Consider the following 47,695-nt stretch of genomic DNA (forward strand, 5'->3'; position numbering starts at 1 on the left):
GACGAATACAGGCGCAGGCACGGGTTCAGGCGATGTATTAGATGGCCCAACAGGTATAGTAGATTACACAGCCGCTACAGCGGGAACCTATGTGTATGAATATGAGATAGCCGCTACGGCTACTTGCCCAGGCGCCACTTCAACGGTGACGATAACAGTAGAAGAAGCGCCAAGTGCAGGAACAGCAACAGATATCACTTTATGTAATACCGAATCAGCCTTTGACTTATTTGTTCAGTTAGCGGATGAAGATACAGGGGGAGACTGGGTTTTAGAAACAACAGGTACAGGTACAGGTGCTGTATTTGTAGGTGCGACTACAGATGGCATAATAGACTTTACAGCAGCCACAGCCGGAACTTATAATTATACTTATACGGTAGCGGCTACAGCAATCTGCCCAGCAGACAGCGAGACGGTACAAATCACGATAGAAGAAGCTCCAAGTGCAGGCACGCCAACAGATGCTACGGTATGTAGCACAGAGAATGCCTACGATTTATTTGGTCAATTAGCAGATGAAGATACAGGCGGAAGCTGGACGAATACAGGTGCAGGGACTGGTACAGGAGATGTATTAGATGGCACAACAGGTATAGTAGATTACACAGCCGCTACAGCGGGAACCTATGTGTATGAATATGAGATAGCTGCCACAGCAACTTGTCCAGGTGACATTTCAAGTGTAACGATAACAGTAGAAGAAGCACCAACAGCTTTCGCTGGAGATGATGAAGCATTTTGCGCAATTACGGAGATTGATTTATCTACTCTGACTAATTCACCAAGTGTTACTAGTGGAACAATATTATGGACTACTTCTTCTACTGAAGGTAGTTTTGATGATGCAACTTTGGTGACGCCAACTTATATTTTTGGAAATGATGATATTTCTAACGGCTCTGTAACCTTAACATTAACAGTTTCTGGAAATGGTGCTTGTGATAATGCAACTGATGAATTAGTCATTTCAATTGGTCAGGAACCAACAATTGCACCAATTGCAGATACCACAATTTGTGCTGGTGAGACTATTCAATTTGATGCTTTAGTCGAAAATGAAGGAAGTATAGAATGGTCTACTGCGGGAGATGGTGCTTTTGATGATGAAACGATTCTTAATTCAATTTATACACCAGGTGAAAATGATTCAATAAGTGGAAGCGTTGATATCAGTTTGACTGCTTTTGGATTAGGAACCTGCAGTGATTCGACTTTTACATTTACTTTGAATATCAATACAATAGATGTTCAGTTAGCTAATCTGGAAAATACCTCAGGTTGTGGAGCTGCAGATGGGGCTATTGCGCTTGATATAACTTCTAATGGTGCAGGTCCAATTTCAGTTATTTGGATGGGGCCAAATGATTTTATGTCATCTAATGAAGATATATCAAATCTCGAAGCTGGAATTTACAATGTTCAAGTGACAGATGATGCAACGGGATGTATTGTAAATGCTTCCTATGAAATAGTAGACCCAGTACCTTTTACAATTGATGGTTTACAAGTTACAAACCAAACATCTTGTGGTGTTGAAGACGGTACTGTATCTATTGAAGTGAATGATGGAAATGGTCCTTTTAATTATTATATAGAAGACGAAAATGGAGACGAAATAGATAGGGAAGATGGCGTAGCTGATTCTACTTATTCTTTTGATGCTTTAGCTCCAGGAGATTACCAGTTATTCGTAGAAGAAGGCACTTGTATTAGTAATGTTTCCTTCACCATTCAACCTTTTGAAGAAATAACAGCTACGGTTACTAATTCTACACCAGCCAATTGTGGAAATGCAGATGGTGAAATTTCAGTAGATGTAATGAATCCATCAGGGCTTGATTTTGATGTCCTTTTATTTGAGGATATTAATGAGGAAGCTATCGATACTTTATTAAATAGAAATTCTACTGACCAGCCTTTCATTTTTGATAGTCTGGCTCGAGGAACATATACAGTCGTGGTTAGACAAGCTACTACTTGTGAATTTAGAGAAGAAGTAGTGGTTAATGAAGCTGCAGATTTCAGTATAGAGGATCCTACAATTACGAATATAAGTGATTGTGACAATCCAAATGGTTCTATAAACTTAACAATTAATAATCCGAACAACGCAGATTTGACCTACACTTGGGTTAATAACGCTGGAGACACAGTTAATATAGGAGGTGAGGAATCATTCCTGAATATCACTGAACCTGGGATATTTGATGTTACGATTACAGATGGAACTTGTACGATTTCTCGAACAAATATAGAAATCACCCAACCAGCAGAGTGTGACTATGACTGTGAAGATTTCAGAGTTACGCCTTTGACCGAAGCAGCTACTTGCCTTGGTGTTGATGATGGTAAATTGTTCTTCTTATTAAGAAATGTAAATGCTAGTTCACCTGAATTGAATTTTGATATCAAACAGGCAGGAGCTGATGATGCTACATACAACAGATTTACTGTTGATAATATAGGAAGAGGATTGATTATTGAAATTGATTCTTCATTTGCTACAGGCACTTATACTGTTGTGGCATCTGATCCTAATTTAGATTGTGTGTCTGATACTTTCAATATCAATATTGGAACTAAAACAACATTGACAGCGACCATAGATATAGAGCAACCTACTTGTACAGTTTCTACTGGTTCTATTTCTGCAAATGTTTCTGGAACCACTGATGTATTTGATTATATATTATATTTCGAAGGAGATTCATTAACTACAAATACTTCTGGTGTATTCGCAGATTTGGAAGAAGGTGACTATGAATTGGAATTTGACAATCAAAATAACAATGCTTGTGGTTTAGAAAATCAAACTTTCACTATAGAAAATACAGCAGTTGTGGATCAAAGCGCTGTTGATATCGATACAACTAATCCTGAATGTGGGGAAATTTTTGGAACCATTTCTGCAAGTTTAAATAATCTACCAAGTAACTATGAATTTATCTTGGTAAATGGAGCAGGTGAAGAATTAGGTCGAAACACCACCGGTATTTTTAATGAGGTGCCAGAAGGAACTTATGTGATTCAATTTGAAAACATAGTGGAACCAGGTGCTTGCCCTATTGCTGACAAAGGTGGAATTGTTATAGAAAATAATGGTTCGTTCACCGCGGTAGCGAGTGATGTTGAAGATATAATCTGTAATGGTGCTTCCACGGGAACAGCGATTATCACCTTAGAAGGACGATCAACAGCATTCTATTCTTTTGATAATGGTGAAAATTGGACGCAATTCACATCTGGAAATAGAATTACTGGACTACCAGAAGTGAACAATTTATTAGTGAGTGATGCTGATGGTGGTGGCGAGTGCGAATTAAGTGTTGCGGTTGGAATTGAATATTTAAACGCGCCATTTGTATTAAGTAATGAGCCCGTTTTGGTAACACCTGCTAGCTGTACTACTACTGAAACGCAAGGACAAATCAGAATTCCTGCAGTGAGTGGGGGTGTTGAGCCATACACTTACTTTATCGATGGCCTTGAGGTTGAATTAGATGAGGAGAGAATAATCAGTGGCTTATCAAGAGATGCTAATGAATTAATTATAGAAGATTCAGTAGGATGTACGATAGTGCAACCTATCAGAATAATAGTTTCTCCAAACGAAATCATTTTCGATGTAAGCGAGCTAAGTCCTGATAATAACTGTTTTGAAGAACCAGAAGGTGTAGAGCTATTCATTGACCCAAGTACAATACAGAATGTAGCTTCTCCGTTTGTGTTTATAATCAATCAAGAAGGAGAGTCGACTAATACTGAATTTGAAATCAATCCTATTGATGTCCAAGATAATACTTTTGAAATAGGTGATGGGAAAACATATCAGTATGATTTTGAAAAAGGAGTACGCTATAATTACACCTTGATTTCATTAAATAATGAAGAAGCTTGCTCTAGAAATATTACAAGATTTATCAATGGTGGGGCAATTATCCCTGAATTTGAAATGAGTGCATTAGATGTTGCTTCTTGTGCAAATGAGTCTGGTGAATTGATTTTAGAAAATATCATAGTTGACCCTGAATTACCAATCTTTATTGAGGTATTTAAGGATAATGAATCTGAACCAAGTGCACTTATCGATGATTTTGATAATGTACCTCCTAGTGGTATGATAGTTATTGATAGAGAGAATTATGGACAGAGAATAACGAGTGGGGAATACAGAATAAGACTATATCAGCAACCAGGTAATGGCTGTTCAGAAAATATCTATTCTGAATTCCAAACGAGCTTTATTGACGAGCCGAATGGTAATTTAAGAGCAATACTTGTTCCAGAGCCTGTTCTACCTCCAAATACTGAAAGAAGTCGTTCTGAGATGAATCCAGTTCCAAGTACACGTGAAACTAGAGCGGATGGGTCTATTACGATTAGATTGGAGGAAACAACAGGGGCAGAGGCATACTTTGCAGAAATAAGATTATTGCAGCGTATTGGAGTGAATACACAAGCCGATTATAATTTACCTGAAGGACCAGTAGAAATTCCTGGAAACGGTGTATTAACCTTTGATAATTTATTACCAGGAGTTTATGAAATAGAATATTATGATTCTTTTGGTAAGTGTAGAAATGCAATAAATCTTATTCAAAATGCTGAAGGAGGATTGGAAATTACGGTTGATTATGATCGAAGACCATTCATTCCGAATGTATTTACGCCAAACAATGATAATATTAATGATGTATTTGAGATTCTAAATCTACCTGATAACGGAGCGGAATTAGTAGTAACTAATAGAAATGGTACAATTGTTTACAGAAACAGTAATTATCGTTCTAGCAACTTCTGGGATGGTGGTGATAATCCTGACGGAATTTATTTCTACCAACTGACTGTAGGTGGAGTAACTCAAAAAGGATGGGTAGAAATCATAAGAGGAAAACGATAAAAAATGTATGATATATTCAATCAAATACCAATCTCTACTGAGGTTGGTTTTTTTTTGTCTTTAAATTGAATACAATCATATTTTAAGAAAAAGAGGTTTAATTCAACCGAAAGTAAATAGGATTAAACCTCTATTGGAGAACGAAAAGAAAAATCGCAATTGATAAAATCAGTTGCAGCTTATTCATCTAAAAATAAAATTTTAAAGAAGGATGATTTAAAGCTTAGTTTTTACTTTTGACCATAATTTAATTTGCCAGAATATTTTCCCGGTGCTCAGATGATTCTTATTCTTATCATACAGTTTTATCTCACAAGGAATTACAACTGAATCCTCAGATTCTAATGGTTTTTCTACTTCATTTTGAACCCATTTTTCATCAATCGAAAATTCAGCAAATGCATCCATTTTAGCTTGAAAATGATACTCCATTTCAAGTTTTTGCATGATAATGCGATATTTCTTAACGTCCAGTTTATATAAGATCATCAGACCAGTGGTATACTCCGAAATAGTCGCCATCGCGCAGGCGTGAATGCCTTTTATATGATTTAAATTTCTTTTTTTGTAAGGAAGTTTAGTGTGAATTTTATTGGGCTCGATAGCTGTAATTTTAAAGCCATGGGGTTTGTTAAAGGGAATCATTCTGTTCAATCCCTGATTAAGTAGCCATAAATAAAATGAGGAGTTTTGCGCTTTATCAATAATGGAAGTTAAGTTCATAAAATTGATTGTTTATCAGATTGAATTGAATTTGATAGAGAAATTTAGGAAATACTTATATTTTATAAGGCAATCTCGTGGAAATAGAGCTATTTTTCAACTATTGATATAAATTTATTATGCATGCTGAGTTTTTGGGAGAGAGAAAGTTTATCGAAATATGATTATGTTATCATAGGTGGTGGCATTGTAGGATGTTCAACAGCCTATCATCTAAAGAAGAAAAATCCGAAAGCAGAGATTGCCATAATGGAAAGGGGTGCGTTTCCTAGCGGGGCTAGTTCGAAAAATGCTGGGTTTGCATGTTTCGGTAGCCTCACGGAATTGGTTGACGATAGTAAAGCATTGAGTGAGTCTGAACAATTAGCGTTAGTAGAGAAGCGCTGGAAGGGGTTGTTGGCGATGCGTAAAATATTAGGAGATCAAAATATCGGTTTTGAAGCTAACGGAGGTTTTGAAGTAATTAGAAAAGCAGAACTACCCGCCTTAGAATATTTAGATAATTATAATCAATTGCTAAAAAGCATTTTTAAAAAAGATGTATTTTCTCTGAATCCAAATCTTTCAACTGAGTTTGGCTTTAATACTGATGAGATTGAAACCATCATTTCTAATCCTTTTGAAGGACAGATTGATACGGGTAAAATGATTAAAAGCTGGTGGAACATATGCAGTGAAATGGGAATTAAAATCATGACATCGTGCGAATTAATGGAGTTTGAAGAAAAAGATGAATTTGTGGACTTGCATTGTCATACAACTAATCAAGATATCAAAATCCAAGCTAAAAATTTAGCAATTTGCACTAATGCATTTGCCCATAAATGGTTTCAAGAAGAAGATATTAACCCAGGAAGAGGATTAGTTTTAATAACTCAACCCGTAGATAATTTAAAATTTAAAGGCGTTTTTCATTATGAAGAAGGCTACTTCTACTTCAGAAATGTAGGGAATCGAGTTTTGATAGGAGGCGGAAGAAATCTGGATAAAGCAATTGAAGATACCACACACTTTGGAATTAACCCTAAAATCAGGTCTGCTATTTTGAATGATTTAAGGAAATTAATATTACCCAATCAAGATTTTTCTATTGATATGGAATGGTCAGGGATTATGGCATTTGGCAAAACCAAATCGCCTATTATCAAGAAAGTTTCGGATAAAATTGCAATGGGTGTAAGGCTAGGTGGAATGGGTATCGCTATTGGAACGCAAGTCGGCCAAGAATTAGAAGAATTGATTACAGAATGAAAATATTGTATACTTAAAAATTCTCAATAGATTTTTCTGATGTAGCTATTTACATTATTCACTTATTTTTACAAAAAATCATAGTAAGAAAATGCCCCTAAAAGTAATTATTGCCTCTAAAAACCCAGTTAAAATTGAAGCAACCAAAGCAGGGTTTGAAAGAATGTTTTCAAAACAATCATTCCTTTTTGAAGGAGTATCTGTTTTATCAGGTGTTAGTGATCAACCCATGACTCATCAAGAAACTTTGAAAGGTGCTAAAAATAGATCTGATAAAGCTAAATTAAAATTTCCAGATGCAAATTATTGGGTAGGCATAGAAGGAGGGGTTCATGAAGATGACTTTGGGATGCAAGCCTTTGCGTGGATAGTTGTACAAACAAGCGAAAAGTTAAGCCACGCGCAAACGGCCGTTTTTTATTTACCAGAACCCATTGCCCAAATGGTAAGAGAAGGAATTGAATTAGGAGAAGCCGATGACAGATACTTTGGTCGTTCTAGTTCTAAGCAAAAAGATGGTGCTGTTGGAATTTTAACAAATGGAGAAATCGACAGAAAATCTTATTATGAGCATGCCATGGTGATGGCTTTGATTCCTTTTTTTAATAAAAATTAGTCATAATCACATTCTATCGTTTTAGCAGTAACATTTGTTACGCCTTAAGCAGGTTTAGCCCTCTACTTTTGCCAGAAATTAGGATTGTATATGACTTTGATAGAGATAATAGGATTTTTATTTGCAGCCATCATTGGCATTTCTTTAGGATTAATAGGAGGTGGTGGTTCTATTTTGACGGTGCCAGTTTTAGTTTATTTATTAGGGATTAATCCTGTCACCGCCACTGCCTATTCTTTATTTATTGTAGGCTTTAGTTCCTTAATTGGTGGCTTGAGCTATGCCAAAAAAGGATTAGTAAATTATAAAACGGGTATCGTTTTTACAATCCCAGCCTTCATTTCGGTTTATCTCACCAGATTGCTTTTAGTACCAGCTCTGCCAGAAATATGGTTTAATATAGGCGGTTTGGCAATTACTAAATCTGTCGGAATCATGGTATTGTTTGCCTTTTTAATGATTGCAGGTTCTTATTCGATGATTAAGAATAAAAAGAAATTAAAGAAATCAGCAAAAGATGCCGATACAGTTCAAAAGTTCAATTATACTTTAATTATCATAGAAGGAATAGTGGTAGGGGCTTTAACAGGTTTAGTGGGTGCTGGTGGAGGGTTTTTGATAATTCCTGCTTTAGTGATTTTGGCTAAATTACCGATGAAAGAGGCAGTAGGTACCTCGCTTTTAATCATTGCTGCTAAATCCTTGATTGGGTTTATTGGAGATATACAATCCGGTGGTGATATAGATTGGACATTTCTATCAATCTTTACCCTAATAGCAGGAGTAGGCATCTTCATAGGCACCTATTTTTCAAATAAGATTGATGGTCAAAAACTTAAAAAAGGCTTTGGATGGTTTGTCTTAATTATGGGATCAGCTATGATTTATAAAGAACTCTTAATGTGATGGTCAAATGAAGGTTGGAGACCATTTTGCTCTCTTATACTAGTATAAAAGCTTACTTATTTCCTCTATATTTTATCTGTAGACCATTTAAAAAATTTCGCAAATATTGATCTAGGAATGGTCTGTATTGCGATTGTTTAGGATTTCTTAAAAAAGCCGTTATTTCATGAGGGCTAACGGGCTTATCTGCTAACTTAAAGGCTTCTGTGATGTCTTCAGTTTTTAAGTTAAGTGCTATTTTCAGTTTTTTGAGAATGACGTTATTCTCTAATATTTTTTCAGGTTCAGGTTGAGGTCCTTCTTTTTTCCCTCTTTTTTCATTAATCAGACCATTGAGAAAAGTAGCTAATTGATTATCATAAATCTCTTTAAATTCCTGATGATCCTCATTTTTTAGCCAGTCAGTAACCAATGAACGAGTAACCTTGTAATCAGCTGCCGCAAATATAGCAATCATTTGATCATCACTATAATCAAATATGTAGCGGATTCTTTTAAAAATATCGTTATTGGTCATCTTTAGTCTGTTTTTCTATCCCAAAATAAAAAAGACCGTTTCAAAATCGATATTAACTCTTTTAAAAAGCATATCCCTAATTCTGAAACAGTCTCTAAATATAATATTTTGCCTAGATTCTTGATTCTAGACTCTATTATCTAGTTTTACGCTAATGCTTTTTTCATGGTAGCTCCTATGTCAGCTGGTGACTGAACTACATGAATACCACACTCAGCCATAATTTTCATTTTTGCTTCTGCAGTATCATCTTTTCCACCGATGATAGCACCTGCGTGACCCATTCTTCTTCCAGCTGGAGCAGTTTTTCCAGCGATAAATCCTACGACAGGTTTCTTATTACCATTTTCTTTTATCCAACGAGCAGCTTCAGCTTCATAATTACCGCCAATTTCACCTATCATTACGATAGCGTCAGTGTCATCATCTTCCATTAGCATTTTAACCGCTTCTTTAGTTGGAGTGCCAATGATTGGGTCACCACCAATTCCAATTGCAGTAGAAATACCTAAACCAGCTTTTACAATTTGGTCAGCTGCTTCATATGTTAAAGTTCCTGATTTGGATACAATGCCTATTTTACCTTTTTTGAAAACAAAACCAGGCATAATACCTACTTTGGCTTCTCCAGGAGTGATTACACCCGGGCAGTTAGGACCTACTAATACTAAATCTTTGTCCTGAATATAAGTTTTAGCTCTCATCATATCTTTTACAGGAATTCCTTCTGTAATAGTGATGATAACTTTAATGCCTGCATCAGCAGCTTCCATAATAGCGTCTGCCGCAAAAGCAGGTGGAACGAAAATGATTGATACATTTGCGCCAGCTTCTTTAACAGCATCTTCGACAGTGTCGAATACTGGTCTATCTAAATGTTTTTGACCTCCTTTTCCAGGTGTTACGCCACCTACAACGTTGGTGCCATACTCTATCATTTGCTCAGCGTGGAATGTTCCTTCTGAACCTGTGAAACCTTGTACAATTACTTTAGAATCTTTATTTACTAAAACGCTCATTATGCTCTGTTTAAAGTTTTTGCAAAAATAGAAGAAAAGCCTTCATTCACAAAGTAATTTCGTGCTTGTTTCTGAATAACTTCCATAATAATAAATCAAACAAACAATATTTCAATTGATTTACTTAAAAGAAAATCGAATTTCCAGTATGCCTAAAATGCTTAAAAAAAGTGAGTTCCCTTCTAAAGTTTGCCCTGTGTGCAATAGACCCTTCTCTTGGAGAAAAAAATGGGAGAAGGATTGGGAAAATGTTAAATATTGTAGTCAAAAATGTAAAAAAGAAAGTAAAAATTATAAAATCTGATATTACATTTTCCTTCAATCAATTTCATTTTTAGTATCTTAACTCTTATGAAAATTTTAAATGTCCAACAAATTCGAGAAGCTGACCAATATACTATTAAAAATGAGCCAATTACCAGTATTGATTTGATGGAAAGGGCTAGTCTAAAAGTTGTGGACTGGTTAGTTAATAAGTTTTCGAATAAATATGAAATCCTTGTTTTGGCAGGTTCTGGGAATAATGGAGGAGATGGTTTGGCTATTGCAAGAATGTTGTCAGAGAGAGATTATACCGTAACTGTATTTTTGGTGCTGGGGGAGTCTGGTTCTAATGATTTTGAAGAAAATTTAAGCAGATTGCAATCAATCAAAAAAGTGAATATATCAAAGGATTTTGATTTCAATAAGTCGTCTGATAAAACTATTTTCCTGGATGCGATTTTTGGTTCAGGTTTATCCCGCCCAATTGAAGGAGATATCGCTAACCATATTAGAAAAGTCAATAACTCTCAAGGAATTAAAATAGCTATAGATATTCCTTCTGGAGTTTTCGCTGATAAACCCAGTTTAGGGGACGCCATTTACAAGGCAGATTACACGCTTAGCTTTCAAGTCCCAAAATTAGCCTTTATGATGGCTGAAAACCAACCTTTTATTGGTCATTTTGAAATTTTAGACATTGGTTTGTCAAAAGAATTCATTAAAAATTGTGTAAGCGATTATTCAATTTTCAGTTTGTCAAATGAAATAGTATCTCCTTTAAAAGTTGATAGTATAGCTCATAAAGGAATAAGAGGTCGAGCCACTGTTATTGCAGGTGGTTATGCAAAAATGGGAGCTGCAATAATAGCTGCAAAGGGTGCTTTGCACTCTGGAATTGGATTGCTTTCAGTCCAAGTATGTCAAAAATGTATTGATATCATTCAAAACCAAATTCCAGAGGCCTTGATTCTTCAGGATGAAAATGAATATGTGTTAGGCACTTACTTAGAATATCAAAACCAAGATGTGTTGGTAATAGGTCCGGCAATCGGTTTTGCTCAAAAGACGTCTAAGCTTTTAGAAAAGATATTGAAAACATATAAAAGTCAACTGATTTTAGATGCAGATGCAATTACCATTTTAGCTGAAAATAGAGAACTCCTTGAGCTATTGCCAGAAGGAACAATCTTAACTCCTCATCATGGTGAATTTAGACGATTGGTTGGTAATTATTCAAATAATTTTGAGGCATTGATGCAACTAAAGTCATTCTGTAAGCATCATAAGGTTGTAGTAGTTTTGAAAGGTAAGTTTTCAGCTGTTTGTGATGAAAGAGGATACATAAGTTTTAATAAAACTGGAAATCAGGGGATGGCAAAAGGAGGGAGCGGAGATTTATTATGTGGAATTATAGCCGGGATAGCCCCAAGAATAAAAACACCATATGAAACCGCAAAATTGGCAGTGTATTTGCACGGGTTATCAGGTGATATAAGTTGGAAAGAATATGGTGATAATTTTATGACACCATCACTTATGATTTCAAATTTAAAGGAAACTTTCAAACTAATAGAAAAAGAAACTGAATACTAAAACTATATGTATTATTTGACCGTAAAGACTTACAAATGAAAAATATAATTTACATATCTATAATTGCTTTACTGATGCTGTTTGTAGGAAGTTTTACAAGAGCTGAAAATGTGAAGGGATTTAACAAAATCAAGACTACTGAAATCTTGAAGAAAGCAGATGTATATCCTAATCCTGCTGAAGATTATATTTTTTTAAAAATTGAAGAACTTGATGATAATTCAGATATAGAAATTGAGGTGATGAGTATCATTGGCAATAAAATGAAAATTAGCCATGAACAAGTAGAATCAGGATTATATAAAATTGATTTGTCAAACATTCCAGTAGGTCATTATTATGTGATGCTAACAATAGATACTGAAAAATCCCTCAAGAAATTTTTAAAGAAGTAAGTTTCCTATTCTATATTCGCTCTCGCAGTCCAAACTACTTTCATAATTTTCTCTTTTTTTATCGGTCATTAATACCTACTTTTCGATAAAGAGAATGAAATGAATGCCAAATCCTATTTTTATTGGGTCGTTGCAGTAGCAGAAATTATTGCATTGACATTTGAAATTGATATTCTGCACCAAATAGCTAAACCGCTTTTGATGATATCGTTATTGGTCTACTTCTGGGATAAATCCGATACTCGTAAAAATGAAAAGTGGGTCAGTTTCGTCACTTTAGGATTAGTATTTAGTTGGATTGGGGATATCATGTTGCTCTTCACATTTAAGCATTTTATGTTCTTTTTCGCTGGATTATCTGCATTTTTAGTAGCGCATATTGTCTTTATTTTTGCCTATAAAAAAGCTACATTCAAAGATGAATTTAAATTTAAATGGTCCTTCTTTCCTTTTGTAGTGCTGGGGTATGTTTTATTAATGGCATATCTTACTTTACCATATGTAGATAGTATAATTCAAGTTCCTTTAGTATTTTATGGTTTAGTTTTGTGTTTGATGATTTTAGCCGCTTGGTATAGGAAAGATCAAACCACAGACGAAAGCTTTCAGTTCGTGGTGTTAGGAGCAGCATTGTTTATTATTTCAGATTCAATTTTAGCTATCAATCGTTTTTCTCATACGATTCCTTTTTCAGGTGTTGCTATTATGGGTACATACATTATTGCGCAGTGGTTGATAGTTAATGGGTTGCTCAAACATGAGATAAATGCTAAAGCTCAGGTTGATAAATAATTCTCACTAGATAACATTCATTTAGCCTAAATTAAAAATCTAATAATTATTAATTCGAGAAGATTATCTTCAATGTCAAGATTTCAGAAGTGTAATTTCTCCAGGTCTGATTTAGGTTTAGCTTAATTATAGCCAAAAAAATTATTTTAGGTTTCACGTCATCATTTCTAAAATTCATAAAAAATATGCCACTGCATTCAATACCCAATCAATTTCAATTGGAAAGCGGAAAAATTTTGCAAGGAGCCCGTATTTATTACGAGGTTTTAGGGGAAATTTCACTGAATAAAGAAGTGGTTTGGATTTGTCATGCATTTACGGGAAGTGCTACAGTTAAAGATTGGTGGCCTTCACTTTTTCATGAAAATGGGGGATTTATTAAGGCTGATAAACATGTGGTGGTCTGCGCTAATATTTTAGGTTCTTGTTATGGCAGTACTGGACCAGACGCTATAAATCCTCAAACGGGGAAAGTATATGGTAATGATTTCCCTGAATTAAAAAATCGAGATGTAATAAAAGCATTAATAGATTTACGAAAAGCGCTTCATATCTCGAAAATCAATTATCTAATTGGTGGTTCAATGGGTGGACAACAGGCCTTAGAATGGTCATTATTTGAGCCTGAAGTCATTTTGAATCAAATATTAATTGCTTCAAATGCAAAACACTCTGCATGGGGAATCGCATTTAATGAATTGCAACGACAAGCGCTTGCTATAGGCCTAAATGATTCTGATGAAGATCGACAAAAATCATTGGCTTTGGCTCGCAGTATAGCCATGGTAAGCTACCGTAGTTACTCAGACTTTGAAAAGAATCAAGCTGGAAAAAATGTAAATGCAGAATGGAATGTTACCTCTTATCTAAATTATCAAGGCAAAAAATTTATTGGACGATTTAATTCGCATAGTTATATAATTCTTTCTAAAATGTTGGATTCTCATGATATAACTGAAATAAGAGAAGGAACTATAAAGGATATACTTGCAACCATAAAAGCCAAAACTTTATGCATCGGAATTGATTCTGATATTCTTTTTCCTTTAGAAGAACAAAAATTTCTTAGTGAAAATATCCCATACGCAAAGCTAGAAGTTATCGAATCTTTAAAAGGTCATGATGCTTTTTTAATTGAAGGCAATTTGATTTCAGATTTCATTGAAAAATATTTTACCTGAAATCTAAATTTTAAAGGATTACAGTTTTTTTTAATAAGGACTATTTTAATGTTTTGTAAATTTTAAAAACTCATTTTCATTTGTAATGAATCAGTATTTGGAACAAATAGGAAAGAAATCGCAAATCTTGAAGTTCTGATTTAGGTAAGCAGTCTTTTTTAGTTTAATTTGCTACCAAAAATAAAGTAATAATGAATTCGTCATTTAAAATCCAGATTCAAACGTTACACCAAATAAAGGTGAAATTTTAATTAAAGATTCCGTTTGACTTTTTCAAATTAAACATATACAAATGAAAATTGCAGTTCTTTCAAGAAATTCAAATTTATATTCTACTAAAAGATTACTAGAAGCCATAGAGCAAAAGGGTCATGAAGCATTAAGGCTAGACCATATGCGTTGTGATATTATCATGGACGAAACAGGTCCTTCTATTTACTACCACGGTGAAAAATTAGATAAAATTGATGCTGTAATTCCTAGGATTGGAGCATCAGTAACTTTTTACGGAACTGCCGTTGTGCGTCAATTTGAAATGATGAAAACTTTTAGTGCTGTTGATTCTTTGGCGATTACTCGTTCGAGAGATAAGCTGCGAAGTTTGCAGATTTTGTCTCGTTCAGGATTAGCGATGCCACGAACAGCATTCACAAATAGTTCTGAAAATGCGGGCGATTATATTCTAGAGCATCTTGGAAAAGCGCCAGTCGTTTTGAAATTGTTGGAAGGCACGCAAGGATTAGGGGTCGTTTTGGCTGAAACCAGAAAAGCTGCTGTCTCTGTAATTGAAGCTTTTGAAGGCTTAAAGGCGCGTGTAATCATGCAAGAATTCATCAAAGAAGCTGGTGGGGCAGATATTCGTGTTTTCATAGTAGATGGAGAAGTGGTGGGAGCGATGAAGCGACAAGGAAAAGAAGGTGAATTCCGCTCTAATTTGCACAGAGGCGGTTCAGCAAATGTAATTAAATTAAGCAGAGCTGAAAAAGCAGCTGCATTAAAAGCAGCCAAATCAATGGGCTTAGCCATAGCTGGTGTCGATATGTTACAATCTTCTAGAGGGCCTTTAATTTTGGAAGTAAATTCTTCACCTGGTTTAGAAGGAATTGAAAAAGCAACAGGGATAGATATTGCCGCAAAAATAATTGAATATATAGAGAGAGGAAAAGATAAAAAACGTTTACCGAAAGATAATGTAAAAGCTTAAATTGCTTTTGTAGGTAGAGTGAGATTTTATTTTCTAATTGAAATCTTAAACTTCTACCTACTTACTTCTGTCTTTATTATTTTTTGCATAATTTAAGCCATCCTTCAATCCATAACCCAGCAAGAATGGCTATACTTTTTATTGATATTGAAACCGTTCCCCAAGCGGAGAAATACGCTGATTTAACTGAAAAAGAACAATCCCTTTGGAATCATAAAGCATCTTTTCTGACAAAAACTGATGAAACAGCGGAAGAGATTTATCAAAGAGCTGGTATTTATGCTGAATTTGGTAAAATTGTGGTGGTTTCATTAGGCTGGATGTTCGGAAATGAGGAAAATAGAAAACTCAGGGTGACTACCTTGGCCGATGAAAATGAATCAAAACTCCTAAGTGAACTCATTTCAATATTGCAAAAGGTAGAAGATACGAATTCAGTAATTTGTGGGCATAATATCAAAGAGTTTGATATTCCCTATATTTGTAGGCGCATATTGGTGAATGGCTTAAAACTTCCATCTGTATTGGACGTATCAACCATGAAGCCATGGCAGACGCCTTATCTCGACACTTTGGAAATGTGGAAGTTTGGAGACCGCAAGCATTATACAAAATTAGATTTACTGGCACATATATTTGATTTACCCACGAGTAAAGACGATATTGATGGGAGTCAGGTATATGAAGTCTATTATGAAGAAGGTGATTTAAGAAGAATTGCCGATTATTGTGAAAAAGATGTAGTGCTTACTTGTCAATTGTACCTCAAAATGAATGGTCAACCTATCTTGCAAGAAGAGCAAATCATTAAAGTTAAGGATGAATGATTTATTGATTTCTTCATACAAACTTAATCAACTCCTTTTCAAAACATATTAATTTTAAACATGAGTAAAAAAAGAAATAAAAAAGGCATAAAAAAGCCAAAAAGAATAATTAAAAGTATACCCGAGCTTAAACAAGAAGTTCAACAAATATTAGATTTTAACCTTGGAAAACCCTATACGGTCAGGAATATTGCCAAAGCAATTGGCAGCAACACGGCTGAAGCAAAACGCTTAATTGATAAAGTTTTGAACGAATTGCTAAACGAAGGTAAAATTGAAAAAGGTTCTCGTGCAAGTTTCGTTTCTACGAAGGAACCAGAATATATAATTGGAAAAGTTGACCATGTTAATCCAAGATTAGCCTATATTATCTCGGAGGATCGAGAAGAAGATATCATCATAAAATCGGATAAATTGAAAGGTGCTTTTCATCAAGATATAGTGAAAGTTATTATCACTAAGAAAAACAAAGATGGAAGGGAAGAAGGGAAAGTTCTGGAGATAATTGAACGAGCTAAAACTCAATTTGTCGGAAGAATTGACAAATCTGTTCGATATGCTTTCATGATTCCTGATAGTCGATATATCCATTCAGATTTCTTCATCAATAATGATAAGTTGGGTGGAGCAGAACATCAAGATAAAGTTATTGCAGAAATCACAAGCTGGGGAGATTTAGATAGAAAGCCCGAAGCCAAAGTGATTCGAGTTTTAGGAAAAGCAGGGGAGAACGAGGCTGAAATTCACTCCATCATGGCTGAATTTGAATTGCCAATGGAATTTCCTGAGGCGGTTATAAAGGAATCAGAGAAGATAAACGACCAATTACCTGATAAAGAAATTGCCAAAAGAAGGGATATGCGTGGTACCACCACCTTCACCATCGACCCTGAAGATGCAAAAGATTTTGATGATGCGATTTCTTTCAAAAAATTAGACAACGGTCATTATGAAATCGGAATACATATTGCGGATGTGACCTACTATGTTCAACCTGGTACTTTACTGGAGGAAGAAGCTTATCATAGAGCCACTTCCGTTTATCTGGTTGATAGAACAATCCCGATGTTACCTGAAAGGCTTTCAAATGGGCTATGCTCACTCAGACCGAACGAAGATAAATTTACTTTCTCAGCAGTTTTTGAACTGGATGATAACGGAACTATTTATAATGAATGGTTTGGTAGAACAGTAACACATTCCGATAGAAGATTTGCATATGAAGAAGCTCAGGCAGTTCTAGAAGCTGGAATTGGGGACCATGCAGAAGAACTTACCACACTCAATTCCATAGCGAAGAAACTTAAAGAAACTCGTTTTAAACATGGTGCAATAGCCTTCGAATCAGTTGAAGTAAAATTCAAACTGGATGAAAATGGTAAACCTTTAGGGGTTATTCCAAAAGTTCGACAGGATGCTCATAAGTTGGTGGAGGAATATATGTTATTGTCCAACAGAAAAGTGGCTGAATTTATTGCAACCAAGAAAAAAGGCGATCAAAAATTGACTTTTGTCTATCGACAGCACGATTATCCTGACCCGGAAAAATTGAGTACTTTCTCAATATTTGCTAAACGATTTGGTCATGATTTAGAGGTTGAAGAAAAAGCAGTAGCAAAATCTTTGAATGCTTTGATGAATGAAATAAATGGTAAACCAGAGCAAAATGTTTTGGAAAGCTTGGCAATTCGTTCAATGGCTAAAGCGAAATATACCACCAAAAGCTCATTCCACTTCGGATTGGCATTTCAATATTATACCCACTTTACTTCTCCAATCAGAAGGTATCCCGATGTGATGGTGCATAGACTATTGCAACATTATTTGGACCAAGGAAAATCAGCGAATGCAGAAGAATACGAATCTAAATGTTTGCATTCATCTGAAATGGAGAAAAGAGCTTCGGATGCGGAAAGAGCTTCTATCAAGTACAAGCAAGTTGAATACATGGCTTCCGTGGAAGATAAGGCATTTGATGGCTTGGTGACAGGTGTAACCGAATGGGGAATTTTTGTGGAAATCATAGAAACCAAATGCGAAGGCATGGTTCGTCTAGTCGATATGACAGATGATTACTATGAATTTGATGAGAAAAATTACAGAATTATTGGACAAAACAACAAGCGAATGATTACGTTAGGCGACCCCGTTATTGTTAGGGTAAAAGCAACTAATATCGATAAAAGAACAATTGACTTAGAGTTCTGTGAAAAGGAAGAAGCTTAAATTATAATCAAAGATAATCTTTTATTGGCAGCACTGAGAAATATTTGAGTCATTCAAATATTTCTTTTTGTTTTAATTCAATTCCATTTTCCTAATTTTGGAATCTCATTAATTTAGATATGAAAAAGAAAGTATTATTTATAGATAGAGACGGTACCATTATACAAGAACCGCCAACTGATTATCAAGTTGATTCATTAGAAAAATTAGAATTTTTGCCATTTGCCATTAGTGCACTTCAATTTATTGCACAAAATTCAGATTTTAAATTGGTGATGGTAACCAATCAGGATGGCTTAGGAACGGATTCATATCCTGAAGGTACTTTTTGGCCAGCACACAATAAAATGCTGAAGCAACTGGAAATTGAAGGGATTACATTTGCAGAACAACACATAGATAGAACCTTTGAGAAAGAGGGGAAGGATACCCGGAAGCCAGGGACAGCTATGCTAAAACAATATTTTTCTAATGAGTATGACTTAGCCAATAGTTATGTGATAGGTGACAGAAAAACGGATGTACAGTTAGCGAAAAACTTAGGAGCAAAGTCAATTTTCATAGGTGAAGAATTGCCTGAAGCAACTTTTACTTCCAAAGATTGGAGGGAAATTGCTCGTTATTTAGTAATGCCTTCAAGAATTGCTACCATTTTTAGAAAAACCAACGAAACAGCTATCAAAATCGATTTAAATTTAGACGGAAGCGGAAAAGCTGAGAATTCTACAGGTTTAAAGTTTTTTGACCATATGTTAGACCAGTTAGGTAAACATGGGGGACTGGATTTGTCTATCCAAGTGGACGGAGATTTGGAAGTGGACGAACACCACACAATTGAAGACACGGCTTTAGCCTTAGGGGAGGCTTTTAAGCATGCTTTAGGAAATAAGAAAGGTATTTACCGCTATGGATTTTTATTACCTATGGATGATGCCTTAGCTCAAGTCGCAATTGATTTTGGTGGCAGACCTTGGATTAATTGGAAAGCAGAATTTAAAAGAGAGATGGTAGGGGATATGCCCAGTGAAATGTTCTTCCATTTCTTCAAATCCTTTTCTGATGCTGCTCAATGTAATCTGGATATTCAGGTGACCGGAGATAATGAGCATCATAAAATTGAAGCTATTTTCAAAGGTTGGGCTCGAGCAATTAAAATGGCTGTAAGTCGCGATGAAAGTCGACTGAACGATTTGCCTTCGACTAAAGGGGCATTGTAAATAACTTAATAATTTAAAAGATTTAGTTTTAAGAATGGTTGGTGTGCCATCAACCATGGAAAAAGTCTGCTCCGGTCGGTGGCATACCGACCGGAATCAGTGTTTTATGAACAAGACAGAATTCTCCGAAATTTTTAACTACTATTTGTTTTGTACGTATAAGTTTTTTAAATTAGTGGTATAAAATTGAGTAGATTATGGACACTAAAGTAACTTTATCTTTTAACGAAGAAATTATTGGCAAAGCTAAGCAGTTTGCAGAGCAGAATAATATCAGTTTATCTCGTCTTACAGAGTTTCTTTTCAAACAAATTACATCAGGCGAATATAAATCTTTAGATGAATTACCAGTGGCAGATTGGGTTAATCAAGTGGCAGAAGGAAAAGCTGAATACCACACTAAAGCTCGCAAAAGAAAGGATATGAAAGCTGAATATTTTTCTTCCAAAAAATGAAAGTTTTTTTGGATGCCAATATCTTAGTGTCCGTTCTGAATAAAGAATACCCTCTTTTTAACCACAGTGCTAGAATCCTAAGTTTAGCTGGTCAATCTAATTTTCAATTTTATACTTCCCCCATTTGCCTCGCGATTGCTTTTCATTTTGCTTCAAAGAAAGTAAGTGAGGCTAAAGCCAAAGAGAAAATTTCTCTATTATGTCAGCACATTAAAATTGCTGATGCTGACCAAAAAGGAGTTGAGAAAGCATTAAAGAATAAGAAAATTTATGATTTAGAAGACGGATTTGAATATTATGCTGCAGAACGAGTTGGATGCAAAGTAATATTGACTGAAGATAAACAAGACTTCTATTTCAGCGAAATAGAAGTCTTGAATTCAAGTGAGTTTATTGCTCAGAAAGTTTAAGCTTATATGTTGTACTCTTGATAAATACTTCGAAATTTCTGGACCAAAAAATATTTGTTCGAAGCGAGCGGGAGGACAAAAAGGCGGGGAGGGTGCTGCATTGAAGCGTGGCAGCATCTTTTTGTCTTGATTTTTTCTTTCTTTTTGATCAAGCAAAAAGAAAAAGGAGGAACTGCAAAATATAATTTGAAATATAAATCTATAATTATATCCATAACCTTAGATTTCATAATAATGACTACTTTTTGATGTTATAAAAGAATCCTACTTGGCTTGAAAGAGATGTTTTAGAACTCTTTTGCCAAATTCCGCATCTTTTTTATTGAAAAGCACTGCATGAAAAACCTCTCCTTTTTGTTCAATTTTGGTAATCACAAATCGTGAATCGAAAATATTGTTGAATTTATCCATGATTTTGGCTTCCTGTCTTTCAGAGACACCCGTTAAAATGAAATTTGGATCATTTTGAAGTGCTTCAATTTTCTTTTTCAATGAAGTTTTAAATATCAATTCAGGATTGTTTCCCATTAAATCACCTTCATTATAATGAAGGTCATCCGTTATATAATTATTGGAAGCTACTATTTGGTAATCTTTATTGATGAAAATAACGCCCTCATAAACCTTTCCTAAAAGGCTATTCATCATATTAATTTGTAAATCTTTAAAGTTGATAGCTTTGTTTAATGATTTTTGGTTTCTTTCCATTTCTTCTTGAGTTGCTTGGAGTTCTTCCATGTTTTGTCGCATTTCTTCTTCCTGGGCTTGCATTTGCTCTGTCATTTCCTGTGATTGTTCTAAAAGCTTCTGCGTTTTTTCCTGCATTTTAATTGATTCGATTACACTACCCAATCTGTTAGCCAGTTCAGTTAGTAAATCCTGCTCGTGCTTTTCAAATTCTTGAAAGGATGCAATTTCCAAGACGCCCACTGTTTGCTGTTCGGTTTTAAGTGGTAAAATCATGATTGAGCGAGGAGGAGCGTCTCCTAATCCTGATGTGATGTTAATATAAGAAGAAGGAACTTCAGTCATATAAATCGCTTCTCCTTCCAACCAAGTTTGTCCTACTAAGCCTTCTCCTTTTTCAATTATTTTGTGGATATATTTCTTTTTATTAAAAGCATAGCAAGCTTTTAACTCCATAACAGGTTCTTTATTTTCATCATTTAAAATAAAGAAAGCACCTTGGTTGGCATTGATATATTTTACCGTCTCGCTAATGATTGAGTTAGCAAATTCACCTAAGTTGGTATTATTTCCTTTCATTAAGTCTGAAAAATGACTTAAGCCTTCAATATTCCAGCTTCTAATTTCATCTTGCTTTGCTTTCTGCTGTAATGATTCATTTTTATCCTTTATTAATTTTAAGTTTTCTTTCAAATTATCTAGCATTAGGCTGAAGTTTCGGTAGAGACTACCGATTTCATCTTTTCCTTCATGGTGGAGGTCTTTACTTGCATGACTGTCTCCAGACAAAACCTTCTTTACAATATTATCAAGTTTAATGATAGGTTTGGAAACGGTTTTTCTTAGGTAATAAACTAAGGCAAAAACGGTAAGTAATAATATTAAAAGTGTGAATCCAATTACAAAGGAAGCGGTTTGTCTCAAAGATTCATTTTGCTCATTAATTTTTTCATATAATGCAGATATCCTAGGCTCGGTTTCTTTTTTATTTCGATTAAGTTGTAAAAACTGGCCTGATTTCTCATTGAGTCCTATGACAATCTCAGTTTGCACAATTTTATCAAAATGGTTTTTATAAGCTTTTATATCCTCTATTGTTTTTGTTTTATAGGCAGCGGTCATATGTGGATATTCTTGAATATCAGCATATTTTACAAACTCAATAAATTCATCAGCTGTATTGTGTAGTTTATCAGTGTAGCTCAAATCCTTTCTTAATGCGAAATCTTTTTCATGTCTACGCAAACTAAAGGCAAATACTTTTTCTTCTGCTGATTCTCGTTTTTGTAAATCATGTGCATAGGTTCTCATTTCCCCTTCTAAACCATGGTCTTTAAATCCTCTGGTATAAAGTAGTTTCCTTAACTCATCAAACGATTTTTTATAGCTGTTAATGGAGATAAGAATTGAACTGAAATCGCTAGCTAATTCCTTTTTATTAACGAATTCAGATTTCGTTTTTTGTGCTAATGATTCTTCAACTTTTTCAACTTCATTAAAGAATTGTTCTGTAAACTTACTTTGACCATCTTCTAAAAAGTCAATTTCCTTCCATCCGAAAATAAGAAAATCCTGTTCAATCTTTTGAGCATTATCAAAGCGCATCATGGTTTCGGCTACATCTGATTTTACTTGCTGATATTCATCTACTTGGCTCCATAAATAGCCAACAACTAATCCACCGACTAGCATCATGAAAAGCAATAAGGAAAAAGAAAGAATAAATTTTTTTCGGATAGCAAGGTCTCTTATCTTCATGTTCTATAATTTTTTACGAAGATAGGAGGGAGAAAATGAAAGGCTGTTAAGAATAAAAAAAAGGTTTATTACGCTTTAATTATCTTAATAGGTAAAATTTATTGATAATTTAATCTACTATAGATAATACAATTTTATATTGCATTGTTTATTTAATAAACTCCACTTCCCAGCATAACAAGCGTACAAGCATATTCTGTTTCTATCCCTTTTTCATTGGCCAACTTTACCAATTCTGAATTTTCTGTCCCAGGGTTGAAAATGATTCTTTTGGGATTGAGGCTAAGTAGATAATCGTAATACTCAGGTTGATGTCTGGCACCTAAATAAAGTGTAATGGTATCTACATTTTCCACTTTTGGAGATTCTGTAATGTCTAGTATTTCTTCACCAAAAACCTCACCCTTTTTAATTCCTACTGGCACAATTTCATGGCCGGAATTGGTTAATCTGTCTGCTGCGAAATAAGCATATCTTGAAGGATTAGTAGTAGCGCCTATAATTACTGTTTTTTTGCTCATAATTTGATTTTATAAAGTTCTACCGCTTTTTCCGCGCATCGTTCACCGTCCATGGCAGCTGAAACTATTCCTCCAGCATAGCCTGCACCTTCTCCGCACGGAAAAAGTCTTTTGGTTTCTGTATGCTCTAACGATTCTTTATCCCTAGGGATTCGAACAGGGGAGGAGGTTCGACTTTCAACTCCAACAATAACTGCATCATTTGTAAAATAATTAGGCATTTTTTTGCCAAATGCTTTAAAAGCAGTTTTTAGTCTTTCAGCAATGAATGGAGGTAATACTTCATCCATTTGGGCAGAATGCAAGCCAGGTTGGTAGGAAGTGTCAGGTAAATCTTTACTTAATTTACCTTGAGTAAAATCAATTAATCGTTGAGCTGGGGCAGTTTGAGTGTTTCCTGCAATTTTGCATGCATTTTTTTCTATGGATTTTTGTAATTCCAAGCCTTTCAAAGGTCCAAATTCTTCAAATTCCTGCATGTCTTCCAATTCTATGGCTGCTACTATTCCAGAATTGGCAAAGCGCGAATCTCTTCTGGATGGGCTCATTCCATTTACTACAATTTCCCCGCTTTCCGTAGCAGCAGGAACTATAAAGCCACCAGGGCACATGCAAAAGGAAAAAACACCTCTTTGTTTGTCTTTGAAGTATGTTTGATGCACTAAAGCATAAGAAGAGGCCGGTAAATATGGCCCTCTATCTTCGCATTTATATTGTATTTGGTCAATTACTTTTTGTGGATGTTCAACTCTCACGCCCAAAGCAAATGGCTTGGCCTCAATCAGAATTTTACTTTCATTTAGTAAGTAAAATATGTCCCTTGCCGAGTGACCAGTTGCCAAAATGAAAGCATCTGATTTAAATTCCTTTCCATTTGTTGTGGAAACTGATTTAAGCTCATAATTTTCAACTTTAAAGCCTGTTACTTTTGTGTCGAAATGCACTACACCCCCATGGGTTAAAATATTTTCGCGGATGTCCTGGATGATTTTAGGCAATTTGTTCGTTCCAATATGCGGATGAGCATCAATCATGATATCTTCCTTAGCACCGTGAGCAACTAGGATTTCTAGAATACGATAAATATCCCCTCTTTTCTTTGATCGGGTATAAAGTTTGCCATCTGAATACGTTCCTGCACCACCTTCTCCAAAGCAATAATTGCTTTCTGAATTGACGATATGCTTTTTGTTAATGTCGGCTAAATCTCTTCTTCGAGCCCTGACATCTTTTCCTCTTTCTAAAATAATGGGTTTCCAGCCTAATTCTATCAATCGCAAAGCAGCAAATAGACCTGCGGGACCTGCACCAATTATAACTGCCGATTGACTGGCATTATGTACATTGGGTAAATCTTCGATTTTATAGTTTATCCTTTCAGGTAGTGGTTCCTTATCTGCAATATCTACTTTAATGCGTACTTTAACCTCTTTTGACCGAGCATCAATGGAGCGTTTGGCAATTCTGAAATTTTGGGAAGATTTTAATCCCAGTTTCTTTTGGATGACTGCCAAAACTTCTTCTTCGTTGAAAGCCTCTTCAGGCTTTAAAACTACTTCTTTTTCTATCATATATTTTAATAAGCAATATCTATGGATTTAAAGTTTTTACATTCTTTAATTTAAAAACATATCCAAAGGAAAGTCCTACAATAGGTTGAACCTGAAAAGGTTGGTCAATCAATTCATCAAATATTTCATTTCTTTGCCCTTCGTTTTTCACTTCACCGTAGAAATAATAATTGAAATTGATGCCTAAATTGATATCAAAAGTAAAACCATTATCATTTAGATTTTGTAAGATTCTACTTCCAACTAAAAGCCCATAGCGGATGCCTTGGGCATTCACTTCGGCAGAAACAGCATCAGGTTTCGTATTGTCTTCATAATATTTAAATCGGTCTACATTGGTGTAGGAAACGGAGTGTCCGAAATATGGCATGCCAAACTTTGTGTCTTTATGATAAAATCGTTGACGAAAGCTGAAACCGAAGCCTTCGAAAAAGCTGTCTCCAGCTCTTAGATTTAAAGAACTTGCAAAGAAAGGATTTCTAAAAGTATGATAAAGCAGTTCATATCCGATTCTTTGTTGAATGTTGTATTCTAAGGCTACCTGTAAGTCTCCGAACAGCATATTGAAAGGATTTACTTGTAGAATTAGGGTAGGGAAGTCATTATTTCTTGATTTGAAGTAAGAACTTCCTCTTGATTTATAGCGGTAATCAGGCTTGGTATATTGAGGGCTATCTTCCGAAAAATCATTGTTATCTTGAGCAGTTCTCAAGAGCGGCTCATAATCTTCGTAGATTGGTTTATAATAACCTGCTAATTGCCCATTGTCATCGTAGAGTTCCCAAGTCCCCACTTTCACGCCATCTTCAATATTGCCTTTCATTTTTCTATCTCCATTGAGATAGTAACCTGTATATTCTCCCTTACCATTTTGGAATTCAGCTTCTCCTTCTTTTTCACCCGATTCATAATAATATTCCCACTTGCCTTCGCTTTTACCATCTACTACCGAACCTTTTAATTTTAATTTACCACTTTCATAAAATTCTTTGTATTCACCACTTCCTGCATCATAAACTCCTTCGCCTTTTAAACTCCCATCCTCAAAATAGAGCTTCCAATAACCCTCTTTTTTTCCTTCTCTTTCAGCTCCTTCTGCGCTTACTTGTCCATTAGGATGAAAATAGACCCATTTGCCATGTCTTAAATTATCTAAATAATTCCCTTCTCCTAATACAGTTCCATCTTCATAAAAGTAAACCCATTTACCATGTTTAGCCCCTTCTTTATATTGACCTTTTGATTTTAAAATGCCTGATACATAGTAATTTTTCCAAAGGCTGTCACTTTTTTCCTCTTTTATAAATCCTTCTGATTTTAAATTTCCATTTGAATAAAATTCTTTATAAACACCATCTCCATTTCTGTAAATAGCCTTGGCTTTCAAATTCCCATTTTCCGAATAATAAGTCCAAAGACCATCTTTAACATCATTTTCATATTCACCTTCACTTTTCAATATCCCTGTTTCATAGTAATATCTCCATTGCCCCTGACGCATGCCATCATATATCTTTCCTTCCATTCGGAGTTCACCATTTTCGAAATAGTAGGACCAAAAACCATGATTTGAATTGTTCTTGAGCTGGCCTTGCATTTTTAGTTTCCCACTTTCATAATAGTATTTCCACTGGCCATAGGTTTCATTATTAATGTATTGTCCTGTACTCTTCAGCTCACCAGAAATATAATAGGATTCATAATTGCCATAAAGAATACTTGGGTCTAAATCTTTTACAAAATAGCTTTCTTTCAAATGTTCTCTTTCATCATCATAATAGACTTTTACTTCTTTGCTTTGCGCAAAAAGTAAAGTAGGTAAGATTATCCATATAATGCTTAATACAGATTTCATTTTATTCTTCTGCTAAAATTTCTTTTAGGACCCAACCTTTGCCCCATTCTTCTTTTTCCTGTTCTGACCATAATTCTGGGAAGAATATACGTTTTTGAAATCTAGGGGGCAAATATTGTTGCCAGTTTGTTCCGCCTGTGGCAGGAGCATCTTTGTTTTTCTGTTGCAAATATCTAACGGCAGATTTATAATGAACCAAGGGCCAAAAAATATTTACATTTAAATCAAAATTCCTTAAAGCTTCTAATAATTCCTTATTGTTTCGGGAATCTTCATCAAGTTCTAAATACTTCTGATATATATTTTTTTGCTCAAAACGTTTTATCCAATTGATAAATTCATTTTTGTATTTTTTTTCAAATTGCTCTAAGGTCAATGTTTTTTGACCTGTTTCAATTTCTGTGGCCCCTTGTTTCCAATAGATATGCTCATATTTTTCTTCTATTGTAGCATTTTTGCAATCATTTTTCTTCTCTTTTCTTACCAATTGAATAAGAGGTGTGGAGGCAAATTCTATCAGCCTGTATTGCGCAGATTGAAAACCACTGGCAGGTAAAAGTGCCATTCTAAACCGTTGGAATTGCTCCTTTTCCATCCCTTCCACCATGATGTCGAAGGAATGAGTTAAGGTCTCGAAATATCGGTTCATTCGATTTAACCTTCTAATGAAAAAATTGACATCCAGTTTTTCATTCCAGCCTAAATCCTCACCGTTTTCACCTATTATTTGTCCGTTATTTGCAATCTGCTCCATTTCATTCAGGCACATTTTAAAATAAAGCTCTGTGATTTGATGATACATGATGAAGATTTCTTCATCAGGGAAGTCGGTCTTAGGCTTTTGTAATGTCAATAGAGTATCTATATTGATATAATCCCAGTAGGTGGTGAAATTGGATAAAAGTAATCCATCCAGATAGGAAGATAAATCTTGTCCCATGGATTGGTACTTTAGATTCAACTTTTCCAGATTCTCATTGATTTGTTCTTTTTTCATAGGTTAAAAAATATAGTTCTCCGCAATTTTCACCTTTTTTGAAGGTTTCTTGAAAATACTTTTAAATTTGTACTATTCATTTAAGCTTACAAAGCTACAAAAAATATAAACGACTAATATTTATGAAGGGAGCATAAAGGTTCGCAACCGAATTTATATTTAATCACATATGAGATATTTGTCTCATACCTGCCTATTTCGGGCAGGTTAAGTAAACTTTTAAAAATTATATAGATATGAATAATAAATCAACCGACCAATTTGAATCACCTGATTTTTACGCTTTAGACGGGTTACTTACTGAAGAGCACAAACTTATCAGACAGTCCATTAGGGATTTTGTAAAAAAGGAAATCAGTCCGAATATTGAAGATTGGGCACAGAATGCTCATTTTCCTTATGAAATCGTAAAGAAATTTGGAGATGTAGGAGCTTTTGGTCCTACTATTCCACAAGAATATGGAGGCGGAGGTTTAGATTATATTTCTTACGGTCTCATCATGCAAGAAATTGAAAGAGGTGACTCTGGAATGAGGTCAACTGCTTCAGTTCAAGGTTCTTTGGTGATGTATCCAATTTATGCCTTTGGGAATGAAGCACAACGCAAAAAGTTTTTGCCTAAATTAGCGTCTGGGGAATGGTTGGGCAGCTTCGGCCTAACAGAACCCGACCACGGTTCCAATCCAGGAGGCATGACTACTAACTTCAAAGATAAAGGCGACCATTATTTATTAAATGGTGCTAAAATGTGGATTTCTAATTCTCCAAAATGCGATGTGGCAGTTGTTTGGGCAAAAGACGAATCTGGTAGAATCCATGGATTGATAGTGGAAAGAGGAATGGAAGGATTCACTACTCCTGAAACACACGGAAAATGGTCATTGAGAGCCAGTACTACAGGTGAATTGGTGTTTGACAATGTGAAAGTTCCTAAGGAAAATTTATTGGAAGGGAAATCAGGTTTAGGTGCACCTATGAAATGCTTGGATTCTGCAAGATTTGGTATTGCATGGGGAGCTATTGGTGCGGCTATGGATTGCTATGATTCTGCTAGAAGATATTCACTTGAGCGTCATCAATTTGGAAAACCAATTGCATCTTTTCAGTTGACACAGAAGAAGTTATCTGAAATGTTGACTGAAATCACCAAGTCTCAATTATTGAACTACAGACTTGCACAATTGATGAATGAAGGCAAGGCTACCACACCTCAAATATCTTTGGCAAAACGTAATGCAGTGGAAGTTGCATTGGATATTGCTAGGGAAGCCAGACAGATTCATGGGGGCATGGGAATCACAGGAGACTACCCTATGATGCGCCATATGGCAAACCTGGAGTCTGTTCTAACGTATGAGGGAACACATGATATCCATTTATTAATATTAGGTAAGGAAATTACTGGAATTCCAGCATTTGAATAATTTTTTAATTTAAACAGAGAAGATTAATGGCAAAATACGATGAATTTAAGAATTCTTCTAAAGAGAAAATAAACGAGTTGAAATCAGACTTTGAGGTTTTAAAGGCGGAAGCAAGAAATGCTCAAACCGATAGAAAAGAGGAGATTTCAGAAAATCTAGAGAAACTTGAGAAACTTCAAAATGAATTAGAGCAAAAATACGCAAGAGTGGAGAATTTTGGTGGAATTGCCGCAGAAGAACTAAGCAATGCTTTTTTCTCGTCTACTGAAGCTTTTAAAGATATTATTAAGCAAACAAAAGATAAATTGAAATAAAAAAGCCGAGTTTTAACTCGGCTTTTTTATTTCTTATCGGACATTACTGATAATTTATTTTTAACTTCATAAAAAAACCAATCTTATGAAGAAATTACTATCAACCTACCTACTACTTTTTATATTTTATATAGGATCTGCTCAAGAATTTAATAAATCTAAGGCAGATAGCTTGCTTCAATCCATTGAGGAAAATAATGAGGGCATGGGCTCGGTAACTATTTTAAAAGATGGAAAAGTTATTTATGAAAATGCCTATGGATTTGCTGATATTAATGATGGAAAAAAGAACAATATCAATACACTATTCAGAATTGGTTCAATCTCTAAAACTTATACCGCAACGCTTGTCATGCTTGCAGTTGAAGAGGGTCTAATTAGTTTAGATGATAAACTTTCCAAGTATTATCCAGATTTTGATAAGGCGGACGAAATCACTATAAGTCAATTATTACAACATAGAAGCGGAATTTACAATTTCACCAATTCGCCTTTATATGCACAATACATGACCAAGTCAAAGTCAAAAGCTGAAATGCTGGAAATTATGTTATCGACTGAAAACAGGTTTGAGCCTAACGAAAAATTCGAATATTCTAATACGGGCTATGCATTGCTTTCATATATATTGGAAGATGTTTATGGTCTTAAATACGCTGAAATTTTAAAGAAGAAAATCACCGAACCTTTAGAACTTCAAAATACATATTTTGGTCAACCAATCAATCAAAATGCTAATGAAGCATCATCTTATTTTAAAACGGCTGAATGGCAAATTTCACCAGAAACTAATATCATGATACCAATGGGGGCAGGTGGCATTACAGCAACTTCAATGGATGTGGCATTATTTTTTGAAGCTTTATTTTCTGGACAAATTCTAAAAGAATCATCATTTTCTAAAATGAAGAAAATGAAAGATGGATTTGGATACGGACTTCTTGAAATGCCATATGATAATGAGATGATTTTGGGTCACACAGGAGGTATTGATGGTTTTCAATCTATAGCAGTACATTTTGAATCAGAAAACTTAACGCTTGCACTTTTATGTAATGCAGTAAGTTACAGTCGAAATGATATTTTATTAAGGTTATTGTTCACTTATTTTGATAAAGACTTTGAAATACCTGATTTTGAGCCAGATGTAGTGTTTACTTATGAAGATGTAGTAGGGTTTAAAGGAATATATAGTGCAGATAATTTTCCTTTAAAAATAACCATCTCTGTAAGTGATAATAATCAGCTAATGGCCCAAGCCACTGGTCAGTCCGCATTTCCGCTTACGCCCGTTGATAAATATAATTTTAAATTTGACCCTGCTGGCATCAAAATAATTTTTGATGATGAAAATCCTCAGCTTACCTTAGAGCAAGCTGGTCGGAAATTTAAATTGGATAAAGAGGAAGATAATATAGATGATTGATTTTTTTAATTCATTAGGTATTCAACAGCCCTTCGTAAGATTAAGCTTATTTACAATTTTTTCTATTTTCGTTGGAATTGCAATTCGGTATACATTTTTCAAGTCCCTTTTAATTCTTAATAAAAAGGATGATAGAGAGACGGTGAAACTATTGTCCAACCGCTTCAATGGGAGTATATTTCTTTTCATACCTATGTTAATAATGCATAGCTTAATACCAAGCTTTGAATTAAGTGTAAGTTTAACAAAGTGGCTTTTACTAATTTCAGAATCATTAATAATTCTTTCATTTACAATTATTGCAGTTCGATTAGTTTATTTTTCGCAGGATGTTGTGAATAATAAATTTAAGGTTGACATGCCTGATAACTTGAAGGAAAGACAAGTTTTAACTCAAGTAACGTTTATTCGAAAAATTGTGGTTTTCCTCATCGTTATGATTGGTTTAAGCCTTTTTCTCTTACAATTTGATGGTGTTAGGAAGTATGGAGCCACTTTTCTCACTTCTGCTGGTGTGGCAGGTATCATTATAGGCTTAGCAGCGCAGAAAACTATAGGAAATCTGTTAGCCGGAGTTCAAATTGCTTTTACGCAACCCATTAAAATAGGTGATGCTGTTTTGGTAGAAAAGGAGTGGGGATGGATAGAGGAAATAAATTTGACTTATGTGGTGGTTCGAATTTGGGATCAAAGAAGATTGGTTTTGCCTATCACTTATTTTACAGAGCAAACTTTTCAGAACTGGACTAGAAATTCTGCGGATATCATAGGGAGTGTTTTTTTATATACAGATTATACTATTCCAATTGATGATTTAAGAAAAGAATTTGAGTCCATTTTAGCAGTTACTGATTTATGGAATAAAAACGTACAAGTTTTGCAAGTGACTGATAGCACTGAAAAAGCAATGCAAATTAGAATGTTAATGTCTGCAAAAGATTCACCTACTGCTTGGGATTTAAGATGTTTAGTAAGGGAAAAAATGTTGGTGTTTATACAAAAACAATATCCTGATGGGCTACCAAAAACAAGGTTGGAAATGAATCAATCTTCTGAACCTAATGATTGATTTAACCAGTATAGCGTTTTTTGATTTTCAATGCTATAAATAGCATTTCTGATATTGTATTTTTCTCTGCCTGTAAGCCTCCAGTTCAAAGAAGCTCTTTCTTCAATATGTTTCATTTTATCTATGCTATCATCAGAAAAAGCAACTCCAGCATCATAGGTTAACATTGCATGACTTAAATCTCCTTGAAACCACTCTGTGGCATACTCTATCAGCAAATCATTTCTTGTGTCTTGAACATTTGACCAATTATTGTAAATATTGCTCAAAGGTGTTGACAGTTTTTCCAAAATAGAGAGGTTTTGTTTATGCTCTATAATAGCTGCTTTTTTTGAATCTCGAATTGTTAAAATAATAACTCCAGAGGTGTTTTCTGCTATCCAATCTTTGAAGTTATATAAAAATAGAACCGCATCGCTCACTCCAAAATTATCAGCTAGACCTGCATCCATAATTTCAAGACTTGGTTCGCTAGGAAGGTTTACATTTGGCGTAATATACGGGAAAGAGGCGCTCATTCTTAGCGCTGTTAAAAAGCTTAAATTTTCAGCATCTTGATTTTCAAACATTCTTAAAAAATCAATACTTCTATTGGCCATAAGCGTATTTAAAGAGTCATCTTTTATGGATTTGTTAGACATGTAAGAACTGCTATTGGGTGTGATGTAAAGTTTTCTACCATCATTTACACTGGTAGGAGCCAGAAATAACATGGGGATTTCAGCCTTCAATTCTGCTTCTTTGTATTGACTCAGATGCTTATCAAGAACCCCGTCTAAATTTTTATTTAGCTTTTGTTCAAATGCATAGCCTCTATCTTTCGGATAACTATACCCACCATATTCAAAGGATTGGTACCTAATAAAGATGTCATTAGTGAGCAAACTAAAAATTATTGGATTTAAAGCTTCCTTGCCGATGTTTGAAAGAAATTCAGGATTATAGACGTCAATATTTTTATTCTTTTGATGCATATATTTTAGCTCTCTAAAATAGGCAGCACCAATTAATCCCCCTGAAGCTCCAGAAATGCTAACAGTATGCTTAAAGAGATTGCCTTTTGTCAGACTATCCGCTTTTTGCAGTGCATGCATAGTCCAGTAAGCAGCTCTTTGTCCACCACCACTAGCTGTTAGTAATATCATTTTTGGTTTTTCATCAAATTGGGCTCTCCAATTTTCGAGTATTGTTAAAGTGGTAGCTCTATCCTCTTGTATAATTTTTTCGTTTGTTAGTTCATCGATAGAATTTTGATTGTAATTAACCGGTTCTGTATTATAATTAAGGCCATGCGCGTAATGTGTTTTACTCAAAAAATCAAGAGTAGTAAGATAATTGATTAGGAAAAAGATAGCTATAGCACCAGTTATCGCCCAAGACCTAAACCAGAAAGTTAAAGCTCCAATAGCCATCAAAATAATACTTACGAAAAGAATTGCACTCGCTGCTGCAGGGATTTGAAAATAGGGATAATCTCTGAATGCTCCTAAGATTAGGATAATACCGAAAATAAATAGTTCAGCAATTACTGTATTTAAATGGTTTTGGTCAAAAATACCTGTTACAACATTAAATACTTTCTGATTGCTATTATGATTGACTTTTATCCATCTAAACTTCAAATCAAAATAACCTATTACATCGTTTTGCTGCCTTTTTAAGTCCTGATGATATTTTACAGCTGCAATCCTTCCGATTTTAAGTTTTTTAATTCTTTTCTCAACTCTTTCTGCTAAAACTTCTCTTAAATCTTTATTGGTAAACCAAAAGTAGAGTTGTAAGATGAAAATTGAAACAAATAAACCTAATGGTAAGGCAGAAGCCAAAATACAAGCTTTACTAAAACTCATAAATTCATAAACCATTTGGTAATTAACGATTTGAATAAGATAGTTAATCAGAAAGGCTAATGGAATAATGGAATTGTTTAAAGAGAACTTAGAGAATGGTTTTTTGATAATACCTATAAAATGAAATTTATAACCATCCAAAATATATGTGGCAATATTAAATGCTACAATTAAACCGCCTAATGCCAGCCCAACTATAAAATAACTTTGAAAACTAACTTCATTTAAATACTCAGGAGATAAGAATAAGTAGGGGATCCCCAATCCTTTACCAAAGCCTCCATTAATAATGGAAAATAATAGTACCCAGCAAAGTAATAAAAGTTGATTCTTCTTGAAATGATTTAATATCAATTGAATCGGAAATGAATACACGATTGATTTGAAAAGTTTTGTCATAAAAACCTCATTCCCTTTTGCTTATAAATCTTCAAACAAGAAGTTGTTAATAGCATATTTTACTAAGCCTGCTAATGTTTTTGAACCTGTTTTCTCCATCAGGTTTCTTTTATGAGCTTCTACAGTTCTAATGCTTATAAATAATTTGTCAGCAATTTCCTGGTTGCTTAATTCATCAATTATTAGTCTTAAAACTTCTTTTTCTCTTTTTGAAATTGCTATAACATCAGAATCTTGCTTCTTTTTGCTCATAAAGTCCATAATTGCTTTAGTGGCTTCTTGAGCATAGTACGTCTCCCCAGCATAAACAGCCTTTACGGCATCTACGATATCTTTTTCTCTAGCATTTTTTAATAAATACCCAGAAGCACCAGCTTGTAGCATTTGTTTAACGTATTGGCTGTCTTTAATCATAGTCAGGGCTATGATTTTTATAGTGGGAAATTTTTTATTTACTTCAGTAGCAAGCTCAACACCATTCATTTCTGGCATACTGATGTCAGTTAGCATTATATCTACTGCTTCAGGATTTTTCTCTAGAAAAATTAAAGCCTGTTTTCCATCACTTGCTTCACCTGCAATGGAAATGTCATCGCCTTGTTTTTCAAGATAAAATCTAATTCCATCTCTGATCAATCGGTGGTCATCTACTAACAAAACCTTTATCATTTCGAAATATAATAATAACTTTATACAACTGTAAAAAATAAACGATGGAAGATAGCAAAAATAAAAAGCCTAAAGTATTTTATCTTGATGATGATGAAATCAATCTTGCAGTTCTTGAGGCTAATTTAGAGGAATATTATGAAATTTTAGGTTTCAGTGACCCCAAAAAATCAATAGAATATCTTCAAAATAATGAGGTTGATGTCATATTGACTGACCAGATAATGCCATTGATGGATGGTATAGATTTTTTACAGGCAATTGAAGACATTCAGCCAAAAGTAGCGAGGATTCTTTTAACAGGTGTTGTGAATCAGAATGTAATGCTTCAGGCTATTAATAAAGTAAATATTTATCGATTTCATGAAAAATCAGACAAGTATGATGGTCTAAAATTTGACATCGACAATGCTTATCAAATGGTAAAGGCATTACGTGAAAAAGATTATTATTTTAAGGAGTTACAAGAAACTTCTGAAAAATTAAGAATTATTGCTGATAATGTTCCGGCACAAATAATTCATACTGATTTGGACGGCAATATACTCGAAATTAATCAGGATAGCAGTGCACTGAAAATGACTAGCGTTGGTGCAAATATTTCAAATTTCCTTCCAGAAGATGAATTAAAAAAGTTTCTTCATACGATGGCTTTAGTAAGTGAAACCAAAAAAAACCATAATATTATTACTCGAGCCTTCAATTTTTATGAAAATTTTCAATGGTTTTCTACTGTAATTGGGTCACTTCATTCCAAAGAACAGCAAAGTGGATTTTTGATGGTGAGTCAGGATATAACGGATAGGGTAAATCATGAAGAGAAAATAATGTCTGCAGTAATTGAAGCAGAGGATAGACAGAAAAGTAAAATCGCAAGAGATATTCATGATGGCTTACAACAGACTTTAACTATTTCGCTTATGAATTTTGAATCCTTAGATGAAAATTCTATTCAAATTTCAGAAAAGGAATTACAAAAATTTCGCAATGGAGTAAAATTTTTGCGTAAGGGTTTACAAGAAACAAGGAGCATTGCTTATGAATTAATTCCAAAATCGGTAGAGGATTTTGGCTTTATAGAAACGGTGAAAGAATTGATATTTGAACTTAATAGTTCAGTTGATTCTACTGAATTCAATTTTTACACTAACCTGACTCAAAGAATTGAAGATTTAAATATTGAATACAACCTTTTTAGAATAACGCAAGAATCTTTAAATAACATTATTAAATATGCGGAAGCCACAGAAGTGTTCGTCCAATTAACCTATCACGATAATATTTTGCAGCTCACAATCGAGGATAATGGAAAGGGCTTTGATGTTGATGAGAAATTAAATTCTGATCGCAGCTTTGGGTTATTTAATATGAATAAGAGAACGGAGAGTCTTTCAGGAAAAATGACTATTGAATCGAAAGATGGTACTTTGATTTTTGTTGAAATTCCATTGAAGAAGAAGACTAAAACCTATGATTTTAGATCCAAATAATTCGCTTATGTAACATTATTTATCCTAAAGGGTTATATATTATGTACTTTTTTAACTTAAATAATCTTATATGGATACTAAAAATGCATTAAAACAAAAACTTGTTTCTCAATATGAAGAGTGGAAAGCCGACTTCAAGAAATTGAAAGCTGAAACCAAAGGTGCTTACGCTGAGGGTCAGTTAGAAGGAAGCCAGGAAGCTAAAGATTTGGAATCAAAAATGGATGAGGTAAAAGGCTTCATTGATAAAGTAGAAAATGCAAATGAAGATGACATAGAAAATTTAAAATCTAAAGTGGAAAATCAAATAGATGGACTTAAAAATGCTTTTCAAAAACTGAAAAATAAGTTCAAGTAAAATATTTACATTAAATAATTGATAAAAAAAATAGCCATTGGAATCATTTAAACGGCTATTTTTTCGATTTAAAGAGTTCTATTTAACCTCTGATACTTTGAGCATATTGGTTCTATTTCTTTCTTTGATAGGCATGCTAGCCATCAAAATAATAATATCACCTGTTTGCACGTGATTATCCCTTTTTAAAGTATTTTCAATATCTTCAAAAGTTTTGTCGGTGCTTTCATAATTTTCATAAATATAGCCTCTTACACCCCAAACTAAATTAATCGTTTCCAGTAAATCATGGTTAGGAGTAAAAATGAATATTCCAGCTTTTGGTCGGTGGCTTGCTAATCTATAAGCCGTGTAACCCGATTTTGTCATTCCAACAATAGCTTTTGCATTCGTTTCTTCTGCAAGCTTGCAGGCAGTTTGAACCAAATTATCACTGTAAAAAGTATCAGATTCTCTAGACACATGTTCATATTTGTGGTATATGGCATCGTGTTTTTCAATACTAGTGATAGTGTTAGACATACTTAATACTGACTCAACTGGATATTGGCCAGCGGCAGATTCCGCAGAAAGCATCACTGCATCGGCTCCATCTAAAATGGCATTCGCCACATCATTGGTTTCTGCTCTTGTAGGACGTGGGTTTTCAATCATGCTTTCCATCATTTGGGTAGCTACAATTACAGGCTTGCAAGCTTCATTGCATTTTCTAATTATCAGTTTCTGAGCTAAAGGAACATCTTCCATAGGAATTTCCACTCCTAAATCACCACGTGCTACCATTATAGCATCTGCAGCGGCAATAATATTATCGATATCCTTTAAAGCTTCTGGTTTTTCAATTTTAGCTACTACTTTGCAATCTTTGCCGTTATATTTTATTCTGTTTTTCAAGTCTAAAACATCTGCTGCAGAGCGTACGAAAGATAATGCAATCCAATCCACCTCATTTTTCAAACCGAATTTTAAATCTTCTAAATCTTTCTCTGTTAAGCTAGGAGCTGAAACTTTAGTGTTAGGAAGATTAATTCCTTTTTTAGATTTTAATTCTCCTCCATATATAATTTTAGTTTTGACTTCCGTTTTATCAGATGAAATTACTTCTAATTGAATATTTCCATCATCAATCAAAATGATGTCTCCTTTTTTAACATCGGAAGGTAAGCCTTGGTAAGTAGTAGAAACTTTTTTTGCATCCCCGATCATTTCCGTGGTGGTAATTGTCAATTCTTGACCTTCCTTAATTTCAACACCTCCATCTTTTATTTCACCACATCTGATTTTAGGTCCTTGTAAATCTTGCAAAATGCTAATATTTGTTCCCCATTCTTTATTGATTTCTTCAATATATTGTAATGTTTGCTGGTGGATTTTATGATCCCCATGCGAGAAGTTGAGTCTAAAAACATCTGCACCTGCTGTTACCAATTTTTTTAGCATTTCTTTCGTGTTGGATGCTGGTCCAACAGTTGCTACAATTTTTGATTTGTTGAATTTGATGTTTTCTTTTTTCATTTCTGTGATTTTTGATTTTTGTAAGTCGTGACTTCCTCTCTTTCTTTTGAGTTTACTGATAAGGATTTTTCCGACAATTTTTTAGGTCATTAAATTTACCACCGATTTTAAACGATTGGCGTCTAAAATTTGAACCAAAATTACATTTTTTATTTTACTTAGTGTATTTTTTACATTAAGTATTTCTAATTCTTCCGTATCATCTTGAATTAGAAGGAAATAGTCGATATTTTTCATCTCAGGAATTAGAAATGCTTGTTGAGAATCGCTATCAAATAATTTGTTTTTAAGTAATTTTATAGAAATGTTACTCGTTAAATGTTGAAAGCAAGAGGTATTAAGAAATTGTCCTTTTTTTAATTCTATTAAATGGTCTTTTACTCTTTTTAACGAAAAATGTGTTTGCTGATTGATATGCCATGCCATTTGAAAATCAACCATAGAAGAAGAGATAGCTAATAATTGAAAATCCACTTTGAATGTATCTTGCCAGAGTTGTTTATTCATATAAGTTTTATGGTTTAAAATTTGTAAGCTTTTTATGCTATTCTCGAACTAAATCACAGGTCATTTTGGTCGAATTCAAAAAGTTTAATCTATTACTTAATTTGGATTATTAGGGATTCTAAAATTTATGTTCAAAACATTGGTTTAAGTTATAAATATTTCAATTTATTCTAAAACTTGTAGGGTAAAGTTACCCTGTAAACCAAAATACTTGAACGAAAGGAAAAAAATAGTTTGACATTAATGAGGGAAATACATTTCTTTGCGGAGTATTTAAAACTAAAATTCTAAAATAATGTCTGAAATAGCACAGAAAGTAAAGGCAATTATCATTGACAAACTAGGAGTAGAGGAGTCAGAAGTGACTGCAGAAGCAAGCTTCACCAATGATTTGGGAGCAGATTCTCTAGACACAGTTGAATTGATTATGGAGTTCGAAAAGGAATTCAATATTTCTATTCCAGATGATCAAGCTGAAAATATTGGTACTGTAGGACAGGCCATTTCCTACTTAGAAGAAAACGTAAAATAATTTAATAGCTCAAAATTCATTTATGAATTTAAAAAGGGTAGTTGTAACGGGACTGGGTGCATTAACACCTATTGGAAATTCTGTCGAAGAATATTGGGAGAACTTAGCTTTGGGCACAAGTGGAGCCGGTCCCATTACTAAATTTGACGCGTCCAAATTCAAAACTCAATTTGCTTGTGAAATAAAAAATTTCCAAGCAGAGGATTATCTTGATCGTAAAGAAGCAAGAAAAATGGATCCGTTCACTCAGTATGGTATGATTACCGCTGAGCAAGCAATTCAAGATTCTAAGCTCGATTTATCTAAAATTGATTTAGATCGAGCTGGGGTAATTTGGGGGTCAGGAATTGGAGGTATAAAAACATTTCAAGACGAGGTAGATAATTTCGTGACTAACGATAGAAATCCTCGATTTAATCCATTTTTCATTCCTAAGATGATTTCTGACATATGTGCAGGATTAATTTCCATTAAATATGGATTCAGAGGGCCTAACTTTGTAACAGTTTCGGCTTGCGCTTCTGCCACAAATGCTTTGATTGATGCCTATAATTATATTCGTTTGGGTAAAGCTGATGTATTTATTTCTGGCGGTTCTGAGGCTTCAGTAACAGAATCTGGAATAGGAGGATTTAATGCTATGAAAGCTTTATCTGAAAGAAATGACGATCCGAAAACTGCTTCTAGACCTTTCGACAAAGAAAGAGATGGGTTTGTATTAGGTGAAGGTGGAGCGGCATTAATTCTCGAAGAATACGAACATGCTGTTGCAAGAGGTGCTAAAATCTATTGTGAAGTGATAGGTGGAGGAATGTCTGCTGATGCGCATCATATGACTGCACCACATCCTGAAGGATTAGGTGCTACTAATGTGATGAAATATGCATTGGAAGATGCTCAAATTGAAGCTTCAGAGGTGGATTATATTAATGTTCATGGAACTTCAACCCCACTAGGTGATTTAAGTGAGTCAAGAGCAATCAAAAAAATATTTGGTGAACATGCTTATAATTTAAATATAAGTTCTACAAAATCGATGACAGGTCACCTATTAGGAGCTGCTGGTGCAATTGAGGCTTTAGCTTGTATTTTTGCGCTAGAGAAACAAATGGTTCCTCCAACGATTAACCATTTCACAGATGATGAGGAATTCGATTCTAAATTGAATTTCACTTTTAATAAAGCACAGCAAAGAAAAGTGAAAACAGTATTAAGTAACACCTTCGGTTTTGGTGGGCATAATACATCGATTATATTAAGAAAGTTAGATTAATTTCCGACTTTGATTAGGCAATTTTTCACTTCCTTCAAAAAATTATCAAAGAAAGACAAGAGGCTTATAGCTGCAATAAAATCTATTGTAGGTTATAAGCCTTTTCGTTTAGAGTTATTCAGATTAGTTACCCAACATTCTAGTGTAGCCAAAACACTTCCCAATGGCTTTAGAGCTTCTAACGAAAGGCTTGAATATTTAGGAGATGCTATCCTTGGAGCCGTTGTAGCCGATTTTTTATTCAAAAAATATCCTTTCAAAGATGAAGGTTTTCTTACAGAAATTCGTTCTCGTATCGTAAACCGAGAATCTTTAGGTCTCTTAGCGAAGAAGATTGGCATTAACGATATGCTAGAATCCGACTTAAAGGCTGGGAAATACCAATTTAAATCTATCTATGGAGATATGATGGAAGCTTTTATTGGTGCAGTATATATTGATAGAGGCTATAAATTTTGTCAGAAATTTATTGTCAGTAAGCTAATTATCCCACATTTTGATTTAGATGAAGTAATTGAAAACAATACGAATTATAAAAGCATTCTAATAGAATGGTCGCAAAAAGAAAATAAAACCTTGAGTTTTGATATTACAGGTATGATAGAAGCAGGAAGAAAAAGAGAATTTAGAGCTGAAGTAAATCTAGATGGTAATACTATTGCGGAGGGTGCGGGATTAAATAAAAAGAAAGCAGAACAAAATGCAGCTTTTAAGGCTTGTCAGAAATTGAAATTGTCCTAAGAGATCTGTTTTGAAAATTCAGGTTAAAAACATTAAGTATGAAAATTGCAGGTGCTACAGTTAATCAAATCCCAATGGATTGGGATGGAAATGCTTACAATATTCTGGAAGCTTTGAAAGAGGCAGATGCTCAACAAATTGAAATTCTTTGTTTCCCAGAATTAAATATTTGTGGTTATGGCTGCGAGGATGTTTTTCTGAGTGATTGGTTATGGAAAAAAACATTCAAAACATTAACCGAGAAGATTCTTCCTTTTGCCCCAAACCTTGCTTTTACTGCTGGCTTTCCTTTCAAATTTGAGGATAAAATGTACAATTGTGTTGCTTTTTGTAAAAATGGCGAGATTCAGTATATCATTCCTAAGCAAAATTTAGCAAAAGACGGAGTTCATTATGAACCGCGCTGGTTTAATGAATGGGAAATTGGGAAGCAATCTAAAGTGAATGTAAATGATATTGATATTCCGATAGGTGATTATGTTATTGATTATGCCAATTTTAAAATCGGATTTGAAATTTGTGAAGATGCGTGGAGAACAGACCGGCCTGCCAATAGATTAGTTAAAAGAGGTGTTAATTTAATTCTAAACCCATCGGCAAGTCATTTTGCCATCGATAAGTCAATAAGTAGACAAGCTTTAGTGGTGGGTAGTTCTGAAAAATATAATTGTACTTATGTTTATGCTAATTTATTAGGGAATGAGGCGGGCAGGATGATTTACGATGGAGAGCTTATGATTGCTCAAAATGGTGAACTGAAATACAGAAATGAGTTGCTATCCTTTAAAAATTATCAATTGGGAATCTGGGATACGGAAAATGATAAAACTAAAATTTTCGATAGTTTCGTTTCTAATCCGTATCAAGAATTTAGAAAGGCTGTTAGTTTAGCGTTATTTGATTATTTAAGAAAAAGCTATAGTAATGGATTTGTGCTTTCATTAAGTGGTGGTGCAGACTCATCCACTTCGGCTGTCTTGGTAGCTGAAATGATTCGATTAGGAATACAAGAATTAGGTTTATTACTTTTTCTCCAAAGAATTCATAAAGAAGAATGGTACGAAGAATTAAAAGATAAGCGTGATTCAAAAAAAGTTATTGCAAACCGAATTTTTACTACTGCTTATCAAAGTACCGAAAATTCTGGAAAAGCGACTTTAGAATCTGCCAAACAACTTGCAGATGAAATCGGAGCTGTTTTTTATCATTGGAATATTGATGATGAAGTAAAGGGATACACTCAAAAAATATCAAAAAATATTGGACGAGAGTTTACTTGGGAGCAAGATGATATAGCACTGCAAAATATTCAAGCTAGGGCTCGATCTCCAATCATTTGGATATTAGCAAATATTAAAAATGCACTACTATTGACTACTTCTAACAGAAGCGAAGGTAGTGTAGGTTATGCTACAATGGATGGTGATACAAGTGGGAGCATTGCACCTATTGCTGCAATCGATAAACCTTTTATCATTCAGTGGTTGAAATGGGCAGAAGAAAATTTAGGATATAAAAGTTTAAGTTATGTGAATAGCTTGCAACCTACAGCTGAACTCAGACCTAAAAGTGAGTCGCAATCCGATGAATCTGATTTAATGCCCTATCCATTATTGCAAAAAATAGAAGAATTAGCTATTCGGGAAAGACTTTCTCCTGTTGAAATTTACATTGATTTGAAAATTTCATGGGAAGGGGAAAAAAGTATAGTAAAACCATCCATTCAGAAATTTTTTAACTTATGGTCTCGAAATCAATGGAAAAGAGAAAGAATAGCTGTTTCCTTTCATCTAGATGATTATAATGTGGATCCAAAAACGTGGTGCCGATTCCCTATTTTATCCTCATCGTTTAAAGATGAGCTGGACGAACTGGAAAAAGCAGAATAAACCATTGAGATTTCTGTTTTTACCCTAATTTTGTGTCAAACGAAAATTAAATATGCTTAGCTATATAGTGTGGTCACCCAAACCTTATATTGTGGATTTGGGATTTACTGAATTAAGGTGGTACGGTTTACTCTTTGCCTTAGGATTCATTATTTCTCAGCAGATAATGTTTCATATTTTTAAGAAAGAAGGTAAAAAAGAAAAACAAGTAGAAATTCTTACCCTTTATATGGTGGTTGCAACCATTATTGGCGCCAGATTAGGTCATGTATTATTTTATGAACCAGCCCGATATTTGAGTAATCCGATTGATATTTTTAAAGTTTGGGAAGGTGGCTTAGCAAGTCATGGAGGTGCTGCTGGTATTTTGATTGCCCTTTACTTATTCTCTCGTAAATATGATAATATCAGTTATTTATGGATTTTAGATAGGATCGTAATAGTAGTTTCAATCACAGCCGTTTTGATCAGGATTGGTAATTTTATGAATTCAGAAATCATAGGCGAACCTATTGATAAAGCATACGGAGTGGTATTTGGGCGAGAAGTAGAATTACAATTGAATTATTTGACCACAGCTATTGAAGACGTCCAGGTGGAGAAGGCAACCACATATGGATTGATAGCTGGAACACTCGAAAACGACTATCAAAATCCAGTTAAAGTAACCATTTTGTATAATGGCAAAAATAAATTGGAGGATGTAAAGAAATTTACTGAAAACCAATTGATGACAAAATTGCAAGATCAAAATATTAGTCAGCACATTCAGTTCTCAAAAAACGCTGATTTTCAATATAATCGAAAGGGTGGAGTAATCTATGCTTCAGCTTATGGAGAAGGAGTTACAAGACATGCAACTCAATTATATGAAGCCATTTCGTATTTATTTATTTTCGTCTTATTATTTTATTTGTGGAATAAAAATAGAAGTGGATTGGCTGATGGTAGACTTTTTGGTATATTCCTAATCGGTGGTTTTGGTTCAAGATTTTTAATTGAGTTTATTAAAGAAAATCAAGTTGCATTTGAAGAAGGATTAATTCTGAATATGGGGCAATGGTTAAGTATTCCATTAGTTTTGACTGGCATTTATTTTGTGATTCAATCATTTAAAGCTGAAAAAGGGAATTAAGGAACTGGATCAAACCCTGAACCACCCCATGGATGGCATTTAGAAATCCGTTTGGCTGATAATTTCGAACCTTTAAGTAAACCATGTTTGATAATAGCCTGTTTTGAATATTCTGAGCAAGTAGGAGTAAAACGACAAGCTGATGGTAATAATGGAGATATACCATATTGATAAAATAAGATTGGCCAAGTAGCAACTTTGCGTAAGGTCTTTGTGATTTTATTTTTTTGATTATTCTCCAAATGTTTTTTTTATAATTTAAAGCTATACATAATCAAAATTAAAACACTAAATATTGAATTTAAAAATTACTGCGGAGGAATTTATTTTCTCACGACTGTAGTACTTTGTGTTTTATTTAATATTCAGTTTTCGTACAAAGCTCAAGGTCAAGTAAGGGTTGGTATCGAAAATAATGAATTAGAGATTATAAATAGAACAAAGGATAGTCTTGAAAACCAAATTCTATTTCTAGAAACAATAGAAATAAGAGGGAATAAAAAAACAAAAAAAAAGATTATTACCAGGGAAATAGACTTACAACCAAATGTGAGCTATCCTTTCAAAGAATTAAAAAGAATCATCAAACTTGATGAGAATAAAATTTTCAATACGGGTTTATTTACAAGCGTTAAAGCGGAGCTAGAGTATATCGAAGGCAGTGAGAATAAAGTGAAAATTATTTTTTTTGTTCAAGAGCGGTGGTACATATGGCCTAGCGTAATTTTCAAATTGGCAGATAGAAATTTTAGTGATTGGCTTTTTAATCAAAATGCTGCTACCGACAGATTTGAATATGGTTTTAAATTTGACCAATTTAACGTCAGAGGGCTTAATGAGCGTCTTTCTGCTATGGCTCAATTTGGTTTTAAAAGAAGATTTTCTTTTGGTTATAATATCCCATATCTAAATGAAGACCAAACTTTTGGAATGGGTCTTAATTTTTCATTTAGTGAATTTGATCAATTAGATTATACCAATGTAGAAAACAAAAGATTATTCATTGATGCCGATAGTATATTTGGAGATGACAATCAGCGTAATATAATTGCAAATATGCTCACCAGCAATCTTATTTTTAATTATAGAGAATCTTATTACAATACGCATTCAATACGCCTGACCTATTCTAGAACTGCCATAATTGACGATATTTTACTATTTAATGAAAATTATCTTGGTCGAGATGGTGACCTTCAACAGAACTTCATTGGATTAACTTATATTTTTAGAAGAGATTTTCGAGATAGAAATAATTATCCCCTAAAAGGTTTTTTGATTGATGCCAGATTAAATAAAACTGGATTAGGTATTTTTAAAGATATTGATCAAGGAAGTTTGCAAGCACAAGTAGCTTATTATAAACCACTTAAGTATAATTTTAATATTGCTTCATCCTTAACGGGCTACACTAGTTATCCACGATTTCAACCCTACAATAATATGCAAGGTTTAGGGTTTTCCAATAATTTACTAAAAGGCTATGAGTTGTATGTAATTCAAGGACAACATTATACCATGCACAAGACAGAATTGAAAAAAAGATTATTTTCAATTGAGGCCAATTTAGGTAGACTTATGCCTTTGAAGCAATTTAGAAAAGTGCCAATTGCTGGTTATTTCAAGGTTTATTTTGACCAAGGCTATGTTCAAAATAATCTTCCAGAATCAAGCAATACAACAGTGAATTCGATTCTGTCGAATAGGTATATTTATAGTTATGGAGCTGGTTTAGACTTGGTTACTTATTATGATGCAGTATTAAGACTTGAATATTCTATCAACGCATTGAATGAAGCAGGCTTTTTTATTAATGTGAAAGCAGGGATTTAATTTATTTCTGTTTTATCGATAAGTTTCTTCTTACCAAATCGATTAAAAAAATACCAATCGCCAACTTTTTCCCCATTATTGTACTGTCCTTCATAGGTTTTTCTACCTTTTTCATCAAAATACTGCCAAAGACCTTCTTCTTTTCCTTCTGAGTAACTACCTGTTTGGACGATTTGTCCTTCTTTATTAAAATATTGCCAAGGACCATCTGGTAGACCATTCTCATAGTTTCCGATTTGTCTGAGTCTCCCGTTTTCATAGAAAAAATCCCATTGGCTATGATAGTTACTATTCAAATATTCACCTTGTTTTTCTATTTGTCCATTTTCATAAAAATAGACGGCTTTACCCTGCAATTCGTCTTTTTTCCAATTTTCCACAGCGGAAATCTGCCCATTTGTGTAATGATTAGTAATTTTTCCATTTAATTTTCCTGAAGAATATTCTTGAATGGAATTTATTTTTCCAGATGGGTAAAAATATGTCCATTGACCAGTTTTAAGTTGGTTTTGAGTTTCGCCATAGGCTTTTAATTCACCAGATTTATAATAGATCGAATCAACTTGACCATAGATTTGATACTGAAAGCTTGTGAATATAATTGCGAAGAACCAATATTTTTTATAATTTTTCAACTTGTTACTATTTTAGGATTAAAGCTAAGATAAATACTTTGTGATTATGAATTAACTGAAGTTCATGAAAAATTTCAACCTACTACTCCCCATTTTACTTTTTTTCGCTGGCCAAATTTCCGCACAATCAATTTATGCTCCTGTTTCTAGTAGAGTAATTGGAATGGGAGATGCTTCCGTAACAATGGAAGGGTATTGGTCATCTTATCAAAATACTGCGGGTATAACAACAACTGAAAACCTGGAAGTTGGTGCTTCCTATGAGAATCGCTTCGGTATATCAGGTTTTGATTTTATGTCGGCAGGCATTACTGGTAAAATACCGTTCGGACATGTTTCTTTAAATGTTTTTCGATTTGGGGATAATCTTTACAATGAACATAAAATTTCAGTAGGCTATGCAACTGAAGTTGGAATCATTAAAGTTGGGGGTAGGGTCAACTACCTTCAGTATCAAGTTAAGGATTTTGGATCACCATCTACCTATTCGATTGATTTTGGAGGAATTGCGACCATAACACCTCAATTGGTGATAGGCGCTCAAGCTTTAAATATTAGTCAATCGACAATTGAATCGGATAATGAACAAAGGGTTCCAACCTTGCTTAAGTGGCTGTTGCACAACTACCTTTTATAAAAGTTAAAATTACGACTCATTTCTGGATAATTTCTGTTTTGAAGTCCTGTTATAGATAGAGACTTCCGATACACTGAAAAAACAGATAAGAATTGACTTATTTTATTGTTA

Annotated in this window: 42 protein-coding genes; 28 read left to right on the plus strand and 14 right to left on the minus strand. The window is 34.2% G+C overall.

The genetic code is table 11. From position 1 onward, the window contains the following. Window positions 1-4,903 (plus strand): gliding motility-associated C-terminal domain-containing protein (locus tag VFM92_RS07170; protein WP_325121518.1); only part of this gene is annotated, 4,903 nt, incomplete at its 5' end. 216 nt (window positions 4,904-5,119) lie between these two features. Here VFM92_RS07170 and VFM92_RS07175 read toward each other — a convergent pair. After that, window positions 5,120-5,626, minus strand: a complete 507-nt coding sequence (locus VFM92_RS07175) for a DUF4442 domain-containing protein (RefSeq protein WP_325121519.1) — start codon at window positions 5,624-5,626, stop codon at window positions 5,120-5,122. A gap of 123 nt (window positions 5,627-5,749) precedes the next feature. Between VFM92_RS07175 and VFM92_RS07180 the strand changes: the two genes are divergently transcribed. From VFM92_RS07180 to VFM92_RS07190, 3 genes are all read left to right on the plus strand, one after another. Next, the gene (locus tag VFM92_RS07180) at window positions 5,750-6,877 is read left to right on the plus strand and encodes an FAD-dependent oxidoreductase (protein ID WP_325121520.1); all 1,128 of its coding nucleotides are present in this window, start codon (window positions 5,750-5,752) and stop codon (window positions 6,875-6,877) included. Window positions 6,878-6,968: 91 nt separating this feature from the next. Then, window positions 6,969-7,493 carry an inosine/xanthosine triphosphatase gene (yjjX, locus tag VFM92_RS07185; RefSeq protein WP_325121521.1) on the plus strand — a complete coding sequence of 175 codons (525 nt, stop codon included), beginning with the start codon at window positions 6,969-6,971 and terminating at the stop codon, window positions 7,491-7,493. 90 nt (window positions 7,494-7,583) lie between these two features. After that, window positions 7,584-8,399: a sulfite exporter TauE/SafE family protein gene (locus VFM92_RS07190; protein ID WP_325121522.1), complete on the plus strand. Its 816-nt coding sequence runs from the start codon at window positions 7,584-7,586 to the stop codon at window positions 8,397-8,399. 52 nt (window positions 8,400-8,451) lie between these two features. On the opposite strand, the gene VFM92_RS07195 is transcribed toward VFM92_RS07190, so the two are convergent. Both VFM92_RS07195 and sucD read right to left on the minus strand, forming a co-directional pair. After that, complete coding sequence (locus VFM92_RS07195; protein WP_325121523.1) at window positions 8,452-8,916, minus strand: DUF1456 family protein; 465 nt, start codon at window positions 8,914-8,916, stop codon at window positions 8,452-8,454. A 146-nt stretch (window positions 8,917-9,062) separates the two neighbouring features. Then, a complete protein-coding gene (gene sucD, locus VFM92_RS07200; protein WP_325121524.1) occupies window positions 9,063-9,935 on the minus strand; it encodes a succinate--CoA ligase subunit alpha in 873 nt (290 codons plus the stop codon). Window positions 9,936-10,092: 157 nt separating this feature from the next. On the opposite strand from sucD, the gene VFM92_RS07205 reads away from it, so the two are divergent. The 11 genes from VFM92_RS07205 (at window position 10,093) to VFM92_RS07255 (ending at window position 20,499) form a co-directional block, all read left to right on the plus strand. After that, on the plus strand, window positions 10,093-10,239 hold the full coding sequence (locus tag VFM92_RS07205; protein WP_325121557.1) for a DUF2256 domain-containing protein: 147 nt from the start codon (window positions 10,093-10,095) through the stop codon (window positions 10,237-10,239). Window positions 10,240-10,286: 47 nt separating this feature from the next. Continuing rightward, a complete protein-coding gene (locus VFM92_RS07210; RefSeq protein ID WP_325121525.1) occupies window positions 10,287-11,792 on the plus strand; it encodes an NAD(P)H-hydrate dehydratase in 1,506 nt (501 codons plus the stop codon). 35 nt (window positions 11,793-11,827) lie between these two features. After that, a complete protein-coding gene (locus VFM92_RS07215; protein WP_325121526.1) occupies window positions 11,828-12,187 on the plus strand; it encodes a T9SS type A sorting domain-containing protein in 360 nt (119 codons plus the stop codon). A gap of 99 nt (window positions 12,188-12,286) precedes the next feature. Then, window positions 12,287-12,979 (plus strand): lysoplasmalogenase, encoded by a 693-nt coding sequence (locus tag VFM92_RS07220; protein ID WP_325121527.1) that lies wholly within the window; start codon window positions 12,287-12,289, stop codon window positions 12,977-12,979. A 185-nt stretch (window positions 12,980-13,164) separates the two neighbouring features. Further along, window positions 13,165-14,160, plus strand: coding sequence for a homoserine O-acetyltransferase family protein (locus VFM92_RS07225; protein WP_325121528.1), 996 nt, complete (start codon window positions 13,165-13,167; stop codon window positions 14,158-14,160). A gap of 292 nt (window positions 14,161-14,452) precedes the next feature. After that, window positions 14,453-15,364 carry a 30S ribosomal protein S6--L-glutamate ligase gene (rimK, locus tag VFM92_RS07230; protein WP_325121529.1) on the plus strand — a complete coding sequence of 304 codons (912 nt, stop codon included), beginning with the start codon at window positions 14,453-14,455 and terminating at the stop codon, window positions 15,362-15,364. An 83-nt stretch (window positions 15,365-15,447) separates the two neighbouring features. Then, a complete protein-coding gene (locus VFM92_RS07235; RefSeq protein ID WP_325121530.1) occupies window positions 15,448-16,191 on the plus strand; it encodes a 3'-5' exonuclease in 744 nt (247 codons plus the stop codon). Window positions 16,192-16,251: 60 nt separating this feature from the next. Continuing rightward, window positions 16,252-18,417, plus strand: a complete 2,166-nt coding sequence (rnr, locus tag VFM92_RS07240) for a ribonuclease R (protein ID WP_325121531.1) — start codon at window positions 16,252-16,254, stop codon at window positions 18,415-18,417. Between the two features lie 119 nt (window positions 18,418-18,536). Further along, on the plus strand, window positions 18,537-19,634 hold the full coding sequence (hisB, locus tag VFM92_RS07245) for a bifunctional histidinol-phosphatase/imidazoleglycerol-phosphate dehydratase HisB (protein ID WP_325121532.1): 1,098 nt from the start codon (window positions 18,537-18,539) through the stop codon (window positions 19,632-19,634). Window positions 19,635-19,831: 197 nt separating this feature from the next. Then, window positions 19,832-20,089: a DUF6364 family protein gene (locus tag VFM92_RS07250; RefSeq protein WP_325121533.1), complete on the plus strand. Its 258-nt coding sequence runs from the start codon at window positions 19,832-19,834 to the stop codon at window positions 20,087-20,089. Then, window positions 20,086-20,499, plus strand: a complete 414-nt coding sequence (locus VFM92_RS07255) for a PIN domain-containing protein (RefSeq protein ID WP_325121534.1) — start codon at window positions 20,086-20,088, stop codon at window positions 20,497-20,499. The genes VFM92_RS07250 and VFM92_RS07255 overlap by 4 nt, the downstream gene beginning before the upstream one ends. Before the next feature lie 264 nt (window positions 20,500-20,763). On the opposite strand, the gene VFM92_RS07260 is transcribed toward VFM92_RS07255, so the two are convergent. The 5 genes from VFM92_RS07260 to VFM92_RS07280 all read right to left on the minus strand — a co-directional run bounded on the left by VFM92_RS07260 (window position 20,764) and on the right by VFM92_RS07280 (window position 27,888). Continuing rightward, window positions 20,764-22,944 carry a GAF domain-containing protein gene (locus VFM92_RS07260; RefSeq protein ID WP_325121535.1) on the minus strand — a complete coding sequence of 727 codons (2,181 nt, stop codon included), beginning with the start codon at window positions 22,942-22,944 and terminating at the stop codon, window positions 20,764-20,766. 152 nt (window positions 22,945-23,096) lie between these two features. Next, window positions 23,097-23,465: a CoA-binding protein gene (locus VFM92_RS07265; protein ID WP_325121536.1), complete on the minus strand. Its 369-nt coding sequence runs from the start codon at window positions 23,463-23,465 to the stop codon at window positions 23,097-23,099. Further along, window positions 23,462-25,036 (minus strand): NAD(P)/FAD-dependent oxidoreductase, encoded by a 1,575-nt coding sequence (locus tag VFM92_RS07270; protein WP_325121537.1) that lies wholly within the window; start codon window positions 25,034-25,036, stop codon window positions 23,462-23,464. Before VFM92_RS07270 ends, VFM92_RS07265 begins: the two co-directional genes overlap by 4 nt. A 19-nt stretch (window positions 25,037-25,055) precedes the next feature. Then, window positions 25,056-26,891 carry a toxin-antitoxin system YwqK family antitoxin gene (locus VFM92_RS07275; protein ID WP_325121538.1) on the minus strand — a complete coding sequence of 612 codons (1,836 nt, stop codon included), beginning with the start codon at window positions 26,889-26,891 and terminating at the stop codon, window positions 25,056-25,058. 1 nt (window position 26,892) lies between these two features. Further along, a complete protein-coding gene (locus VFM92_RS07280; protein ID WP_325121539.1) occupies window positions 26,893-27,888 on the minus strand; it encodes a tryptophan 2,3-dioxygenase family protein in 996 nt (331 codons plus the stop codon). A gap of 236 nt (window positions 27,889-28,124) precedes the next feature. Here VFM92_RS07280 and VFM92_RS07285 point away from each other — a divergent pair, with 236 nt between their 5' ends. The 4 genes from VFM92_RS07285 (at window position 28,125) to VFM92_RS07300 (ending at window position 32,121) form a co-directional block, all read left to right on the plus strand. Then, a complete protein-coding gene (locus tag VFM92_RS07285; protein WP_325121540.1) occupies window positions 28,125-29,312 on the plus strand; it encodes an acyl-CoA dehydrogenase family protein in 1,188 nt (395 codons plus the stop codon). Window positions 29,313-29,338: 26 nt separating this feature from the next. After that, window positions 29,339-29,626 carry a hypothetical protein gene (locus VFM92_RS07290; protein WP_325121541.1) on the plus strand — a complete coding sequence of 96 codons (288 nt, stop codon included), beginning with the start codon at window positions 29,339-29,341 and terminating at the stop codon, window positions 29,624-29,626. Window positions 29,627-29,711: 85 nt separating this feature from the next. Continuing rightward, entirely contained in the window at window positions 29,712-31,052 is a 1,341-nt protein-coding gene (locus VFM92_RS07295) for a serine hydrolase domain-containing protein (protein WP_325121542.1), read from the plus strand. 202 nt (window positions 31,053-31,254) lie between these two features. Next, window positions 31,255-32,121, plus strand: coding sequence for a mechanosensitive ion channel family protein (locus VFM92_RS07300; RefSeq protein WP_325121543.1), 867 nt, complete (start codon window positions 31,255-31,257; stop codon window positions 32,119-32,121). On the opposite strand, the gene VFM92_RS07305 is transcribed toward VFM92_RS07300, so the two are convergent. Both VFM92_RS07305 and VFM92_RS07310 read right to left on the minus strand, forming a co-directional pair. Then, entirely contained in the window at window positions 32,097-34,370 is a 2,274-nt protein-coding gene (locus tag VFM92_RS07305) for a patatin-like phospholipase family protein (protein ID WP_325121544.1), read from the minus strand. The two genes, VFM92_RS07300 and VFM92_RS07305, sit on opposite strands and share 25 nt — an antisense overlap. Before the next feature lie 21 nt (window positions 34,371-34,391). Then, complete coding sequence (locus VFM92_RS07310) at window positions 34,392-35,039, minus strand: response regulator transcription factor (protein ID WP_325121545.1); 648 nt, start codon at window positions 35,037-35,039, stop codon at window positions 34,392-34,394. A gap of 44 nt (window positions 35,040-35,083) precedes the next feature. Here VFM92_RS07310 and VFM92_RS07315 point away from each other — a divergent pair, with 44 nt between their 5' ends. Both VFM92_RS07315 and VFM92_RS07320 read left to right on the plus strand, forming a co-directional pair. Next, a complete protein-coding gene (locus VFM92_RS07315) occupies window positions 35,084-36,529 on the plus strand; it encodes a response regulator (RefSeq protein WP_325121546.1) in 1,446 nt (481 codons plus the stop codon). A gap of 70 nt (window positions 36,530-36,599) precedes the next feature. Continuing rightward, window positions 36,600-36,887: a hypothetical protein gene (locus VFM92_RS07320; protein WP_325121547.1), complete on the plus strand. Its 288-nt coding sequence runs from the start codon at window positions 36,600-36,602 to the stop codon at window positions 36,885-36,887. Between the two features lie 78 nt (window positions 36,888-36,965). On the opposite strand, the gene pyk is transcribed toward VFM92_RS07320, so the two are convergent. Both pyk and VFM92_RS07330 read right to left on the minus strand, forming a co-directional pair. Then, window positions 36,966-38,402 carry a pyruvate kinase gene (pyk, locus tag VFM92_RS07325; RefSeq protein ID WP_325121548.1) on the minus strand — a complete coding sequence of 479 codons (1,437 nt, stop codon included), beginning with the start codon at window positions 38,400-38,402 and terminating at the stop codon, window positions 36,966-36,968. Window positions 38,403-38,483: 81 nt separating this feature from the next. After that, window positions 38,484-38,909, minus strand: coding sequence for an IPExxxVDY family protein (locus tag VFM92_RS07330; protein ID WP_325121549.1), 426 nt, complete (start codon window positions 38,907-38,909; stop codon window positions 38,484-38,486). 295 nt (window positions 38,910-39,204) lie between these two features. Between VFM92_RS07330 and VFM92_RS07335 the strand changes: the two genes are divergently transcribed. From VFM92_RS07335 to lgt, 5 genes are read left to right on the plus strand one after another with little or no spacing between them, the layout of a single operon-like run. Continuing rightward, on the plus strand, window positions 39,205-39,441 hold the full coding sequence (locus tag VFM92_RS07335; protein ID WP_013453317.1) for an acyl carrier protein: 237 nt from the start codon (window positions 39,205-39,207) through the stop codon (window positions 39,439-39,441). Window positions 39,442-39,463: 22 nt separating this feature from the next. Next, window positions 39,464-40,714 carry a beta-ketoacyl-ACP synthase II gene (gene fabF, locus VFM92_RS07340; RefSeq protein ID WP_325121550.1) on the plus strand — a complete coding sequence of 417 codons (1,251 nt, stop codon included), beginning with the start codon at window positions 39,464-39,466 and terminating at the stop codon, window positions 40,712-40,714. Between the two features lie 9 nt (window positions 40,715-40,723). Beyond that, window positions 40,724-41,455: a ribonuclease III gene (gene rnc / locus VFM92_RS07345; protein ID WP_325121551.1), complete on the plus strand. Its 732-nt coding sequence runs from the start codon at window positions 40,724-40,726 to the stop codon at window positions 41,453-41,455. Between the two features lie 38 nt (window positions 41,456-41,493). Next, window positions 41,494-43,344, plus strand: coding sequence for an NAD(+) synthase (nadE, locus tag VFM92_RS07350; RefSeq protein WP_325121552.1), 1,851 nt, complete (start codon window positions 41,494-41,496; stop codon window positions 43,342-43,344). Window positions 43,345-43,396: 52 nt separating this feature from the next. Continuing rightward, window positions 43,397-44,479 (plus strand): prolipoprotein diacylglyceryl transferase, encoded by a 1,083-nt coding sequence (lgt, locus tag VFM92_RS07355; RefSeq protein WP_325121553.1) that lies wholly within the window; start codon window positions 43,397-43,399, stop codon window positions 44,477-44,479. Here the strand turns inward: lgt and yidD are convergent. Then, window positions 44,476-44,721, minus strand: coding sequence for a membrane protein insertion efficiency factor YidD (gene yidD, locus VFM92_RS07360; RefSeq protein WP_325121554.1), 246 nt, complete (start codon window positions 44,719-44,721; stop codon window positions 44,476-44,478). The genes lgt and yidD overlap by 4 nt on opposite strands. Before the next feature lie 244 nt (window positions 44,722-44,965). On the opposite strand from yidD, the gene VFM92_RS07365 reads away from it, so the two are divergent. Next, on the plus strand, window positions 44,966-46,312 hold the full coding sequence (locus tag VFM92_RS07365; protein ID WP_325121558.1) for a BamA/TamA family outer membrane protein: 1,347 nt from the start codon (window positions 44,966-44,968) through the stop codon (window positions 46,310-46,312). Here VFM92_RS07365 and VFM92_RS07370 read toward each other — a convergent pair. Then, window positions 46,309-46,947 carry a toxin-antitoxin system YwqK family antitoxin gene (locus tag VFM92_RS07370; protein ID WP_325121555.1) on the minus strand — a complete coding sequence of 213 codons (639 nt, stop codon included), beginning with the start codon at window positions 46,945-46,947 and terminating at the stop codon, window positions 46,309-46,311. The genes VFM92_RS07365 and VFM92_RS07370 overlap by 4 nt on opposite strands. Before the next feature lie 64 nt (window positions 46,948-47,011). On the opposite strand from VFM92_RS07370, the gene VFM92_RS07375 reads away from it, so the two are divergent. Continuing rightward, a complete protein-coding gene (locus VFM92_RS07375; protein WP_325121556.1) occupies window positions 47,012-47,584 on the plus strand; it encodes a hypothetical protein in 573 nt (190 codons plus the stop codon). Window positions 47,585-47,695 lie beyond the last annotated feature (111 nt).

Source organism: Marivirga sp., from assembly GCF_035704835.1.
Lineage (GTDB): Bacteria > Bacteroidota > Bacteroidia > Cytophagales > Cyclobacteriaceae > Marivirga.

What these genes read in the sequence shown, in the direction of transcription:
- VFM92_RS07175 (WP_325121519.1), bottom strand. Translation starts at nt 5,626, where the DNA reads ATGAACTTAACTTCCATTATTGATAAAGCGCAAAACTCCTCATTTTAT.
- VFM92_RS07180 (WP_325121520.1), top strand. Translation starts at nt 5,750, where the DNA reads ATGCTGAGTTTTTGGGAGAGAGAAAGTTTATCGAAATATGATTATGTT.
- yjjX (WP_325121521.1), top strand. Translation starts at nt 6,969, where the DNA reads ATGCCCCTAAAAGTAATTATTGCCTCTAAAAACCCAGTTAAAATTGAA.
- VFM92_RS07190 (WP_325121522.1), top strand. Translation starts at nt 7,584, where the DNA reads ATGACTTTGATAGAGATAATAGGATTTTTATTTGCAGCCATCATTGGC.
- VFM92_RS07195 (WP_325121523.1), bottom strand. Translation starts at nt 8,916, where the DNA reads ATGACCAATAACGATATTTTTAAAAGAATCCGCTACATATTTGATTAT.
- sucD (WP_325121524.1), bottom strand. Translation starts at nt 9,935, where the DNA reads ATGAGCGTTTTAGTAAATAAAGATTCTAAAGTAATTGTACAAGGTTTC.
- VFM92_RS07205 (WP_325121557.1), top strand. Translation starts at nt 10,093, where the DNA reads ATGCTTAAAAAAAGTGAGTTCCCTTCTAAAGTTTGCCCTGTGTGCAAT.
- VFM92_RS07210 (WP_325121525.1), top strand. Translation starts at nt 10,287, where the DNA reads ATGAAAATTTTAAATGTCCAACAAATTCGAGAAGCTGACCAATATACT.
- VFM92_RS07215 (WP_325121526.1), top strand. Translation starts at nt 11,828, where the DNA reads ATGAAAAATATAATTTACATATCTATAATTGCTTTACTGATGCTGTTT.
- VFM92_RS07220 (WP_325121527.1), top strand. Translation starts at nt 12,287, where the DNA reads ATGAATGCCAAATCCTATTTTTATTGGGTCGTTGCAGTAGCAGAAATT.
- VFM92_RS07225 (WP_325121528.1), top strand. Translation starts at nt 13,165, where the DNA reads ATGCCACTGCATTCAATACCCAATCAATTTCAATTGGAAAGCGGAAAA.
- rimK (WP_325121529.1), top strand. Translation starts at nt 14,453, where the DNA reads ATGAAAATTGCAGTTCTTTCAAGAAATTCAAATTTATATTCTACTAAA.
- rnr (WP_325121531.1), top strand. Translation starts at nt 16,252, where the DNA reads ATGAGTAAAAAAAGAAATAAAAAAGGCATAAAAAAGCCAAAAAGAATA.
- hisB (WP_325121532.1), top strand. Translation starts at nt 18,537, where the DNA reads ATGAAAAAGAAAGTATTATTTATAGATAGAGACGGTACCATTATACAA.
- VFM92_RS07250 (WP_325121533.1), top strand. Translation starts at nt 19,832, where the DNA reads ATGGACACTAAAGTAACTTTATCTTTTAACGAAGAAATTATTGGCAAA.
- VFM92_RS07255 (WP_325121534.1), top strand. Translation starts at nt 20,086, where the DNA reads ATGAAAGTTTTTTTGGATGCCAATATCTTAGTGTCCGTTCTGAATAAA.
- VFM92_RS07260 (WP_325121535.1), bottom strand. Translation starts at nt 22,944, where the DNA reads ATGAAGATAAGAGACCTTGCTATCCGAAAAAAATTTATTCTTTCTTTT.
- VFM92_RS07265 (WP_325121536.1), bottom strand. Translation starts at nt 23,465, where the DNA reads ATGAGCAAAAAAACAGTAATTATAGGCGCTACTACTAATCCTTCAAGA.
- VFM92_RS07270 (WP_325121537.1), bottom strand. Translation starts at nt 25,036, where the DNA reads ATGATAGAAAAAGAAGTAGTTTTAAAGCCTGAAGAGGCTTTCAACGAA.
- VFM92_RS07275 (WP_325121538.1), bottom strand. Translation starts at nt 26,891, where the DNA reads ATGAAATCTGTATTAAGCATTATATGGATAATCTTACCTACTTTACTT.
- VFM92_RS07280 (WP_325121539.1), bottom strand. Translation starts at nt 27,888, where the DNA reads ATGAAAAAAGAACAAATCAATGAGAATCTGGAAAAGTTGAATCTAAAG.
- VFM92_RS07285 (WP_325121540.1), top strand. Translation starts at nt 28,125, where the DNA reads ATGAATAATAAATCAACCGACCAATTTGAATCACCTGATTTTTACGCT.
- VFM92_RS07290 (WP_325121541.1), top strand. Translation starts at nt 29,339, where the DNA reads ATGGCAAAATACGATGAATTTAAGAATTCTTCTAAAGAGAAAATAAAC.
- VFM92_RS07295 (WP_325121542.1), top strand. Translation starts at nt 29,712, where the DNA reads ATGAAGAAATTACTATCAACCTACCTACTACTTTTTATATTTTATATA.
- VFM92_RS07300 (WP_325121543.1), top strand. Translation starts at nt 31,255, where the DNA reads ATGCATAGCTTAATACCAAGCTTTGAATTAAGTGTAAGTTTAACAAAG.
- VFM92_RS07305 (WP_325121544.1), bottom strand. Translation starts at nt 34,370, where the DNA reads ATGACAAAACTTTTCAAATCAATCGTGTATTCATTTCCGATTCAATTG.
- VFM92_RS07310 (WP_325121545.1), bottom strand. Translation starts at nt 35,039, where the DNA reads ATGATAAAGGTTTTGTTAGTAGATGACCACCGATTGATCAGAGATGGA.
- VFM92_RS07315 (WP_325121546.1), top strand. Translation starts at nt 35,084, where the DNA reads ATGGAAGATAGCAAAAATAAAAAGCCTAAAGTATTTTATCTTGATGAT.
- VFM92_RS07320 (WP_325121547.1), top strand. Translation starts at nt 36,600, where the DNA reads ATGGATACTAAAAATGCATTAAAACAAAAACTTGTTTCTCAATATGAA.
- pyk (WP_325121548.1), bottom strand. Translation starts at nt 38,402, where the DNA reads ATGAAAAAAGAAAACATCAAATTCAACAAATCAAAAATTGTAGCAACT.
- VFM92_RS07330 (WP_325121549.1), bottom strand. Translation starts at nt 38,909, where the DNA reads ATGAATAAACAACTCTGGCAAGATACATTCAAAGTGGATTTTCAATTA.
- VFM92_RS07335 (WP_013453317.1), top strand. Translation starts at nt 39,205, where the DNA reads ATGTCTGAAATAGCACAGAAAGTAAAGGCAATTATCATTGACAAACTA.
- fabF (WP_325121550.1), top strand. Translation starts at nt 39,464, where the DNA reads ATGAATTTAAAAAGGGTAGTTGTAACGGGACTGGGTGCATTAACACCT.
- nadE (WP_325121552.1), top strand. Translation starts at nt 41,494, where the DNA reads ATGAAAATTGCAGGTGCTACAGTTAATCAAATCCCAATGGATTGGGAT.
- lgt (WP_325121553.1), top strand. Translation starts at nt 43,397, where the DNA reads ATGCTTAGCTATATAGTGTGGTCACCCAAACCTTATATTGTGGATTTG.
- VFM92_RS07375 (WP_325121556.1), top strand. Translation starts at nt 47,012, where the DNA reads ATGAAAAATTTCAACCTACTACTCCCCATTTTACTTTTTTTCGCTGGC.